Raw genomic sequence first — 57,671 nt, forward strand, 5'->3', positions numbered from 1 at the left:
ACAGGCTCACACCCAGGTCTTCTTCCAGCAGCGCAATCGAACTGCTGACCGCCGACTGCGCCTTGCGCTGATCCCGCGCCACCGCGGAAAAGGAACGTTGTTCCGCGACACTGACAAACAAGTGCAGCTGTTCCAGACTCCATTGCATATTCATGGCTCAACCCATCTCCAGAACAGATAGGTAATGACTTTACCGCATCTGACGGATCTCTAGAATGCCGACCTCAGAAAGCAACACTTCATACGAGGATTGACCATGACCGCTTACTACTACCTCGCAATTGCCATCTGCGCCGAAGTGATCGCCACCGTTTCGATGAAAGCGGTCAAGGGTATCAGCACGCCACTGCCGTTGCTGCTGGTCATCGTCGGTTACGGTATTGCTTTCGGGATGCTGACCCTGGTGGTGCGCAGCGTTCCGGTCGGCGTGGCCTACGCGGTGTGGGCCGGCATGGGCATCGTGATGGTCAGCGTCGCGGCGCTGTTTATCTACGGGCAGAAACTGGATGTGCCGGCAATGCTGGGGATGGCGTTGATTGTGCTGGGCGTCGTGGTTATTCAGCTGTTCTCGAAAACCGCGGGGCATTAACTGCCGACATCAACCTCTTGTGGCGAGGGGGCTTGCCCCCGTTGGGCCGCGAAGCGGCCCCGAATCCGGTCACCGCTTTTTTCTGACATATTGCGGCGGCAGGCTTTACGACTGCTGCGCAGTCGAACGGGGCGGTGCGGCGGTCCGACAAGCCCCCTCGCCACAATGGATCTCTTGATCGCCAGCAAAACCTCCAATCCATGAGTCTGTATACTGCGCCCTCGTCTTGAACACTGAGGTCGCTGCATGCCATCCGTTATTTCCACCGACGTTCTGATTGTCGGCGCTGGTGTCGCCGGCCTCTGGCTGAATGCACGCCTGCGCCGCCAGGGTTTCTCGACCGTGCTGGTGGAAAGTGCCAGCCTCGGTGGCGGGCAAAGCCTGAAGTCCCAGGGCATCATCCACGGCGGTGCCAAGTACGCATTGCACGGTGCCCTGACCGGCGCCTCGGAAGCCATTGCCGACATGCCGCGTCGCTGGCGTGAGGCGCTGGCCGGCGACGGTGAACTGGACCTGTCCGGCGTGCGTGTATTGTCCGATGCCCATTACCTCTGGTCCCCCGGCACCCTCGCTGGCAACCTCACCAGTTTTTTCGCCAGCAAAGCCGTGCGCGGGCGGGTCGATCAGGTCAAAGGTGATCAATTGCCGCCGGCGCTGCAAGACAAGCGCTTCAAGGGCAAGGTCTATCGCCTGACAGAACTGGTGGTCGACGTGCCAAGCCTGATCCAGCGCCTGGCCGACCTGGCTGGCGACGGTCTGTTGGCCGGTCAACACATCGAACCGCTGCTGGAGAATGGCGAACTGGTCGGTTTGAAAGTCGACGAACGCGAAATCCGCGCCCAGCGCATCGTTCTCAGTGCCGGTGGCGGCACCGCTGACCTGCTGACCGCGCTGGGCCTGAGTCAACCGGCCATGCAGCGCCGTCCCCTGCACATGATCATCGTCAAAGGCCCGAGCCTCAAACCGCTGTACGCCCACTGCCTGGGCGGCGGGCCGAAGCCGCGCGTCACCGTGACCACTCACCCGGCCGCCGATGGCCAGTGGGTCTGGTACGTGGGCGGCGACATCGCCGAAGCCGAAGGCGTGGCCCGCGAGCCAGCCGCGCAAATTGCCGCCGCCCAGAAAGAACTGGGCCAACTTCTGCCGTGGATCGACCTGAGCACCGCACAGTGGGCGACTTTGCGGGTCGAACGCGCCGAGCCCCTGCAATCGGGCCTGACCCGCCCGGACAACGCCTTCCTCGCCGAGCAGAATCGGCTGCTGGTGGGCTGGCCGACCAAACTGGCCCTGGCACCGGACTTCGCCGACCGCGTCTTCGCCACACTGCAACGCGACGGTATTCAGCCGAGCCATCCAGCCCCGCTGCCGGAACTGCCGAAACCGCCGATGGGCGTCCCTGCCTGGGAACAACTGCTGCCATGAGCCAACCGACCCTGCATGACCTGCATCGCCCGCTGGGCAGCACCGGCCTGCTGGTATCGCCCCTGGGCCTGGGCACAGTGAAACTTGGCCGCGATCAAGGGGTGAAATACCCCAACGGTTTTCAGATCCCCGGCGACGACGACGCCCGCAGGCTGCTCAAACTCGCGCGCGACCTGGGCATCAACCTGATCGACACCGCGCCGGCCTATGGCCGCAGTGAAGAGCGTCTCGGCCCGTTGCTGCGTGGGGAGCGTCAGGACTGGGTAATCGTCAGCAAGGTCGGTGAAGAGTTCGCCGATGGTCAGTCCCGCCATGACTTCAGCGCTGCGCATACCCGGTTCTCGGTGGAGCGCAGCCTGCAACGCCTGGAAACGGACTTTATCGATCTGGTGCTGGTGCATTCCGACGGCAACGACCTGGCGATCCTCAACGACAATGAGGTCTATGCGACCCTTGCCGAGCTCAAGCGCGAAGGCAAGATTCGCGGTTTCGGCTTTTCCGGTAAAACCGTCGAAGGCGGTTTGAAGGCTCTGGAACAAGGTGATTGCGCAATGGTCACCTACAATCTGAACGAACAGAACGAGAAGCCAGTCATTGACTATGCTGCTGCTCACGGCAAAGCGATCCTGGTCAAAAAGGCCCTGGCCAGCGGCCATGTGTGCCTGAGCCCGGGCGTTGATCCGGTGCGTGCCAGCTTCGAGTTGTTGTTTGAACACCCGGGGGTGGCCAGTGCTATTGTCGGGACCATCAATCCGCTGCACCTCGCCCATAACGTCGCGACCGTTGCCCAGGTCCTTCATAGGGTCTGTTGACGTTTGGTGACGACCGCGACGCTGGCCGTCAACAGACCCTAGCCATTGATGCCGCCCACGCGGCCTTAAGCAGGAGCCGACATGCCGCGTACGCTGATCAGAAAGAACCCGAGCAACTTCAAGACCCTGCCGCTGTTCGTCGAAGCCACACCCGAAGGTTTGAGTTATCAGAGCGTCGGGATGCCGTTGAATTTTTCCCAGACCCTGCAACGCCGCCGTCCGGTGACGGTGGCCGACAGCGAACGGTTTGCCCTGGAGCTGGCGAACCTCGGGGTTTCGGTGCGCCTGACCCTGCATTGGCAGAATCGCGACTACTGGGTGTTGGTGCGTCAGCGTCGGCAGGATCGCGGCGACGTGGTGCTCAAGCTGATCTCCGGCTACGTGCCGGCCCATGAGCTGAACCTACCGTTGCACACGGCGACCCAGGAAATTGCCGAAGAGTGCCTGCTGGAAACCCCGGAGGGCTGGCTCAGCGGGCGCTTCAACGAAACCTGGCTGCCAGCGCCCTACTCGGCTGCCCTGCACTACCGCGAAGCCCTGCCGTTTCGCCTGACACCACTCTCCGGCTCGGCGCGGCCGGTGCGCTGCGCGAACATGCCGCTGATCGAACGTCCCCGGGCCTACGTGCACTTGCCGACAGCCTCGCTGCAATTGATCTACGATTTGCGCCTGGACGTGCCCAAGGAAGCCAAATCCCTGAGCCTGTTCCATGTCGACGAGCGGCTGGAGGGCGATCAACTGGTGGCCCGGCTCGATCGCAAACGCCCCGATTTGTACTTGATGCCACTGCAGGACGGTCAGCCGATGGCCGAGCTCTATACCCTGAAAAAGGATCACCTGTACCCGGCGAGTACCCGCGGGTTGTATCTGGCGGAGAGTTTTGCCCGGCAGGAAGGCTGGCTGGTGAGGGATGAACGGATTCGCTGGAAGGATTGGGTGCGACAGCAGGGTTTGACCCCACCGGGGAAGGATTCGGGTTTGGCCCGGTTACGCGGGAAGGCGAAACAACTGCTGAAAAGAATCGTGCCGCGCAAGGCAGCACGATAGAACACTTGTGGCGAGGGGGCTTGCCCCCGTTGGGCCGCGAAGCAACCCCTGATCCGGTCACCGCGGTTTTACTGACATATCGCAGCGGGAGGTTTTACGACTGCTTCGCAGCCGAACGGGGGCAAGCCCCCTCGCCACAGCAAGCCCTCATCCAAAATCAGTGATTGCGAATCTTCTCGACAATCGCCGTGGTTGAGCTGTTTTCCACCAGCCCCAGCACTTTCACGGTCCCGCCGTAAGCGCTGACGATGTCCGCGCCAACCACTTGGTCGATCCCGTAATCACCGCCCTTGACCAGTACATCCGGCTTGACCGCACGCAGCAGGTTTTCGGGAGTGCCTTCAGAGAAGCTGATCACCCAATCCACGGCGCCTAAACCTGCCAGTACCGCCATGCGACGGTCGACGCTGTTGATCGGCCGACCCGGCCCTTTCAAGCGGCTCACCGACGCATCGTCATTGACCGCCACGATCAGGCGATCACCCTGGGCGCGCGCCTGTTCGAGGTAAGTCACGTGGCCGGCATGCAGGATGTCGAAGCAACCGTTGGTGAACACGATCTTCTCTTTGTGTGCTCGCGCGTCATCGACCGCCAGCAGCAACTGCTCGAGGCCCAGCACACCGCGCTCGGAGCCTTCCTCACGCTGAATCGCGCGACGCAGTTCCGGTGCGCTGATGGCAGCAGTACCGAGCTTGCCAACCACGATGCCCGCCGCCAGATTAGCCAGGGCCACCGCATGAGGCAGCTCTTCGCCAGCGGCGATCGCCGCCGCCAGGGTAGAAATCACCGTGTCGCCGGCGCCAGTCACGTCGAACACTTCACGGGCACGGGCCGGCAGGTGCAGTGCCGGATGATCCGGGCGCAACAAGGTCATGCCGTGCTCGCCACGGGTTACCAGCAACGCACCGAGGTCGAGGTCGTGCATCAGTTGCGCGCCCTTGCTCACCAGATCGTGCTCATCGGCACAACCGCCAACAATGGTTTCAAACTCGCTGAGGTTCGGGGTGATCAGGCTCGCACCGCGGTAGATCGAGAAATCCTTGCCCTTGGGATCAGCCAGTACCGGAATGCCCCGGGCACGGGCGGCCTGGATCAGTACCTGATGGTTTTTCAGCGCACCTTTGCCATAGTCGGACAGCACCAGCACCTTGATGCCTTCGAGCAATTCGTCGACTTGCTCGCCCAGCGCCAGGGCGTCGGTTGCGAAGGATTCTTCGAAGTCGATACGCAGCAATTGCTGGTGACGGCTCATGACCCGCAGCTTGACGATGGTCGGCTGGTGCGCAATGCGCTGGAACAACGCTCGCACGCCAGCGCCCTTGAGGCTATTGACCAGGCTGTCGGCGGCTTCGTCGTCGCCGGTCACACCGACCAGCGAGGCCGGCGCACCGAGCGCGGCAATGTTCAAGGCAACGTTGGCGGCACCGCCCGGGCGGTCCTCGATGTGATCGACCTTGACGACCGGTACCGGCGCCTCAGGGGAGATCCGTGAGGTACCACCATGCCAGTAACGGTCGAGCATGACATCGCCGACCACCAAGACAGGGGCTTGATTGAATCGCGGCATGGACAACTTCATGGAGCAACCCACATACAAAATGAACAGGGGCGCGATATTAACACAGGGTTGGTGCTGGCTTGCTGGACGGCTGCAACCTGATGAATCAGCGGGGGTTTCTGATCATTTATTGAGCAGAAATTGTGATAAACGACGGCAAGCATCTTCAAGTTGCAGCACCTGGGTATCGATCTCGCACTCCGCCGTCAGCGGCGCCTCATAAGGGCTGTCGATACCCGTAAAGTCCTTGATCCGCCCTTGCCGGGCAGCTTGATACAAGCCTTTGGGGTCGCGTTGCGCGCATACCGCGAACGGCGTGCTCACATACACCTCAATGAAATCACCCTCAGCAAACAACCGACGGGCAGCGTCTCGCTCGGCTCGAAACGGCGAGATCGCCGCGACAATCACAATCAAACCCGCGTCGACCATCAGCCGCGCCACCTCGGCCACGCGTCGAATGTTTTCCCGGCGACACTTGGCACTCATCCCAAGATCGCGGCACAGGCCATTGCGCAAGTTGTCACCATCAAGCAGAAACGTGTGCAGCCCATGCCGATTCAGTTGCAGCTCCAGCGCATTGGCCAGGGTCGACTTGCCCGCGCCTGAAAGGCCCGTCAGCCAGAGGCAGCGCGGGTGCTGGGATTTGATAACCGCGCGGTCGTGGTTCGACAGCGATAAATCGTAAGGCCTGATCTCCGGAACAGGCATCGACAGGGTCTCATTCATAACCGAGCATTTCGTAATCGCGCTGGTACACCCGTCGCACCAGCCGACGGGTACGCACCGAGCAGAAATCGCGGGCAAGCATCGGACGCCGCTGTTGCGAGCCGTTGAGGTGAGGTAACACCACCGAGTGGCCTAACTGTTCGCAGACCAAGCGAAAATCTCGCTCCAGATGCTCCTGGTAGCCGATGAAATCCGGGGCCAGATGCCCCAGAGAGTCGGTCAGAAAATCCGTTTGCGCGGCAAAATGTATTTGTCGGCTGATCGTCTCCGAATGCAGCCAGCGAGCGACGAAATCATCGAAGTCGCGGTAGTGGCTGACCAGCTGCTGCGCCGCCTGGTCGCGCCGACCCAACTCGTTGCCGCGCAAAAAGGCATAAGCCGAGTAAGCCCTTTCCAGCGGATCACGAACGAAGGCGAACTTAAAACTGGTGGCAAACTGTTCGGGGAATTGCTGCTCGTACCAATACAACGGCAAGTGCCCAGGGCTCCAGCCATCGAACAGCGCTGCACACACACTGCTCCCGGCACATTTGGGGACATGAATGAATAGACAGGAATGCTGTTCGAAGGCCTGAGGAAACCCCAGATTGGCCGACATGGATTTGTTGACCACCTGACGGTCCACGACCGACAGGCGCCCCAGCAGAAAAGCCCGCTGCGACTTGGGCAAGAGCTTCCAGAGATAGCGTTGCAGCATGGCAGTACCCGCGCGAAAGGGTTGCCCCATCGCTTGAAGTCAAAGTTCGTTCAGGAACCTTAACAAGCGCGTTGCCGAGATTTATTCCGGTTTGGTCAACAAGCGTAAAAGTCTGGATACAATCCACCGGACGCGTTGCACGCCGGTGAACGCAAGGGTGAGCAGGGCTCACCCTTGCATCGAGTCAGGCGATGTCTTCAGCCGGGGCATCGAGGCCCATGGCGTTCAGGCGGGCGTAGTAGCCGTTCTGTGCCAGAAGCTCGGCATGGGTGCCGCGCTCGACGATCCGGCCCTGATCCATGACCAGAATCAGGTCAGCCTTCTCAATGGTCGACAACCGATGAGCGATGACCAGCGTCGTGCGACCTTTCATGACTCGATCCAGCGCGCCTTGAATGTGCCGTTCAGACTCCGTATCCAGTGCCGACGTCGCTTCATCGAGAATCAACAGTGGCGCGTTTTTCAGCAAGGCGCGGGCGATCGCCAGACGCTGTCGCTGACCGCCGGAGAGGAGCACACCGTTCTCGCCGACATCGGTGTCCAGCCCCTGCGGCAGCTGGGCGATGAAATCCATGGCGTAGGCGTCTTGGGCAGCTTTCTCGATATCCGCACGCGGCGCGCCGGCCAGATCACCGTAGGCGATGTTGTTGGCAACCGTGTCATTGAACAGCGTGACGTGTTGCGTCACCTGGGCAACATGACGACGCAGATTGCGCAGGCGATAGTCTTCGATTTCAACGCCATCGAGCAGGATCTCGCCGGTTTCGTGGTGATAGAAGCGTGGAATCAGGCTGGCCAGCGTCGACTTGCCGCTGCCGGAACGCCCCACCAGTGCGATCATTTGCCCCGGTGCCGCGGTGAAACTGATGTTTTTCAGTACTTCACGGTCGGTTCCCGGATAGGTGAAGCTCAGGTTGCGCACCTCCAGATGACCGTTGATCCGATCTTTCTCGACTGTACCCTTGTCCAGCTCCGGCTCGACATCCAGTTGCTCGAAAATGCTTTCGGCCCCGGCGACGCCTTTCTGGATCGTCGAGCTGACTTCCGATAGCTGCCGAATCGGCTTGGGTAACAGGCCTGCGGCGGTAATGTATGCCACCAGGTCACCGGCGGTCGCATCGCCGCGCAGGAACAGCACCAGGAACATCAGAGCGGCCATGGCGCTGTAGATCACCAACTGCAGCATCGGCGTGTAGACTGCGCCGGTCTTGGTCATGCGCAATTGCTTGTCCGTGTTGCCCTGGCTGGCTTCGGCAAAGCGGCGCTCTTCATAGCTCTCGCCACCGAAGCTGCGCACAACGCGATACCCCTGGATGGTCTCGGACGCAACGTGGGTCACGTCGCCCATGGCCACCTGGATCTTCTTGCTCTGCTTGCGGAATTTCTTGCTGGTGCTGCCGACCATGATCGCGATGAGCGGCAAGATCGCCAGCATGACCAGGGTCAGTTTCCAGTTCATCCACAACAGGTAGGCAAACAGAAACACCACAGTCAGGCCTTCGCGGATCACCACCTTGATAGCGTCGGTGGCGGCGCCGGTAACCATGGTCACGTTGAAGGTGATGCGTGAAATCAGATGCCCGGAGTTATGGGTGTCGAAATAACGGTTAGGCAGTACCAGCAACTTGTTGAACAGCTCGACGCGCAAGTCGTGCACCAACCCCAGCGAAACCTTCGCCAGATAGTAGTTGCCAAGAAACGAGCCCAGGCCTTGCCACGCGGCGATCAGGATGATCAGCAACGGCACGGCCATCAGCAGCTGCAAGTCCTTCAGATAAGGCACATTGGGAAAGAGCACCGCTTCCGGGTTGCTCAAGCCGTCGACGAAATACTTGAGAATCCCGGCCAGCATGGGCTGCGTCGAAGCAAAGATCACGAAGCCGACGATACTGATGGCGAACATGCCCCAGTACGGGCGCACATACGACAGCAGGCGCAGGTAAATTTTCAAGCTCGACGGCGCAGGCGAATCAGGGCTAGTCATGAGAACCCGTTGTATGAGAAAAGAGCCCGCGAGTGTAACACAGGCCATTTTAGTCACTGAGCTGCGGTAACATGACCGGCTATCCATGCCTCACGGCGTCGAAACCTGGAGTATTGATGCAAGTGCTTGACCACCCCCGATACCTCGCCCTGCGCGAGGGAGCACAAGTCCTTGAAGCCGATGGCTCCGGGGACAAGGTTCTGCGGTTGACGGACGGCTCGATCCTCAAGCTGTTTCGCCGCAAGCGCCTGCTGACATCGGCTGCCTGGTACCCCTACGCCAAACGCTTTGCCGACAACTGCGACGCACTGCATGAGCGGCAGATTCCCTGCCCGTCGATACGTCAGGTCTACCGCATCCCCAGCATCGAGCGCGATGCCGTGCATTACGACCCGTTACCGGGTCGGACCCTGCGCCAACTTCTGGATGCCCAGGACGATGCCGACCCACTGCGCGGTCAGCTGGGGGCCTTCATGGCCACCTTGCATGAGCGCGGAATCTACTTCCGTTCAGCGCACCTGGGCAATATCGTGCTCACGCCCGAGCATCAGCTGGGCCTGATCGATATTGCAGACATGCGGGTTTATCGCCGTCCGCTGCGCAAGAGCCTACGGCTGCGCAACTTCAAGCACATGGTGAGATACCCGCAAGACCGCCTATGGTTGCTCGACGGTCGCGGCGAAGTCTTCATGAAGAATTATGGCCAGACGCAGAGCACCTGCTCCCCGGAGGAACTGAGCATCGCTCTGCAAAAATGATCCAGACACCTTCGTCCCTGGGGATGGGACGAAGGTCAGGTATTACACTAGTGCCTGGCGCTGCGCTTGCAATGCCCGAGAAAGGATCATCCCCGCCGGCAACAGCACCAATGGCCATAGTTCGTCTGGATTACCGATCAACAAGCCGCCGTCGAAATTCAACATCACTAGCGCACACGCCAGATACACGCCCCACTCATCACGCATACGCCAGGCCTGCCAAAGCGAGGCCGCCATCACAGCGATGAACAACACCAGTGCGACGGCGCCGCTGTAAAGCCCCAGCGAGACGAAAATATTGTGCGGATGCTGGATCGGCATCCAGCCGTCGAGCACCTGAGTGGTGTGGAAGTCGATGCCGCAACCCAGTACCCAGCCGCAACGGTGCCATTCGCCAACCATGACTTCGAAAATCTCGATGCGATACGAATCGCCGCGCGTCCACAATGCCTGGTACCAGGCGTCGTTATGCACCGCCAGGAACAACAGCCCCATGAGCACCAGACTAATCGCGACGCCGCCGCCAACTTGCCGCGGCTTGTGATAGATCCCATAAAGCACCCAGATTCCCGCCAGGAACACGGCCCCTACCAACGCCGTGCGTGCCTGCAGAATGTAGACTACCGCGAATAACGAAAAAGCGACGGCCAAGCCAGCTTCGACGAACTTGCGTTCCCTGAGCCAGAATGGCAATGCCAGCGCCAGCGCGCACAACAACCAGATACCGGCATATATGACGTTCTGCAAACGTGCAGGAAGCAATGCCACCCGACTACCGACGGCATACTCACCAGTTGCCCAGCTGTAGACCGCCCAGGCGAAAATGTACACCGCCAGGATCCAGAACTGCGCACGAACAAACAGGGGGCTGCGGAAAAAGCGAGGTTCGGTGAATGCGCCGAGCACCATGACGAACATCAGCACATAGAAAATGTGCTTGTAGAACTGCAAGTGTCCGGCAATCGCCGCAGGCACCACAAACCACAGAAGAAATGCCAGCCAGCCCCACATCAACGGCTGCTTGAGCAAGCCGTTACCGCGTTCCTTGATCAGGAAAAACAGGCCCGGCAATACCATCAGTCCGTAAAACAGGTTGTTGGTCCACTTCGACGACCAGCCCACTATGAAGCTCAGCAGAAACAGACAGAGCATCGTTCCAAAATAAGACGTGACGGTGATCTTTCCAGGCTTCGCGCCGCTAAATCCCATGGAGCACCCAACCTGTTGCCAAACCGATAATAAGGGCTGCCATCAGCTTGAGCCGATCGAGACGTTTGCGCTTCAATTTGTTCGCACGCTCCTGTGGAACCACCACATGTTCACCGAAGCCGGTGTGCAATACCGCGTCGTTTTCCAGAATCAACGCATAGCGGTTTTCCCCGGCATACAGACGCGACAAGTCTTTCTCTCCGGATAACCCGGAATACGGTGCATGCAACAGGTAATCCGCGCGACGGCGTAGCCCTGGGTTAAAGGAAAAACCCTGCCAGTCCGCCTTGTGCGAGCCCAGCATGTAGAAAGGAACGCCATGGCTGATTTTTCGTTCGCCCAGGAACACATAAGGACTGTGAACCATCAGGTCATGATTGAAGCTGCGCAACCACACCTGCAGCGCCTGTGGATCTTCCTCCAACAGTCGTTGGGAATCTTCGATAAACCCTTCGCGATAAAAATCCCAGTCGTCTTCGCAATGGAAGATCCATGACGTCTGCACCTGAGAATAGGCGGCATCGATGGATCGCAACTGACCCAGACGCGGATTGTTGATGAAGAACTGGGTGTGCGCCCTCCAGTGCTCCGGAATACAGGCCTCTACGGCACTGTCGCCGGAGTCCTCGGTAATGAACACTTTACGGATGGGGGCCGTGTTGAACCGGTCAAGTGTCTCCAGAGTCCGCTTCAACAGATCGAAGCGGCCGCAACTGGTGATGACGATCGAAATGTCGCTAGTATCGCTGAACAGCATTTATTTACACCGCACCATTTATTGTTTAATCGCCCGGCTTCACAGCCCCAACGACAAGCGTAGTTTCTCTTTCCAGCTCAGCGGCACCCGCTCGCGCAACGGCGCACGCATGGCATCGACAATCGCATGCCCCACCGCCCGGAAGGTATAGCGCTGCTCTACCAGAGCCTGACCGGCCAACGAAATGGCCTCGGCCAGTTGCGAGGACGCGCGCAACACGGCGAGTTTCTCTCTGAGTTCGTCGCGTGTCCGATAGAGCACAATATTCTGCATATCAACAAAACCTAGCGCGCGATTCTCTGCTTCCCCTTGATCGTAAGCAAACAGCACGCAACCACAGGCCATGGCCTCGAAATTCTTGATCATGTATTCGCCCATGCCGACATCGGCACTCACGAAGTAACGGATCCGGCTCAACGTCTCGCAGTACTCCTCACCCGACCCGGTGCGAGTGATCAGCAAGTTTTCGACGTCGGCCACCGACTCGAGCATGGCCTTGCGACCGGCATACGCCACACTATTGAGACTGCCAACGAAACCCAGCTCGATATCACGCTCACGTTGACGGTTTTGCAGCAGCGCCTGATCGTAGCCCTTGGGCACGAAGTGCGCGTCAAAACCTTCATCACGCAAGCGCTGGCTGACCATGAAACCCGAGCTGATCACCCGCACCCAAGGCAACTTGCGGTAATGGGCACTGAATTTCCCGGTGTATTTGCACGGGATGTAATTCTGGTACGCATCGTGTTCAAGAATAACCAGATTGGGCAGGGTTTGTATGAACCTCACCTGTCTGATTTCTTTTTTGAAGCGCAGGAAAAACACGATCCGGTCATAAAGGGTCACATCGACATGCCTGCGAAAGTAGCCACGCAAGTCGTCCTGCTCTGCACTGGTCAATTCACGCTTGTCGCACTCGCAATGCTCGGCGATCCCGTCATACAGTCGGTCAAGGATCGCTCGCTGCTCCTTCTGAACCAGAAACAGAACTTTCAATTGGACTCTCTCTTTCCAGACTGCTCTTGGACCCAAAACAACTCGTGGCGTCGCACTGTTTTACGGAAGAACTCGTTTTCGCCGAATGCCGGCCAGCGTCGGGCCGCCAGGCAACGTTGTATTGCCCGGCGAAGTAGACGCTTGAAGGGAGGCCCGGGCTGAAGGTCGTGCATCATGCCCAACGACATGGCCTTATGCCATTGTTTTTCGGCGGACAAACAAAGCGTCCAGGGCCGCAGCGGCTCATGCGTATCCATCTGCGGCGGCAGCGCTACGCCTGTACCGGCATCGCCCATTGGCCAGCGATCGTTGTCGTGCAAATGATTGGCGTAATGCAATAAGGTGTCGGGTTGCCAAGTCGTGCCGCTTAGTGCCTGCATCACTGCCTGCTGCGAGCACAGATGGTCTGGATGAGGGTCAAAGCGTGGATGCGGCAAGACAATGATCTGAGGTTCGATGCGCTCGATCAACTCACGCAGATCCGCCAGCAGATTGTTCCAGGACGGCAGACCATCAACGTCACTGCCCAAGGCAAACGGATTGAACCGGCGGAAATATCGGGTATCGCCAAGCTGTGCCTCGCGGGACGCTACGGCCTCGGCGGGTGCTCTCTGCATGGCGGGCAATTGCAGGCAGAAGTACCCCAGTTGTATACAGCGCTCCTGAGGTACACCTCCCCACAACGGCACACTGACACTGTCCCAGGCACGCAGTGAACCTTTCATGCGGGACGCTTCGACATCATTGAGCCCCATCTGTCGATAGTGCCCGGCCTCAATTTCTCCGGCGGTCAGGGTCACCACCCAACTCTGACTTGCGCTACTGTACAGCCCGAATGCCGCCAGCTCGGCGTCGTCGGCGTGCGGGGCGATCACCATCACCCGTTGACGACTGTAATCCGGATGCTCGAACGCCCAAAGTACTGGCTCACCAAGCAATCGGCAGAAACGCCCGCGCAAACGTAATTCACCCTGTGACAGCACCCGTGACTGACCACTGAGATTGAGATAACGCAGCCCATTTACACCGCGCTCGAAAGTTTGCCGGTCGGGATTATCCCCCCCCAGCAACTCGACCACCGGATCGATAAAGCGCCCCAGCCAAGTACTTTTCACCCGCAACGCCAGTACCAGCGTGGCGTCATCGACCAGCATGACACCCTCATCCAGCCGCAGCCGTTCACCGTCCAGATGGATCTTGGGCTGTGGTGTATACGGCGGGAAGCTGTATTGGTAATCGTCTTGGGGGGAATAAAACAGATGGTCGGCAAACCATGCCTCGTGGGCGATCCAGCCCAGCACCGCAAACACCAGCGGCAGCCACCAGACCACCAGCACGCCGATCGCGATCAGCAGCATCAACGCAATCAACAGGCCGATGCGTTTGTTGCGCCGATGGCGCTTGAGCAGTTGCTGTTTGCGGCTCATGGGTTGGCTCATACCGTAAAGACCGGCACAGAATTGCACCAACGGTCCTTGTACTCACGGTCGGTTCGACCAAAGGAAAACCGCAGGGGTTTATCCAACGCGCGGGCATGTTCCCAGGCGCTTTGGGTGTTGAGGAAGCTCAGTACGCTGCCAGGGCTGAATTCGCGGGTCTCGGGATCGACACCGCCGTTGACGTATTCGACGCTGATCCATTCCGGCGCCTCGACGCGGTACACCAGTTGAGTCGCAATCGGTGCGTCGTTGAGGAAAATCACCGAGCCGATCAGCAACTCGCGCAACAACTCGATCACCTCGCCCATACGCTCGGCACCGGTGGCCGGAAAGCCCCAGCGACGCTGGAACAGGTCGCAATAGATCGCCGCCAGTTCACTGCTGGAAAACTCGGTAACCGGCCGCACCACGCCGCCCGCCTCTTCCAGCAGACGCAACTCGCGGCGCTGGTTGTAGCGAAACTTTTTCGACAATTCTTCAGGCGTACGGGCCAGCGCCAGTTGTTCTGTCTGCAGCTTGATACCGGTAAAACGACCTTCGCTCAGCGCCGACAGGTAACGCCCCCGATGGCGCAGCGGTGCCTGGGCATCGGTGGCGGCCGGCAGAATCAGTTCGGCATTGCCGAGGTCGAACAGGCCTTTTTTACCCGTGCGCTTGAGCACGTCCTTGGACAGCGCCAGGTCGCGCCCCCAGGTCGGGATGGCGGCTTTCACTTCGCCGTCCTGCTCCCAAGCCAGGTAACGCACCGGGATGTCGGCCAACTGTGCCAGACGTTCGACCACCAGAGGATGAGTCGCGACGCTGCCGCCAAAACGCTGCCAGGTTTGTGCATAAGTCGAGGCGTCGACCTGCACCCAGCCACGCTCGCGCCAGCCTTGAAATCGGTTGAGCATCAGCCCCTCGGTGCCAGTTCGGTAACGTGCGGCAAATGCCAGAAAGCATCGCGCACCGCGCGATCGGAGAAGCGCTCACGCAAGCGGTCGAACATCAGCTCGGCGCACTGCCGGCGTTGCTGCTCGTCCATCGCGGCCAGATGTTGCAGCCCTTGAGCCAAGTGCCCGGCATCGCCCAGCGGAAATAGAATGCCCACACCTTCGACCACTTCCCTGGCGCCACCACACGCGGTGGCGAGCAGCGGCACACCGGCGGCCATGGCCTCCAGCAATACCATGCCGAACGGTTCATGATCGGAACTCAAGGCAAACACATCGAAAGCGCGGAAGTAGCGACGCGCCTCGGGCACCTGGCCGAGGAACAGCACGCGATCGCCGATACCCAGTTCACGCGCCAGGGCCTTGAGGTCCTGCTCCAGCCGACCGCTGCCCAGAATCACCAGCTGACTGTTGGCCGGCAACCCCGGCAATGCGCTGGCAAAACCATGCAACAACGTAGTCTGATCCTTGTCCGGATGCAGGCGCCCGACGTTGCCGACAATCCAGGCATCCATCGACAGACCGAGGGTTTCCCGGGCCTCGCGAACCGACACTTGGCTGGCCTGCAACGCCTGCACATCAATCCGGTTATAGAGCGTCTGAATCCGCTCGACCGGCCATTTCGGCAAGCAACGGCGCATGTCGTCACGCACCGCGTCGGAGACGCCGAGCAGGCTCAGGCGTTTGCGGAAAATATGCGCGAACAGCTTGCGGGTGCGGCGCTGGTAATCACCAAACGCGTGATGCACGCCAATCACCGGCAACGAGGTGCCGAGCAGGGCGATGTAGATCGGTTTGAAACGATGAGCGATGCAGAAACTGAAGTTGCGCGATGCGGCGATCTTGCGCAGATCGCCGATGGCGCCCAGCTTCAGGCCACGAATGGCCTTGGAGCTGTACTCCATGAACAGCACCTCGTCGGACGCACAGTTCGCGGCGACTTGGCTATCTGCAGCCCCGGTCAGGAACACCGTGGTCACGCGATAACCGGTCCCCGCGAACAGGCTGGCGTACTGCCGGGCGCAGTCCAGAAACGGCCCGTCATAGCCGTGACAGAACTGCAGCACATGGCGTTCAGCCGAGCGAGTCATAAGCGTCCGCGCCTTCTTTGACCACCAGAATGTCTTCCATGATCAGGTACTGCAGGTCGGAACCGAAGAACATGTTCAAGGCGTCAGTCGGCGAGCAGATCATCGGCTCGCCACGACGGTTGAGCGAAGTGTTCAGCGACACACCGTTGCCGGTCAGTACTTCCAACGCCTTCATCATGTCGTAGTAGCGCGGGTTGTATTCGCGCTTGAGCACCTGGGCCCGGGACGTGCCGTCTTCATGGACGACTTCCGGCACGCGGGTTTTCCACTCTTCAGCCACTTCGAAGGTGAAGGTCATGAACGGTGCCGGGTGATCGATCTTGATCATTTGCGGCGCAACGGTGTCGAGCATCGACGGGCAGAAAGGCCTCCAGCGCTCGCGGAACTTGATCTGATGGTTGATACGGTCCGCCACGCCGGCCACGCTCGGGCAGCCAATGATCGAACGACCGCCCAAGGCACGCGGACCGAACTCCATGCGGCCCTGGAACCAGGCCACCGGGTTGCCATCGACCATGATTTTGGCGATCTGCTCCGGCATGTTGTCGAGCTTGCGCCACTTTGGCTTGTCGGCGTGACGGGCGCAGGCCGCGATCACGTCTTCATTGCTGTAGGACGGGCCGAGGTAGACGTGCTCCATCTTCTCGACCGGTACACCACGAGCATGAGACACGTAAGCGGCCGCACCCACCGCGGTACCGGCATCGCCGGACGCAGGCTGGACGAACAATTCTTTGATGTCGTCGCGGGCGATGATTTTCTGGTTCAGCTTGACGTTCAACGCACAACCACCGGCGAAGGCCAGCTTGCCGGTTTCCTTGAGCACATCGCCCAGGTAATGGTCGATCATCTGCAACGCCAGTTTCTCGAACAGCGCTTGCATGCTGGCGGCGTAGTGAATGTACGGCTCGTCGGCGATGTCGCCTTCACGTTTCGGACCCAGCCACTCGATCAGCTTCGGCGAGAAGTAGAAACCCTTGCCCTTCTCTTTATAACGACGCAGGCCGATGACGTTGGCGTAGTCGGTGTTGATCACCAGCTCGCCGTTCTCGAACGAGGCCAGACGGGAAAAATCGTATTTGCTGGCGTCGCCGTACGGCGCCATGCCCATGACCTTGAACTCACCGTCGAGCATTTCGAAGCCGAGGAACTCGGTGATCGTGCCGTACAGGCCGCCGAGGGAGTCCGGATCGAAGAATTCCTTGATCTTGTGGATCTTGCCGTTTTCGCCATAACCGAAGAAAGTCGTGGCGTACTCGCCCTTGCCGTCGATCCCCAGGATCGCGGTTTTCTCTTTGAAACCGGAGCAGTGGTAGGCGCTGGAGGCGTGGGCCAAGTGGTGCTCGACCGGCTCGATCTTGATCTTTTTCGGATCGAAACCCAATTGCTCGAGGCACCAGACAATCTTGTTGCGATAGCGCTTGTAGCGACGGTTACCCATCAGGATCGCATCGAGGGCGCGGTCCGGGGCGTACCAGTAGCGCTTGGCGTAGTGCCAGCGAGCCTTGCCGAACAGGCTGATCGGTGCGAATGGAATCGCCACCACGTCAACGTCGGATGGCTTGATGCCAGCCTGCTCGAGGCAGAATTTCGCCGATTCGTAAGGCATGCGGTTCTTTGCATGTTTATCACGCACGAAACGCTCTTCTTCAGCCGCCGCGACCAGCTTGCCGTCGATGTACAAGGCTGCGGAAGGATCATGGCTAAGGGCGCCGGACAGGCCAAGAATCGTCAATGCCACAGGGGTCTAGCCTCTTTAGTCTGCATGCAGGCGCAACGCGCCTCAAAAATTAATGTGCCCTCGCAAGGGGCGAGAGACAGCTAAAGGGCGGGATTATAGCGTAAACGTGGCGGGAATGACCCTGCCCTTATCGGTGCCGTGAAGATGACGTCGAGCCCAAGCGTTCGCCTTTGCTCATCCGCGACCCGGCCGCCAGTAAATCCTGATATTTCCGTCGGCAGCCTGCCGGTAAATCGTATAGGGCAAGAAAACCGTGTCGAATACACCCGAAAGGGTCAAGTCCAGCAATACGAACGGCACCAGAATACCCGTGGGATCGGGTGGCGCATGGAGGAGACAAAAGTCGTGAGCCAGACCGCTGTAGATGCGAGGAATGGACTGACAGTAGGTCTTTTGCTTTCTGAGGCCACGGGCGGCCTCTTCGTCATCCTGCAGCACCGTGACAGCGGTCCCGCAGCCAGACAGCGCCAGTGAAAAAGAGCTCAACATCACAGCCATTTTTATCGTCAAAATCTGCCCTCCGAGAACGTCAGGCAAACTAGCATCGTGGCTATTCAGGGCACAGTTCATGGGCTCTGCAGATCATGTAGGACAATTCACAAGAACTTGTCCGCCAGATCTCGGGAGACTGATCTGACCCCATCGCGGGCAAGCCCGCGATGGGGTCGAAGACCCGATTCAAGCAGCGCTAGAGATATCTTTGGGCAGACGCTGATCAATCACTTGGTACAGCGCACTGCTCTCGGGCCAGTTGCGCATGAACCGCGCCCGATCCCGCGCATACGCGGGGGCAAAGCTGCTGAGCGAACCATGCTGACACATCGAATCCAGATCGATCAGTGCCCAGCGATCCTGCTGCCAGAACAGGTTATGGCCCTTGAAGTCGCCATGGCTGATCCGCTCGCCGATCAGTTCGGCGAACAGGTGATCCAGAGCCCGTAACTCGGCTTCCGGCGCGTCCCCGCTCTCAACGTACGGCGCGAAGCGCTCGATGATGTCCGGCCCCGGCAAATACTCGGTCACCAGGTACGCCCGGCTGCGCAGCCAGAGAAAACGCTTCTCCAGCAACGCCAATGGTTTTGGCGTGGCAATACCGAGGAACGCCAGGCGATTGCCTTCGCGCCATGAGTGCCAGGCGCGGCTCGGGCGCCAGAAACGCTTGAGCCAGTGAGTAAAGCCTTTGATGTTGTAACGCTTGACCACCAGTGTGCGCCCGGCCACCTCGACCTTGCCGACGCTCGCCGCGCCGCCGGTCTTGTACAGATGCCCCTGATCGAGCAAGGCGTCGGCCTGTGCCAGCACCGGCAGCATCGCGGCCTCTTCCTCACGGCGAATCGCCCGTAAGCCGAACGCACCACGCTGGACGCTGAACAGCGTGCATTCGCGGCCGACCTTGATCAGAAAGTCCTTCAAACGCCAGCGACGGACCTTGTCGATCTGTTTTTGCAACGCCTCCATCGGCAACGCGTGTTCGCCGTTACTCAGCAGGTAATACACCAGCAACTCTTCGGTGAAGGGTTCCAGCACTTTGGGCAACTGGGCGAAAAACACCCCGAGGTTTTCCAGGACTTTCTGTTGCGACAGTGGCTTGCCCGCCGTTTCGACGCAGATCCCGGCGCCATCGATCAAATACAACTGACCGCCATGGCGCAGCAGGTTGTCCAGGTGCAGGTCTTCCTGCCATAGGCCTTTGCTGTGCAGTTGGCCGATGGCGCCCAACGCCTCAGCCAGCACCGCGGATTGTTCATCCGCCAATGCGGGCAAGTGTTCGACCTGCTTCCAGGCATCCCCCAGGCTCTCGGCACCCTCAAGGAAATCGAACAACAGCCAACCGCCCTCGCCATCCTTGAGGCCATCGGCCAATAACAACGGCGTGGTCAGCCCCTGAGCGGCCAGCAAACGCACGCCGTCCAGTTCACGTTGAAAATGCCGCGCCGCTTTGCCACCGACCAACAACTTGGCCAGCACCGGCCGGCCGCGCCAGACGCCAGCACCCACATAACGCTGCCCCGGCAATACCCGCAGCAGACTCAGCAGCTGCAAATCGGCAGGCCCCGCGGCATCGGCCAGTGGAATGCTCAGCGGCAGGCTCGGGCTGCGGCCGGCGTTTTTCAGTTCGGACAAACGCATCAACGCGTCTCCTTGTTACTGCGCCGCGCACTCAGGCGCGATACCCAGCGGTCCACCCGCGAACTGTTCAGCGACTGATCCAGATAAACCGCCAACAATTCGCGCAGCTGGCTGTCGCTCCATTCCGGCGCCCGACGCAGCAACGGCTCCAGGTCCTTGACCCGATCACGCCGGCCGAAAAACAGCGGCCGGGTTTTTTCCAGGTCGATCAATTGCGCCTGATAGCCGTCGCCGGTGGCCTGAAGAAAAATGTGCTTGGGGTAGAAGCAACCGTGGACCTGGCGCCTGCCGTGCAGGCGTCGCGCCAGTTGCCCACAGGCCTTGAGAATGGCCGAGTGCTGTATCGCGCTCAGCTCCGACCAGCGCTGCAACAGCGAATCCAGATCATCCCAACCGTCCAGCGCGTGAGTCAGCAGAATCGCCCGAACTTCACCGTCGACCTTGCGCTCACCAAAAAACGCCGCCTGCAGCGCCGGAATACCCAGCGCCCGATAACGACTTATGTTGCGAAACTCACGGGCAAAACTCGGCTCGCCAAAGGGCGAATGCCGGGAGCGCGTCAGGTAGTTGCTCTGGCGCTTGAGGTAGTAGCCATGACCGTCCAGATCCAGCCGAAACACACTGCTCCAGCCACCCCGGCCGGTGTTGGGCTCGTCCACCGCGTCGAGCTGTTTGGCCCAAAGTGCGTCGAAGGTGCCGAGACCATGACGCTCGAACAGCGCACGGTCTTCAGCAGCCAGAAAATCAGTCATTCGCGTCCCTCAAAAAATCTCACCACGTGCCGAATGCGTTTCTTGTCCGCGGCGTCGAGCCGGGCGCATTGGCGGTATTGCAGGTAAAAGCGCAGGCGCTGGGTAGCCGACAGGTGATACTTGGCGACCTTGTCGAGGCAGGCCAGGTCTTTGGTGATGCGGTATTTGAGCCAGAAGCCGCGCCAGAAATCGCCGTTGGGGCAATCGATCAGGAACAGCCGGGCCTCATCGTCGACCAACAGGTTGCGCCACTTCAAATCATTATGAGTGAAACGGTTGTCGTGCATGGTCCGGGTGTAACCGGCCAATTGGCGACTGACGGTATCAACCCAGGCGCGGTCCGCCAGTTTCGGATCACGCCGATTAGCCAGGACCGACAAGTCTTCGGTACGCGGCAGTTCGCGGGTGATCATTGCCCCACGGGCGTACGTCACACCGTGCCGCTCCAACCCCCAGGCCACAACCTCTGCGGTGGGAATGCCCCACTTGGCGAAACGCTTGAGGTTCTGCCACTCGGCCTTTACCCGAGGCTTTCCCAGGTAGCGTCGCAGGCCTTTGCCGGCACTGACGTAGCGTTTGACGTAATAGTTGACGCCTTTGCGCTGGACGCGAATAACTTCAGACAGCGGATCATGGGTCAGTCGCTCGCCCTCGAGGGCAAACACCGCATCAAGACTGCCGAAATCTTCTGCCAGATCGCTGTAAGCCGGCTCCAGTGTCCAACCCGACATCAGAGCGCATCCCCGTAGCGCTGTTTACGCTCATAGAGCTTGTTGGCCTTGCCTTCGAGCCACGCCAGTAACCCGGCTTCTTCAACCAGAATCTGGCGCAGAGGTTGTTGGAAGTACCCCTTGAGGAAACGCAGTTTGTCGCGACGGGTCAGGCCGATCTCCAGCGCCGAAAAATACAGCGCCGCCAGGTCCTTGTTGCGCCAGCGCCGGGTAATCGTCGGGCGGGCCTGGGCGCGGTGCAAGTCGATCACCGACAACTTGAGGTCATCGCAGGTCACCGGCTTATCGGTGTGCAGCAGGAAGTGGCAGATGTAGCAGTCGCGATGGTTGACCCCGGCGCGGTGCATCATGCCGGTCATGCGTGCGACTTCGGCGATCAGGGCGCGCTTGAGCTTGGGCTCCGGCGGGTGCTTGACCCAGTCGATGCTGAAATCTTCAAGGCTGACGGTGGGCGCCAATTCTTCAGTGACGATGAACGAATGCTGATCCGCCGGGTTGCTGCCCTTTTCGCCATAAGCGACGGCAGTCATGGTCGGCACGCCGACTTCTTGCAGACGCTCAATGGCCTTCCACTCCTGGCCCGCGCCCAGCACCGGCAGCTTGGCGGTCAGCAGGTTCTTGAAAATCTCACCCCAGCCGATGCCCCGGTGGATCTTCACGAAGTACCCGTGGCCGTCCACTTCAGTTCGCAGTGTCCGGCGCGCTTCGAGCTCGCGGTACACCTCGCCCTTGAGGCCCTCGACTTCGGCGAACGGGTCGCGTCCGGCCCAGAGGCTCTTGAACGGTTCAGCCAGCATCAACTTCATTAAGCGTGCTCCGCCAGAATCACATCGGCCGCGTGCTGCGGCATGCTGTAGAGGTCGGCCGTCTCGGCGAAGGCCAGACCGTTGCGGCTCCAGGCCGCCCGTGCATCAGTGTCGTTCAACATGCCGGTCAGGTACTGAGTCAGTTGCGCCTGATCGAAGGGTTCGTCGAGCACCAGACCCGCGTCGGCCTCGGCGATGTAATGGGCATACCCACACACCGCGCTCACCAACACCGGCAAACCGGCTACCAGGGCTTCAAGCAATACCGTCCCGGTGTTTTCGTTGTACGCCGGGTGGATCAGCAGATCGGCACCGAGCAGGAAGCGCGGGATATCGCTGCGGCCCTTGAGGAATTGCACGTTGTCGCCGAGCCCCAATGTGGCGCTCTGCAATTGGAATACTTTGGGGTCGTCCTGGCCAATTACAAACAGCCGGGTGCGTTTTTTCAGCTCGGCGGGCAGCGCGGCCAGTGCCTTGAGGCTACGGTCCACGCCTTTGGTCTTGAACCCGGAACCGATCTGCACCAGCAGCAGCTCATCGTCCTTCAGGTTGAATTCGGCGCGGAACCCGGCGCGAATTTCATCCGCGTTCGCGGGGCGACGACGGTCTTGGGCAATGCCCGGTGGCAGCAAATGGAAGCGCTCCAGCGGTGTGTCGTAGTGCTTGATGAACAGCGGCTGCTGGACTTCGGAAATCATCAGCACTTCGGTCTTGGCATCTTTGGCGAACACCGCGCGTTCGTACTCAGCGAAGTGCCGGTAGCGGCCCCAGCGACGGTACAGCGAGTTGCGCAGGTTTTGCGCCTTGTCTTCGAAGCAGCCGTCGGCGGCGTAGTAAACGTCCAGGCCCGGCATTTTATTGAAACCAATCAGGCGATCCACCGGGCGCTTGGCCAGATCGGCCTCCATCCATTCGGTGAGTTTCTCGTTGCGCCGATGATTGAAGAACGCCTTGACCGGCGCCACCAACACTTCGAAGCCCGGCGGGATGTCACCTTCCCAGATCAACGTATAGACACGAATTTGATGGCCGCGCTGCTGGCATTCAAGGGCGATGCGCATGAAGTCGCGCTGCAAGCCGCCAAACGGAAAGTACTTGTACAGGACAAATGCCAATTGCATCAGCGCAGCTCCTCAGCCAGTAACAACGTGCTCAGTCGGCTCGCGACACGCTCGGGATTCAGACGCGTGAAGCACAGGGGCCACTCGCGCTTCAGGTCAAACCGACGGGCATCGTCGGCCGTCGGTTGATAGGTGCATTTCTTTTGCAGGCACGGTGCGCAAGGGAAGTCGCTGGCCATGTGAATCTGCGACTTGCCGTAGGCGCCGGTCAGGCCCGGATTGGTCGGGCCGAACAGCGACAGGGTCGGCACGTCCAGCGCCGCAGCCAGGTGACCGAGGCCGGTGTCCACCGCCACGCACGCTTGCGCGCCGGCCAGGACTTTGCCGACACCCGCCAGGTTCAGCCTGGGCAGCACTTCGACGTGTTTCATGTCTTTGGCAATGCGCTCGGCGCGGGCCTTTTCGACCGGATTGCCCCATGGCAGCTTCACCGCCACGCCGAGATACCCCACCCGCTCGGCCAGCTCGCGCCAATAGGCTTCGGGCCAATGCTTGGTGTCCCAGGTGGTGCCGTGGAGAAACACCACGTACGGATTCTTGCGCGGCAACTCCACCAGCCGCTCGACGTTCAGGCCGTAATCACCCAGCCCTTTGGGCAGGTCGTAACCCAGGGCCAACGCGAACAGCTGACGCACTCGTTCAACCGCGTGCTGCCCACGGGCCACGGCCAGACGTCGGGAATAGAAGCGCGCGGCGATCGGTTCACGGGCCGAGTTCTTGTCCAGCCCGGCCACCGGTGCTTTGGCATAGCGCGTCAACAATGCACTTTTCAGCAGGCCCTGCGCATCGATCACCAAGTCGTATTTCGTCGCGCGGACGCTTTGCTTGAAGCGCTTCCACTCGCCACTCTTGAGGGTCTGCCAGATGTTCTTGCGCCAGCGACGAATCGCCACCGGAATCACCTTGCCCACGGCCGGGTGCCAGGTCGGAATCTCGGCGAAACCTTCTTCCACCACCCAGTCGAACTTGATGCCGGGGATCGCCCGCGCCGCATCGGTCAACGCTGGCAACGCGTGAATCACATCGCCCAGCGAAGAAGTCTTGATCAACAGTACCCGCAAACTATTTGACCTCGACCACAGTGCCCAGCAAACGCTGCAAGGCTTCGTTCACCGCTTTGGGCATGAGCTGGCGCAAGCAGTTGTAATGACCGAAACGGCAGGTGCGATCGAAGCACGGACTGCATTCGATGCCCAGGCGCACGATCTCGACATGCTCGGCCAGCGGTGGCGTGAAGCCCGGCGACGTCGAGCCGTATACCGCCACCAACGGGCGGTTCAGCGCGGCAGCCACGTGCATCAGGCCGGAGTCGTTGGAGACCACCGCGTCGGCGCAGGACAGCAAATCGATGGCCTCGGCCAGGGAAGTGCCGCCACTGAGGTTCACCGACTCTTCACGCAGCCCCGGAATCAACCGCCCACGTATGTCTTCGCCCACCGCGTGATCGTTTTTCGAGCCGAACAGCCAGACTTGCCAGCCTTCACGAATCTTCGCCTCGGCGACCTTGGCATAGTGCTCGGACGGCCAGCGCTTGGACTCGCCGAACTCGGCGCCGGGGCACAGCGCCAACACCGGACGGTCAAGAGCCAGGCCGAACTTGGCCAGCGCGCCGTCGCGAGTCACCGGGTCGATCTGCAGGCTCGGCCGTGGATAAGGTTTCGGCAGCTCGATGCCAGGCTCAAAGGCCAGGGCCATGAAGCGCTCGATCATCAATGGATAACGTTCTTTGTCGAGCGTGCGCACGTCATTGAGCAGGCCGTAGCGGAACTCGCCACGCCAGCCAGTGCGTTTCGGCATGCCGGCAAAAAACGGCACCAGGGCCGACTTCAGCGAATTGGGCAGCAGGATAGCCTGGTCGTACTGACCGGCCAGGGATTTACCGATGCGCCGACGCGTCGCCAGCTCCAGAACGCCGTGGCCGAGCGGGAAGCTCAAGGCCTGGCGTACTTCGGGCATGCGCTCGAGGATCGGCCGGCTCCACTCGGGGGCCAGCACGTCGATTTCGCACTGCGGGTGGCGTTGTTTGAGACACTGAAAAAGTGTCTGCGCCATCACCATGTCACCGACCCAACTGGGCCCAACGATCAGAATTTTCATGTGGTTTCCAAAAACGAACCGGGGAGGCATACGCCTCCCCGCCTCGAGAATCCAGCACCTGCGGGGTGAGCCGCCAGGTCATTTGGACGAGCCTGTACAGGCTCGTCAGATCAATTTTTGCACATCCAGTGCGTGCAGCTTAGCCAGTAAATCTCTTGGGCTGACTTGTTAATGTGGCGAGGGGGCTTGCCCCCGCTGGAGTGCGGAGCACTCCCAAAATCTTCAACCACTTACACATATTATCGAGTGTAACGCTTTGCGACTGCTGCGCAGTCGAACGGGGGCAAGCCCCCTCGCCACAGCAAGCTCCCTCGCCACAAAAGCCTGCCACACTCATGTCAGCTTAACCCCAGCTCACGCCAGATCCGCATGACCTGCCGTCGCTCATCCGCGAACTGGTCGCCCGGTATCACACCGGCATCCTTCTGCAAGGCCTCCCGGTGAGCGGCGGAGCGGTAGGCTTTATAGGCCTCACGCAACAGGCTGGCGTCTTCGGCGGGTATCAACCCTTCCTCCTCCAGCCCTTCCAGAATGCGGATATTGTCGGTATAGCGCAGCAATGACGGATGTGTTTCAGACCACGCCAGAGCCGCGTATTGCACCATAAATTCAATATCGACGATACCTCCAGCGTCCTGCTTGAGATCGAACGGCGCCGTGGCCTCGAAGGCATTTGCCGCCGTGCCCGCCGCAGTGCTCTTGCTGCCGAGATTATCGCGCATCTTGGCGCGCATCTCGCTGACCTCCTGGCGCAAGGTCGACAGGTCCCGGGATTTGGCCAATACCGTCGCGCGAACCTTCTCGAATGCCTGGCCGACATCCTGACTACCCACCAGCACCCGCGCCCGCACCAGCGCCTGGTGCTCCCAGGTCCAGGCCTCGTTTTCCTGATACCGGGCAAACGCGCCCAATGAACTCACCAGCAAACCGGAAGCACCGGACGGCCGCAGGCGCATGTCCACTTCATACAATTGACCGGAGTTGGTCTGAGCCGTCAGCAAGTGAATGATCCGCTGCCCGAGCCGGGTAAAGAACTGCGCGCCGTCGATGGGTTTCGGGCCGTCGGTTTCCGCTTGCGGATCCGCGTCATGGATGAACACCAGGTCCAGGTCCGAACTGTGCCCCAATTCCAGGCCGCCGACTTTCCCGTAACCGACAATGATGAATCCAGGGTCGCACACGCTGCCATCGGTGCGCAGCGGTGTACCGTACTTGGCCACCGTCTGGCGCCAGGCCAGGGCCAGCACTTGTTCGAGGATCGCTTCGGCAAGCCAGGTCAGGTAATCGCTGACTTTCATCAACGGCAGGCTACCGGCAATTTCCGAAGCGGCGACACGCAAGCGGTGCGCCAGCTTGAAATGCCGCAGGGCTTCCATTTGTTGTTCGAGGTCGTCTTCGGGAATCCGCGTCAGACGCTCACGCAACTCGGCCGCCAGTTCCGGCGCCAGCGGCGGCTTGAATAGCCGGCCTTCGTTGAGCAATTCGTCGAGCAGCAACGGGAAACGCGTGATCTGTTCAGCAATCCACGGACTCGCCGCGCACAGTGTCAGCAGACGGCGCAGCGCACCGGGGTTTTCGGTCAGCAGCACCAGATAGGCGGAACGCCGCGCCACCGCTTCAACCAGTGGCAGCACGCGCTCCAGCACCAGATCGGGATTGGCGTGCTCCACGGCCTGGGCCAGCAAGCGCGGTATAAAAGCATCGAGGCGTTCCCGTCCCAGGCGCTGCATGGCACGCAATTGCGGACTACTGCGCAGACTGGCCAATGCCTTCAGCGCCTTGGCGGCATCGGCGAAACCGCCCTCTTCGAGTTGGCGGCACGCGGCTTCTTCGTCCTGGGCTTCTTCCCACAGCGGCAGCCATTCCCCGCCGACCACCACTTCGCTCTCGGCGCCCTGCTCTTCATCGGGATCAGCAATCACCTGGCCAAAGTGCCAGGCCACCCGGCCACGCCAGTACATCAGTTGTTCGTGGAATGCCGTCCAGTTGGCAAACCCGAGCATGAAGGCAATGCGCGCCTGATCCTGCGGGCCGTCCGGCAACATCTGGGTCTGGCGGTCGGCAATCGCCTGAATCGCGTGCTCGGTGTAACGCAGGAATTCGTAGCCTTCGCGCAGTTCGCCGACCACCGCCGGCGGCAGATAGCCCTGCCCCTCCAGGGTGCTCAGTACTTTTAATAGAGGACGCTGCTGCAGGCTCAGGTCGCGACCACCGTGAATCAGCTGGAAAGCCTGGGCGATAAACTCGACTTCACGGATGCCGCCGGAGCCAAGCTTGATGTTGTCAGCCATGCCCTTGCGCCGGACTTCCTGCTGGATCAGCTGCTTCATGGTGCGCAGCGCTTCGATGGCCGAGAAGTCCAGGTAACGCCGGTAAACGAACGGCCGCAGCATCTCGAGCAACTGGGCGCCAGCCACTTGATCGCCAGCCACCACCCGCGCCTTGATCATCGCGTAGCGTTCCCAGTCGCGACCCTGATCCTGGTAATACTGTTCCAGCGCATTGAAGCTCAGCACCAGAGCGCCGGACGAACCGTAAGGCCGCAGGCGCATGTCGACGCGGAACACGAAACCGTCGACAGTCATCGGGTCCAGCGCCTTGATCAGACGCTGGCCGAGGCGAATGAAAAATTCCTGGTTATCCAGCGAGCGTTTCACGCCGACGGTTTCGCCGCCCTCGGGATAGGCAAAGATCAGGTCGATGTCCGACGACAGGTTCAGCTCCACCGCGCCGAGCTTGCCCATGCCGAGGATGACCATCTGCTGCGGCTCGCCGCTGCGCCGCCCGGTGGGCACACCGAACTGCTGGCAATGCCGCGAGTACAACCACTGATAGGCCTGATCGATGCTGGCATCGGCCATGTCCGAGAGGTCGCGACAGGTCTGCACCAGATCGGCCTGGCGAGTCAGGTCGCGCCAGATGATCCGCACCTGGTGACGATTACGCTGGCGGCGCAGGGCACGGCCAAGCTGGTCGTCGGTTTCGGCGGCGCTCACCGCCGTGGCGATCTGTGCGCACAACTCGCCCGGGGCAAAGGCTCGATCCAGTTCGCCGGACTGCACCAGTTCCAGCAACATCAAAGGGTCACGCAGACTCTGTTCAATCACAAAGTCGCTGGCAGCGGCGACGCGGGCAAATTGCGCCCAGCGCTCAGGCGTCCAGGCAGACAGGCCATGGTCATCGGGAAGAACCCCGACGGTTGTACGAAACGACTGCTCGGCGCGGGTGACTAACGGCAGGAGCCCATCGGGCAGTTCGGCAAGCGAAGGGAGGCTCATGGTCTATCCTTGATCGGCGTGTGAAGGGCTGCATGTAGTGATTCGTGAAAACACGCTACGTGACTGACTGTCGAACAAAGGTTAGAAATAGCTGAAATTTCTTTATTTTTGGCAGCGATCATCAAGCTTCCACCTTTTTCGATTGGCAAAAGACCAACCTTAACGATTATTCTCACAACGCAGCCGGAGGCCACAAGCCAATCATCTGTAGTTTTACTACTCGTCTATACATTCGAAAGGCTGAAATGCCCGAAGATTTGTAGTAAAACTACACGCCGCCGGAACAACCTATCGGCAATCCAAGAATTTATATCGTCTGCCCACAAGGCCAGTCGCAAACTCAGGCAACCGATTCTGGAAGCCTTTCCGCCCTGGAGCAAGCCATGCAAGACCTCGATCCCGTCGAAACCCAGGAATGGCTGGACGCCCTGGAATCGGTTCTCGACAAAGAAGGCGAAGACCGTGCTCACTATCTGATGACCCGTATGGGCGAACTCGCAACCCGTAGCGGTTCGCAATTGCCTTACGCCATCACCACGCCATACCGCAACACCATTCCCGTTACCCACGAAGCACGCATGCCTGGCGACCTGTTCATGGAACGCCGCATTCGCTCGCTGGTACGCTGGAACGCGATGGCCATGGTGATGCGCACGAACCTGAAAGATTCTGACCTGGGCGGTCACATCTCCAGCTTCGCCTCCAGCGCGACCCTGTACGACATCGGCTTCAACTATTTCTTCCAGGCCCCGACCGACGAACACGGCGGCGACCTGATCTACTTCCAGGGCCACACCTCGCCAGGCGTTTACGCCCGTGCGTTCATGGAAGGCCGCATCACCGAAGACCAGATGAACAACTTCCGCCAGGAAGTCGACGGTCAGGGCCTGTCGTCCTACCCTCACCCTTGGCTGATGCCTGACTTCTGGCAGTTCCCGACCGTATCCATGGGTCTGGGCCCGATCCAGGCGATCTACCAGGCACGCTTCATGAAGTACCTGGAACACCGTGGTTTCATCCAGCCAGGCAAACAGAAAGTCTGGTGCTTCCTGGGCGACGGCGAGTGCGACGAACCGGAATCCCTGGGCGCGATCTCCCTGGCCGGCCGCGAAAAGCTGGACAACCTGATCTTCGTCATCAACTGCAACCTGCAGCGCCTCGACGGCCCGGTTCGCGGCAACGGCAAGATCATCCAGGAACTCGAAGGCGTGTTCCGCGGTGCTCAGTGGAACGTGACCAAAGTCATCTGGGGCCGCTTCTGGGACCCACTGCTGGCCAAGGACGTCGACGGCATCCTGCAACGCCGCATGGACGAAGTCATCGACGGCGAGTACCAGAACTACAAAGCCAAAGACGGCGCGTTCGTGCGTGAACACTTCTTCAACTCGCCAGAACTCAAGGCGATGGTTGCCGATCTGTCCGACGACGAGATCTGGAAGCTCAACCGTGGCGGTCACGACCCGTACAAGGTCTACGCGGCATACCACGAAGCGGTCAACCACAAGGAACAACCGACTGTCATCCTGGCCAAGACCATCAAAGGTTATGGCACCGGTGCTGGCGAAGCGAAAAACACTGCGCACAACACCAAGAAAGTCGATGTCGACAGCCTGAAGTTGTTCCGCGATCGTTTCGACATTCCGGTCAAGGACGAAGAGTTGGAGAACCTGCCGTTCTTCAAACCGGAAGAAGGCAGCGCCGAAGCCCGCTACCTGGCCGAACGCCGTACCGCACTGGGCGGTTTCGTTCCTCAGCGTCGCGCCAAAAGCTTCAACATCCCTACCCCTCCACTGGACACCCTCAAGGCGATCCTGGACGGCTCGGGCGACCGTGAAATTTCCACCACCATGGCCTTCGTGCGGATCCTCGCGCAACTGGTCAAAGACAAGGAAATCGGCCCGCGCATCGTACCGATCATCCCGGACGAAGCCCGTACCTTTGGTATGGAAGGCATGTTCCGTCAGTTGGGCATCTACTCCTCCGTCGGCCAGCTCTACGAGCCAGTCGATAAAGACCAGGTGATGTTCTACAAGGAAGACCAGAAGGGCCAGATCCTCGAAGAAGGCATCAACGAAGCGGGCGCCATGAGCTCCTTCATCGCTGCCGGTACTTCGTACTCCAGCCACAACCAGCCGATGCTGCCGTTCTACATCTTCTACTCGATGTTCGGCTTCCAGCGTATTGGCGACCTGGCCTGGGCCGCTGGCGACAGCCGTACCCGTGGCTTCCTGATCGGCGGCACCGCCGGCCGTACCACCCTGAACGGTGAAGGCCTGCAACACGAAGACGGTCACAGCCACCTGCTGGCCGCGACCATCCCGAACTGCCGCACCTACGATCCAACCTACGGCTACGAGCTGGCGGTGATCATTCAGGACGGCATGAAGAAGATGACCGAAGAGCAACAGGACGTCTTCTACTACATCACCGTAATGAACGAGTCCTACCAGCAGCCAGCCATGCCGGCCGGTGCCGAAGAAGGCATCAAGAAAGGCATGTACCTGCTCGAGGAAGACACCCGCGAAGCGGCGCACCACGTTCAGCTGATGGGCTCCGGCACCATCCTGCGTGAAGTCCGTGAAGCGGCGAAGATCCTGCGTGAAGAGTTCAACGTCGGCGCCGACGTGTGGAGCGTTACCAGCTTCAACGAACTGCGTCGCGATGGCCTGGCCGTTGAACGCACTAACCGTCTGCACCCTGGCCAGAAGCCTAAGCTGAGCTACGTCGAAGAGTGCCTGAACGGCCGTAAAGGTCCGGTCATTGCCTCTACCGACTACATGAAGCTGTTCGCTGAACAAATTCGTCAGTGGGTCCCGTCCAAGGAATTCAAAGTCCTGGGCACCGATGGTTTCGGCCGCAGTGACAGCCGCAAGAAGCTGCGTCACTTCTTCGAAGTAGACCGTCATTTCGTGGTGTTGGCAGCCCTGGAAGCCTTGGCTGACCGTGGTGACATCGAACCTAAAGTGGTGGCTGAGGCCATCGCCAAGTTCGGCATCAACCCGGAAAAACGCAACCCACTGGACTGCTGAGGAGACACTCTGTGAGCGAACTCATTCGCGTACCTGACATCGGCAGCGGTGAAGGTGAAGTAATTGAACTGTTTGTGAAGGTCGGCGACCGTATCGAAGCCGATCAGAGCATCCTGACGCTGGAATCGGACAAGGCGAGCATGGAAGTGCCTGCGCCTAAGGCCGGCATTATCAAGAGCCTGAAAGTGAAGCTGGGCGATCGCCTGAAAGAAGGCGACGAACTGCTGGAACTGGAAGTCGAAGGTGCCGTTGCGCCAGCCCCTGCGGCTGCTGCGCCAGCTGCCAAAGCTGAAGCCAAACCGGCTGCCGCACCTGCGCCGGCGGCGCCTGCTGCCGCGCCGACTGCTGCCAGCATCCAGCAAGTGCACGTGCCGGACATCGGTTCGTCGGGCAAGGCCCAGATCATCGAGATCCAGGTCAAGGTCGGCGACACCGTCGAGGCTGATCAGTCGCTGATCACCCTGGAATCCGACAAGGCCAGCATGGAAATCCCTTCGCCCGCCGCTGGCGTGGTCAAGGCCATCAGCGTCAAGCTCAACGACGAAGTCGGCACGGGTGATCTGATTCTGGATCTGGAAGTGGCGGGTGCTGCGGCCCCTGCTGCTGCCGCTCCTGCCCAGGCTGCTGCGCCTGCTGCCGCTGCTCCGGCGCCAGCCGCCGCGGCTCCGGCTGCACCGGTTGCCGACAGCGTTCAGGACATTCACGTCCCGGACATCGGTTCGGCTGGCAAGGCCAAGATCATCGAAGTACTGGTCAAGGCTGGCGACACTGTTGCCGCCGACCAGTCGCTGATCACCCTGGAATCCGACAAGGCGAGCATGGAAATCCCATCGCCTGCCGCTGGCGTGGTGGAAAGCATTTCCATCAAGCTGGATGACGAAGTCGGTACCGGCGACCTGATCCTGAAGCTGAAAGTCAAAGGCGCGGCACCTGCTGCAGCCCCGGCTCCGGCTGCCGCTGCTGCGCCGAGTGCTCCAGCGCCTGCCGCTGCTGCTCCGGCTGCCGCCGCTCCTGCTGCTGCCCCGGCTGCTGCTCCTGCCAAGCCTGGCGCGAAAGTTCACGCCGGCCCTGCCGTGCGTCAACTGGCCCGCGAGTTTGGCGTCGAGCTGAGCGCTGTCGGCGCCAGCGGTCCGCACGGTCGCATCCTGAAGGAAGACGTTCAGGTTTACGTCAAGGCCATGATGCAGAAGGCCAAGGAAGCTCCGGCCGCTGCAGCTGGCGCAACCGGCGGCGCGGGCATCCCGCCGATTCCGGTCGTGGACTTCAGCCGCTTCGGCGAAATCGAAGAAGTGCCGATGACACGCCTGATGCAGGTCGGCGCTGCCAACCTGCATCGCAGCTGGTTGAACGTGCCGCACGTGACGCAATTCGACTCGGCGGATATCACCGAGCTGGAAGCGTTCCGTAACGCCCAGAAAGCCGTTGCAGAGAAGGCCGGCGTCAAGCTGACCATCCTGCCGCTGCTGCTCAAGTCCTGCGCGCACCTGCTCAAGGAACTGCCGGATTTCAACAGCTCGCTGGCACCAAGCGGCAAAGCGATCATCCGCAAGAAATACGTAAACATCGGTTTCGCCGTCGACACCCCGGATGGCCTGCTGGTACCGGTCATCAAGAACGTCGACCAGAAGAGCCTCCTGCAACTGGCCGCCGAAGCTGCTTCCCTGGCTGAGAAAGCCCGGACCAAGAAGCTTTCGTCGGACGAGATGCAAGGCGCCTGCTTCACCATTTCCAGCCTCGGCCACATTGGCGGCACCGGCTTCACGCCGATCGTCAACGCGCCGGAAGTGGCGATCCTCGGTGTTTCCAAGGCAACCATCCAGCCAGTCTGGGACGGCAAAGCCTTCCAGCCGAAACTGATGCTGCCGCTGTCGCTGTCCTACGATCACCGTGTGATCAACGGCGCCGCTGCTGCACGCTTCACCAAGCGTCTGAGCGACCTGCTGGCGGACATCCGCACCATCCTGCTGTAACACCGACTGGCCCTCCCCTGGCGGAGGGCCAATCGCGTTCCACGTTTTCCGAGCGCCACGCTCGTACCTCAACCCCGTCGATTTGGCGGGGCTTTTTTTGCCCTGAAGAAAGCCCTCCGCGTTTCAGCATCCTATGTAGCAGCTGTCGAGCCCCAGCGAGGCTGCGTTCGGCTGCGTAGCAGTCGTGAATCCGGCTGACGCGGTGAGCCTGATGCACTGCAATTTCTGGTTTGACGACTGCTACGCAGCCGAACGCAGCCTCGCAAGCTCGACAGCTGCTACGGGATTGCCCCTTTTCGTGCCTTATTCCTACATCTAAGGCTTACGCCACCTACAACCCCAGTCCACTTCTGCCCGATATTTTTCTCCAGCCAATAACTAGGCTTAGTTCGGGGACTTCTAATAGAAACCTCGATAACTTAATCTGCTTAGTTAGCATTACTTCGAATGGATTCGAACATGTTCAAACCAACTGTTGGCCCAATTATCGGCCACACCACAACTAACCATGCCCGTATTTTTTTGCGCGGTGAATTACAGGACAATGCCTTGGTATTTGCAGGCATCCGTTATCGACGCACCAGTGAGCCATACTGGTCAAAAGGCGTATTTGCAAAACTGTCCGTCTTGCGCGACATGTCCGATGTCATTGCACTCAATGATCTGGCCACCGACACCGACTATGAATACCAGGCAGGCTGGTTCAGCCCCATGAACCCGGTGCATACCGTAGAGACGGTTCAGGAACTGCCGCTGCAATGGCCGCGGGAGATTTACCGCTTTCGCACGCAGTCCAGCAAAACCAGCCAGCCACGGGCCTATGTCGTCGGCTCGTGTCGTTACCTGCGAATGACCGCCGGCATTGCGTCGGCCCCACAGTTGGGCGACCGGATTTTTGCCTCGATCAACAGCCTGGCGGACAGCGCCGAACCGCCCATCAGCGCCATGCTGATGACTGGCGATCAGATTTACGTCGACGACTTGAACCTCGTGGCCCCCGACCGGGAATACAAGGACATTCTCAAAAAATACCGCACAGCCTTTTCCCAGCCTCATATTTCCAAGTTAATGTCAGGCATGCCGACTTACATGATCCTCGACGACCATGAAATAGAAGACAACTGGCCCGCCAACAAAAGTAACGACGATGATTACTTATACAAAAATGCCATTGCAGCATATGAGTTATATCAAGCCAGTCACAGCCCCACGCATGAACTGCTGGCCAATGGGCAAGTAAGTAAAAGACTGGAACAGTATTGGTATCAGTTCTCCGAGGGTGATATCGGGTGGTTTATCACCGACAGTCGAACGCGACGCAATCTGTCGGCCAACGACCGGCGTATCCTTGACGAAGAACAGGAACAGGCGCTGCTCAAATGGCTGATCAATAGCCCGGCCCGAGTCAAATTCGTGGTCACCAGCGTCATGTTCTATCCCGACCGCAAACTAAACGGCGATGACGCCTGGAAAGCCTTCCCGGAGCAACGCCTACGGCTGCTGGAGACGATTCGTACACGCGGTATCAAGAACGTCCTGTTCATTTCCGGCGATGTCCACGGCTCCCTCACCAGTCGCCTGACCCACAGCGAGGCCCCGGATTTTGAAGTTCATACCATCGTGTCCTCACCGCTGTGCAACAGCAAACTGCTGCCGTACGCCAAGGCGTCGACCTTCATTCTCGATCAAGCCCTGGCCCGAACGCCCGAGGGAGATTATCGGCATGAACTGACCAGCGAGGTGATCAGCCAGGACAATTTTGCCCATCTGGTCGTCGAGGCCGAACAGGTTCGCGTCAATTATCACGATCGGGATGGCAAGCCATTGCAGTCGATCAGCATCAAATTGCGTTGACCCTTGAAAAAGATCGCAGCCTTATTGGAGCTGCCGAAGGCTGCGATCTCTTGATTCACAACATTACTTTCGGCGCCTCGTTGAAGAATTCTCCACGTCTGCCGACATATTCTTATAGCACTTGGCCTTCATGTCTCTTGTCAGTCGGTGTCGCAATGATGCAACCTTGCCGCAGGCAACAGTAAAGAGGGCGAGAGCCCGGCGCGATCAGCATATTCGAAGCGAGTTTCCTTCAATGAAAAGCCAACCCGATGCCGCCAGCCGTATGGTGGCCGAGGTAGTGACGCAGTTGCCTGTGCCCTCGCGGCTCGGCATGCTGCGTTTCGAACGGCTGAATGAACCAAGCTGGGCGCTGCTGTTTCTCGATCCCAATTGCGAACGACAGTTCGGCCTGCCGGCGGTGGAGCTTTGTGCTCTGGTCGGCTCGCCCTACGCCAGCCTGATGGAGCCCGAAGCGCGCTATCAACTGCATGACACGATCCAGCAGCAACTCACCGAAAGCCCGCATTACCTGATCCGCTACACCTTGCACACCGCCGCCGGCGTTCTGAGCCTGCTGGAACTGGGCGAAGCCTACAAACAACACAATCGGCACCTGCTGCGCGGCTACCTGATGGTGGTGGACGGCCTGTTCGACGGCGAACCCTTGCTGCCGGCGCTGGATCTGGAAACCCAGAACTCACGCCTGCAAATCGCCCTGGAACTCAATCAACGTGCCCAGCAGGAACAACTGCAGCACCTGGACCGAGTGCGCGCCCAGCAAGACCTGATCCTGCTGCTGACCCGCCAGCGCTATAGCACCAACAATTCCCTGCAAGAAGCCGCCGAACTGATCACCCGCAGCGCCTGCGACATCTATGAAATCGACTGCGCCAGCCTGTGGAACCTCGATGGCTCGCTACTGACACCGATCTCGGCCTATCACCGCGCCACCCGGGGTCGCCAACTGCCAGAGCCGATCGACGCCAGTGGTTTTCCCGATTACCTCGACGCCTTGCACACCGGCCGCGCCATCGACGCCCACAACGCCATGCGTGACCCACGCACCCGGGAAATCGCCGAGCACCTGCGCCCGCGCGACGTCAACGCCATGCTCGACGCCAGCATCCGCGTCGATGGCCAGGTGGTCGGCGTGCTCTGCCTGGAACAGATCGGGGCGACCCGCGCCTGGCAGTCGGACGAAATCGCCTTTGCCGGCGAACTGGCGGATCAATTCGCCCAAGTCATCAATAACCACAACCGCCGCACCGCCACCAGCGCCCTGCACCTGTTCCAGCGTGCAGTGGAGCAAAGCGCCAACGCCTTTCTGCTGGTCAATTGCGACGGCGTGGTGGAGTACGTCAACCCAAGCTTCACCGCGATTACCCAGTACACCACCGAGGAAGTCCACGGCCAGCGGCTGTCGGAACTGCCAGCGCTGGAAAACCTCAGCGAACTGCTGTTCGACGCTCCGTCGGCGCTGGCCAAGAGCAACAGCTGGCAGGGCGAGTTCAAGAGCCGGCGTAAAAACCTCGAACCCTACTGGGGCCAGTTGTCGATTTCCAAGGTCTACGGCGACAACCGTGAGCTGACGCACTACATCGGCATCTACGAAGACATCACCCAGACCAAGCTCGCCCAGCAACGCATCGAGCGCCTGGCTTACACCGATAACCTGACCAACCTCGGCAACCGCCCGGCGTTCATCCGCAACCTCGATGAGCGCTTCGCCCGAGACAGCGATACACCCATCAGCCTGCTGCTGGTGGACATCGACAACTTCAAGCGGATCAACGACAGCCTCGGCCACCAGACCGGCGACAAACTGCTGATCAGCCTGGCGCGGCGCCTGCGCAACAGCCTGAGTTCGAGCGGCAGTCTGGCGCGTTTTGCCAGTAACGAATTCGCGGTACTGCTGGACGACACTGACCTCTCGGCGGGCCAGCAGGTTGCCAATCAATTGCTGGCAACCCTCGACAAACCGATGTTCGTCGACAACCAGTTGATCAGCGTCACCGGCTCCGTGGGCCTGGCCTGCGCGCCGCTGCACGGTCGCGACCCACAGACGCTGATGCGCAACGCCGGCCTGGCGCTGCACAAGGCCAAGGCCAACGGTAAACACCAGGTGCAGGTGTTCACCGAAGCACTGAATGCCGAGGCCAGCTACAAACTGTTCGTCGAAAACAACCTGCGCCGCGCCCTGACCCAGAACGAGCTGGACGTGTTCTACCAGCCCAAGCTGTGCCTGCGCAGCGGTCGCTTGCTGGGCATGGAAGCGCTGTTGCGCTGGAACCATCCGGAAAAAGGCATGATCCGCCCGGACCAGTTCATCAGCGTGGCCGAAGAAACCGGACTGATCATCCCGATCGGCAAATGGATCGCCCGCCAGGCCTGCCGCATGAGCAAAGACCTGACCGCCGCCGGCCTGGGCAACCTGCAAGTGGCGATCAACCTGTCGCCCAAGCAGTTCTCTGACCCGGACCTGGTGGCGTCCATCGCCAACATCCTCAAGGAAGAAGCGCTGCCGGCGAACCTGCTGGAGTTGGAACTGACCGAAGGCCTGCTGCTGGAAGCCACCGAAGACACCCACTTGCAGCTCGATCAGCTCAAGCGTCTGGGCCTGACCTTGGCGATGGACGACTTCGGCACCGGTTACTCGTCGCTCAGTTACTTGAAAAAATTCCCGATCGACATCATCAAGATCGATCGAAGCTTCATCCACGAAATCCCGGACAACCAGGACGACATGGAAATCACCTCCGCCGTGATTGCCATGGCCCACAACCTGAAACTCAAGGTCGTGGCTGAAGGCATCGAGACTGCCGAGCAACTGGCCTTCCTGCGCCGCCACCGCTGCGACGTCGGCCAGGGCTACCTGTTCGACCGACCGATCCCGGGCTCCGAGCTGATCGAAAAGCTCAAACGCTACCCGCGCGGCCCAATCGCCTGACAGCGACGTAACACTCGGGCAAACTGGCAGTCTGTATTTACATCTCAACCTGACTGAGAGGACTGATCATGGTTCTGCGCTCGGAAATTCTGGTGAACAAAAACGTGCTCCCGACTAAAGAACAAGCTCTGCCTGGCCGCGAAACCCCGATCAAGGTTCCGGAGAAACACTTCGTCAACGGCAACCCGCTGCTGGGTCCATTTCCGGGCAACGTAGAATTCGCGATCTTCGGCCTGGGTTGCTTCTGGGGCGCGGAACGCAAATTCTGGCAGCGCGAAGGCGTGTTCAGCACCTCGGTCGGTTACGCCGGCGGCTTCACGCCGAACCCGACCTACGAAGAAGTCTGCTCGGGCCTGACCGGGCACACCGAAGTGGTGCTCGTGGTGTATGAGCCGGAAAAAGTCAGCTATGAACAGCTGCTGAAAATGTTCTGGGAACTGCACAACCCGACCCAGGGCATGCGCCAGGGCAACGACATCGGCACCCAGTACCGCTCGGTGATCTACTGCACCAAACCGGAACAACTGGAAGCGGCGAAGAACAGCGCGAAAGTGTTCCAGGCGGAACTGACCAAGGCTGGCAAAGGCATCATTACCACCGAGATCGACGAAGCCCCGACGTTCTACTACGCCGAGGCGTATCACCAGCAGTACCTGGCCAAAAATCCTGAGGGGTATTGCGGGATTGGCGGTACTGGCGTGACGTGCCCGATCTAACCGCTTAAAGCAAAAGATCGCAGCCTCGTTTCACTCGACAGCTCCTACAGAGAAAAGCATTCCGTTGTAGGAGCTGTCGAGTGAAACGAGGCTGCGATCTTTTGATCTTGCTTGTCGATTGACCCTATTCGGCAATCAACCAATCCATCTGCCAGCCACCCTGGGTCTGCCCCAACTTCTTGGACAACCACGGCAGCAACTCACGCAACTCCTCTTCCAGCCCCCACGGCGGATTGGCAATCGCCAACCCCGAACCATTCAGGCTGTTCGGCGTATCCAGCGGATGCACCAACAACTCCACCCGCAACAACTTAGGCGCACCCGTGCCGGCCAGATCCTGATAGAACCGCCGCAACGCCCGCTGATCCTTCACCGGATACCAGATCGCCGCCACCGTCTGGCGCATCCGGCCAATCGCCTCTTTCAACGACGCGGCACAACGCTGCATCTCATCAAGCTGTTCGAACGGCGGATCGATCAACATCACCGCCCGCTTCTCCGGCACTGGCAGCAGCGCACGCGGCACATGCCAGCCTTCGCCCAGGTGAACCTTCACCCGACGGTCACCCTTCATGTTGTCCTTGAGCAACACACCGTCTTCCGGGTGCTTCTCGTTCAGCAACACGCGATCCTGCGGCCGGGTCAAACGCCGCGCCAACTCCGGCGACCCCGGGTAATAGCGCAACTGGCCATCCGGGTTCATCTCGTGCAACACCTTCATGTAATCGGCGGTCAGCGCTGGCAAATCCGGCTGATCCCACAACCGCGCGATGCCTTCCAGGTACTCACCGGTACGACTGGCCTGATCGCCCTGCAGGTCATACAGACCGATGCCGGCGTGAGTGTCGAGATAGGCAAACGGCTGCTCCTTGCGCGACATCAAGGCGATGAGGCGGGTCAAAGTCAGGTGTTTGAACACATCGGCGTGATTGCCGGCATGGAAGGCGTGACGATAATTCATGGCTGCTCCTGCGAAGGCCGGGAAGTTTACCTTGTACGGGGCAGAACGTCAGGGGTTCGCGGCTGAGCGGGCAAGTACAACCCCAATACCGCGCCAATCCATAAACCCTGTGGCGAGGGGGCTTGCCCCCGTTGGGCTGCAAAGCAGCCCCAAAATATCCAGACCACCCCATAACCTGTGGCGAGGGAGCTTGCTCCCGCTCGACTGCGAAGCAGTCGCCAAACCAAGCCACTCGGTACAGCTGACAAAACGGGATTGCAGGTTTTGGGGCTGCTGCGCAGCCCAACGGGAGCAAGCTCCCTCGCCACAAAAGCCACTCGACGTTATTCCGAAGGCCGAGCCCGCAACCGCCGCCCAACCACATCCAACACATCACACCCATCGCGCAATGAAATGGCACAGAGCAAGGCAAAATCACTAAGAATGAAGGATTCACACTCGACCGAACCGCGCATGGACATGTTTTCCAGCACCTGAGTGACGGCGCGAATTCGATAGTTGGCAGCGTCGTATAAAACATCGAGCGGCGCGTGGGTATCGACGAACAGGGTCGGCATGTCGGTGCAGTTGCCGGTTAGGGCCATGAAGCGGCTTTTTGGGTGGGGAATTGGTTTTTCGTAGGGTGGATCGGGGTGAAGATTTTTCATTTTCAAGTTCCAGAGGCAGTAAACAGGAACTGCCATCAGCCTTCCTACAGGCTGGGGTGGCAGCTATGCGCGGGGTAGGAATATCGAGGCCTTTGGAAAACTCGACCACGCCGAAGCGTGCCCGCGCACAACCGCCGCAACTGATATTACGGACGCACGTTAACGGCCGCAAACCAAGCTTCAACGCTAATACATTTCCAACGACTTTGAAGGGTTCCTACACCCCGCCACTGAATTTTCAGTGACCACCAAAGACTATCGATGGAAATCATTTCACACCAGTTCATGGAAACCGCCGCGACTTGAAGGAAACTTCCGACGACCTTGCCCAGAAATTTCGCAGGATGTACGACGTCCATGCAATTAACCAACAGCCGTCCAAGTGGATTGATCTTCGAGACTGGCTTTTTGAAGGTCGTCTTTCCACTCAACAGTTGCCAAGCGAAAAATGTCTTCAAAAAATGCCCTGGTATCTTTCATCTCATCCCACCCATCAGGAAATGATGAATACGCCTCAGGGTCATACTTCAGCAGTGATTGGAAATCATAATTTTTGTCCTGAAGAGCTTCCTCCAGACATTTGTAAAGTAAAAATCTCTGCCTATATGATCGCTTTCTAGGGAGGCAGTATTTGAGAATTAGCTCCTCCCTGTCCGTCGGATCATTAGGATCGAACCTCTCTAACTCCTCACCAAGAGTCTCTTCACGATCATAAATATCAAAACACCCCAAAAAATATGAAGGTGTCGGTATATATGGCTGCTGAGTATCAGGATCAATAAACATAATCTCCCTCACTTGATCGGGTATAACGTAAATGGAACGCCAGCATCACTAAACTTCATTTCAAAGCCGTCCAACTTAATAAGCCTTGGATTTTCCTTTGACCTAGTGTTTGGCATATATCCCTCCCCGGCACCCGGAAGCCTCATTCTAACGATGTTATGACCTTCCCCGTCCGTCCCCGTAAATCGAGATAGCCCTCTCTCAGTCCTCGTTGTTGCAAGAGTGTAAGCCTCGAGCATCAACTCCCAAGAGCTAAATCTGGAGCTTGGATTGCCACGTTGGTGCCGAGGTCTTCTACCAGTTATCGGATCCGTACCATCAATAGCCCGCTGCTTCCATTTGGCATCTGGTACCGCTGGACTATGTTTCCCCACCATGTGCATGCCCTGGCTTTTATCCAACCGTCTAATTTCATTCTCAGCAACCTCAGCAGCACTTAACTTAGGCTTCGGTAACTCAGGCTCACCCTCATCAACCCTAACGTCAGTCGTATCATCCGGCGCCCCACACCCTGGCTTATTCGATGGCGGACAATTCCCGCTCAACCCCAACGGATCAACCCACCCCGTCGGGTTAGGCGTGTACTGGTACTGGTTCAGCCCACCCGCCAACTTGATCGGATCCGGCGTCAGATACCGACCCACCTCCGGATCATAGTACCGATGCCGGTTGTAGTGCAGGCCGCTCTCGGCGTCGAAGTACTGCCCCTGGAAACGCAGTGGTTGGTCGAGCTGCTCGCCTCCACCGAATGCCAGGTGCGTGACTTTGCCGTAGGCGTTGTACTTCGCCGACCAGACAATCTCGCCACCAAAATCCGTCAGTTCCTGCGGCGTGCCGAGGTGGTCGAGTTGGTAGTAGAACGGGCAGGCCTTTTTCGGGCCTTTGCCGTCGAGCATGGCCAACGGGCGGAAGCTGCCCGGCTCGTAGACGTAGCTGCGGTAGTGCTCTTTGCTGCTTTCAGCGACCACTTGGTCGCCCTGCCAGAAGAACTCGGTGGTGTTGCCGTCGACGGTTTTGGCGATGCGACGGCCAAAAGCGTCGTAGCGATAACTCGCGCAACTTCCATCCGGCAACGTGACGCCGACCAGCCGATGCTGGCAGTCATAGCGGTACTCGGTGACCAGTTTCTGCCCGGTGCCGCGACGTTCGCGGATCAGGTTGCCGAAGGCGTCGTAGTCGTAATGGCGGTCGCCTTGCATCAACAGGCGATTGCCTTTGACGGCCGTCGGGCCGGGGCGGTCCTGCATCAGCAGGTTGCCGGCCGGATCGTGGGCGAAGGTTTCCGGTGGGTCGTCGCGGGTGTGGCGGACGCGGGTCAGGCGGTTGAGTGCGTCGTAGTAGTAGCTGCGCTGGCCGTGACGGCTGTCGGCGATGGTCGCCAGGTTGCCGTTGACCGCGTAGCTGTAGTGGCGCAGGTACAGCGGCCGGGTTTGCTGGTTGATCGCGTGGGCTTGTAACCGGCCTTGTTCGTCGTAGTGGTATTGGCTGGTCAGTTGTCCTTGCTGGCGTTGCTGTTCGCGGCCGAAGACGAACTGGTGGCTGGTAAGCCGCGCGCCATTGAGGTCAATGGCCGCCAGCGCACCGCCCTTGGCGTGGTGGTAGTCGAGTTTGCTGCCGTCCGGCAGGCGCAGACGGTTGAGCTGGCCGCAGGCGTCGTAGCCATAACGCAGGGTGCCCCAGCCTTGGTGCTCGGTGATCAGCCGGTCCTGCCGGTCGTACTCGAATTCCAGCGGGTGATCGTGGCCGTCGTCGACGCTGGTCAGCCGGCCCAACGAGTCGTAGCGGTATTCGACCTGGGTGCCGTCGGGCAAGGTTTTGACCAGCAAGCGCCCGGCTGAGTCCCGCTTGTAAGCCGTTATCAGCCGCGAGCTGTCATCACCGAACTCAGTTTTTTCCAGCAGCTGGCCGTTAAGGTCGTAGGCGTAGGCGGTGCGGCGACCGTCGAAACCGGTTTCCTGTCGGATCAATCCGCTGGGCGTGTAGTCCAGCTGATATTTTTCGCCGGATTCGTTTTCGATTCCCGTCAGCAGCAGCTGCGCATTGTCATAGCGGTACTTGAGCTGGGTGCCGTCGGGATTGATCCGGCGGCTGACCAGGTGCAAATCGTCGACGTATTCGTAGCGGGTGATGCGGCCCAGTTCGTCGCGTTCGGCGGTGATCTTGCCGTAGGCGTTGTAGCTGAACCCACGGGTGGCGCCGGTCGGCAATGTCGCCTGGACCAGTCGGCCGACGGCATCCCATTGATACTGGGTGAGCGCACCGTGTTCGTCCTGACGAGTCGTCTGCCGTCCCAGCGCATCGTAGGAAAACGTTCGCTGCCCACCATCTGGCAGTGTTTCCTCAAGCAACTGACCCAAGGCATTCCAGACAAAGACATGCCGACTGGTGTCCGGGTAGCGGACCGACAGCAACCGGCCCTGAGGGTCGTAGTGGTAATGGGTGACCTGACCGTCGGGATCGGTCGCCTCGGTGACATCACCCTGGGCATTGCGCTGGTATTTCCACACCGCCTGACCGCGATAGCGCGCATGCAGGAAACCGTTGCGATACTCGTAGGCCGTCGGTTCGTCTTGCGGTGGAATCAGCGCCACCAAGCGTCCGACGTCGTCGTAACGGTATTCGGTGACAGCGCCGAGCGGATCCTGCTCGGCAATCAATCGACCCTGCTCGTCATAGGCCTTGAGCTGTTCGCCGCCATCCAGCCCAACCCGGCGCACCAGCCGCGCCCGGTCGTCATGGACGTAAACCTCTTCGCTGCCGTCGATGTTCCAGACGGTGACGCTGCCCTGGTCATCCCAGACATAGCGCGTGTCCATCTGCGCAAACGACGCCCAATGCCGTACGCAGCGCGCCGACTTGCCAGACCGTTCCCACTCCCAGAAGAAACTTGCGCCACCGGCCAGTTGCCGCTGCAAAATTACGTGCTGGTCGTCGTAGTCGTAACGCTCGCTTTCGCCGGCGGCATTGCTCGCTTCGATCAGTTGATCGCGTTCGTCGTAGTGGTAACTGACCAAGGTTTGTTCGGTGTGCCAGGCCTCGGCAAGGGTCTGGGCCTGACGAAAACTTTGGTAGTCGACAGCGATCAGGTGGGCGCGGTCGTAGCGCAACAGCAAGGCACGACCGGCACCGTTGTCGAGGCGCTGGATGCGTTCCTGACGGTCGCGGGTGATGCGCAGGCGGTTGTCGTAGGCGTCGCTGATCGCGGTCAGCCGGCCGTGGTGAAAGTGGTAGAACCGCGTGTCGCCGCCGGCCTGGGCGAGGATCAGTTCTTCGGGGGCATCGCCGAGGTAAATCGCCGCACGCGACAGGCTGTTGTGGATGGCCGGGCGTTCGTGATTCGGCAGCGGGAACGTGGTGCGGCGGTTTTCGTGGTCGATCCAGATGACCTGGTCGCCGTCGATCTCCAGTCGATGGGCGAGCGAATGGCTCCAGCCAAAGCCGAGGCCGCAGTCGATCTCGGCGGCGCTGGTGCGATAGAGCCGGGTGAAGTCGAATGGCAGGATGCCGTTCAGCGTACCGTCGGTGAGGGTCAGCAGTTCTTCGCCAGTGACCATCGACACCGGGCATTGGTTGGTCGCGGTTTTGTCGACTGAGTCGGCGCTGTCGCCGTTGGGGTTTTTCGCCTGATCCGGGGAGTCGTCGTGGTGTTCGTTTTGCTTGAGCGTGGTGTTGCGTTTGGCATCCCAGCGCAGTTGCATCCGGCCTTTTTTCAGGCCCGCCGCAACACCGCGCGCGGCGACCTTTTTGTAGCGATCAACGTACTCCATGAAGTTGTTGATGATCGCAACCATCGACTTCACGAAGCCCATGGCGGCCTGAAAAATCTGTGCGCTGTACTTGGCTAGGCGCACGGTCAGCCAGGCAATGCCAACCCCGACCACACTCAGTACCAAACCAATCAACAGGTCGATGACCAACCCAACCACGACCTTGGAAATCGCTTCAGCCGAAGACCCGGCCAGTTGCGAAGGTGGCAATGCTTCCAGCCACAAGGTCGCAGTGCGCATCAGCAAGCACAGCGCCGCCTCGTCGCTGGCCAGCAACATGGCCTTTTCCATCTTGTCTGGAGCGGTTACGGCCAGATCGGCAAGTCTGCCGGCGCTTTCACCCAGCTTCTCGGCATAGGCGTTGGGGTCTTTCAGGATGTCGGCGAGTTCACCCATGCCATCCCAAACCGCCTGAATCGCCGCCCAACCTCCCGCGAGCACTCCGTTGCCCACCGCCGCCAACGAAGCGGATGCCGATTGCTGCGACCACTGTGGCTTGAACCCTTCCCATTCCTTGCGCAGCCAGCTTTCCAGCTCCTGGGTCAGGCCGTCGTAGGAGGAGAAAAGATCATCGATTTGAGTCGGGGTGACTTCAGTGTGGACATGAACGCGGTAGAACTTGCCGGGCGTGCCTTTGAACTGCCCCTGACCGTTTTCATCGAGTGTGACAGGTGTACTTTCGCCGCCATCATTGGCAATCACATCGACCTGAATGCTCCCCAACGGAATGTCGTAGACCGATTCGAACTTGCTCTCGATCTGCAGAATTCCACTAGCCGGACACTGCGCAAGACCCGAGATAAAATCATCGTCGCCACTGCTCACCGCAGTCGTGGTATCGCCGAGTTTTATCACCCGCTCCATGTCCAACAGCGAAGGCATGTCCATCGCCCGGCTGACCCTATCCGCGTTCCGGTTCAAGAAGTTGCCAAGCTGCTGGCGATACAAAACCAGTGTGCCTTTGAAACCGTCGAGCTCCTGCTCGATCCGTACGATCTGATCCATCAGTCCAGCTCCGTCATCAGGTAATCCACCAACGCTGATTTCGGCGCTTGAGGCAGGTCTGGCATCTCAAGAAAGCTCGCGACTTTGTGCCGCAACACGCTTTCGGAGAACGCCTCATAAAGATCAGGGCGGTCCTCGCTCAACCACTTCAGCAGGTTGTTGATATTCGTTGTCGCGGACTTGGTGGCGAGGTGGTTGAGCAGCGATTCAGATACTTCCCACCAGGGGAAAACCCTGGCGGTTTTCAGCGCACTACCACCGATATCCAGTGGCTGACCATTGATCAGGCAACGCCCGATCACCGGCATCAGTTGCGCAGCGTTAACCTCGGCAGACTGCAGAATCGGCAGCACATAGCGCCCATCCCAATAGCGGAAAAACACCGCGTTGCCGTTGGGCATCAGAACGTGTGTGAGGCTGCGCAAATGCTCGACCAACACCTCTTGAGTGGCGCAAGACACCGCCAGCCACCCCCAATCGCGAGACTCAGTGGTGGCGACCCAATCCAGAAACTCACTGTCAGCAGCGACGATTCCGACATAGGGCATCACCGCTTCCCACTCGGCGTAGGCAGTACCAGCCCAGATCGGGCTCGGCGCTTGAGACGTGATCGAGCATTGCCAGGCTTTGAACGGTTCAGCTGCACTGGCGCTGCTGAAAATCGCGAATAGTTGCTCCGACGGTTGCAGTGGCTGGCGCTCCAACCAGGCGCGAGGCGACAAAACATCAGGCAGCACAGACACCGTCCTTACAGCGCTCACACTCTTCGCAGAACGGCGCATCGCTTTGCAGGCTGAGAATCTGCGCGGCACTGAGCAGCGCCGCCGGGGCTGCTGCAAGTTTCAACGGCACATCCGGCAAGCTCGGCGCAGAAGCCATGGCCGCCATCAGAGCACCACCGACCTGAATCGGCACGCTGCTGAAAATCCCGCCGGGGCCGATGTTGATCCACTGCCCGCCCGCCTGAATGGTCGCGCTGGCGCCGCCGTCGATAACCACTTGCTGGCCGGCGCTGACGTGGAATTGCTGACTGGCATTGAGGGCCTGATTGTTCACGCGAATGTGCCGGTCGCCGACCACCACCAGGTGATCGTCCAGCCGCACTTCGGTCTGGCGCTGGCCGTGGGTGATGCGTTTCTCGTCGGCCTTCAACTCATGGCGGGCGGTGCCGGTGACGACGATGCTGCGCCGGTTATCAACCTGCACCTGTTGATCGTTGAGGACGTGCTGAGTCCAGTTGCGCTGGGCGCGCAGGTAGATTTCCTCGGCGCCTTTGCGATCCTCGATGCGCAATTCGTTGTAACCGCCGCCACCGGGACTGCTTTGGCTGCGGAAAATGCTGCGGGTCTTGTCCGCCGGCAGATCGAGGGGCACAGGCGTCGCGGCGTTGGGCAGGCAACCCATCACCAGCGGTTTGTCGGCATCGGCATCGATAAACCCCACCAGCACTTCCATGCCGACGCGCGGAATCATCACGCTGCCGTAACGGTCGTGAGCCCAGCCCGTGGCGACGCGCAACCAACAACTGGAGTGTTCGTTGAGCTGCCCGTCGCGGTCCCAGGCAAGCTGAACCTTGACCCGACCGTACTCGTCGCAATGGATTTCGCTGTCCGTCGGGCCGGTGACCACGGCGGGTTGATAGCCGAGCATCCGTGGCTTTTCCGGCCCCAGCGGTGGGCGAAAAGAAACGTCCCACGGTGTCGCCAGAAACGTATTGCGATAGCCCTGGAAATCATCCGGGCTGTCGCTGGTGGCCGACTCTTCCAGCACTTGCGGCTGACGGCCGCGGTGTTCGATTTCGGTGATCAACCACAAGTCATTCCACGCCTGACGCGGGTGTTCGGCCAGGTGTAGGAAATGCCCGCTGGCCAAAGCGGATTCATCGCCGCGACCTTCGGCCTGACGGTAATCCGCGCTGTGCCGTTCCAGCGCTCGTTGAGCCAGATGCTTGCCGTGTTCACGATCAGTGAATTGGCCGGGGAAGTGGTAGTCCTCCAGCACCGGCCGCTGCTCGCTGTCGAGGCGGCTCTCGAGTTGCAATCGCGGTTTCTGGAAGTCGTAGTCACGACGGGTGACTGCGGTGGTGCGGGTTTCCAGCCGTACATTGAAACGCTTGATGGCCGGTGCATCCGCGGCCATCCCGCTGCCCGGCAGGTACAGCGTCGGTTCGGGCAAGCGAGGGAAAACTGTCTGATCGTCGCCGAACACCAACAGATGGCCGTCGGGGCTGTGCTGGAAGTGGTAGTGAATACCGACCTCGGCACACAGGCGCTGGATGAACGCCAGATCGCTTTCAGCGTATTGCACGCAGTACTCGCGCAGGGGGTAATCACTGCCGAGCCGGAACTCGAAGGCGTCTCGCTGGATGCCGTGGTCTTTGAGGATTTGCGTGACGATCGTCGGCACACTTTTGTGCTGGAAGATCCGCTGATTGATACGCCGGTCGAGATACGCCAGACGCGGTACGAGACTGATCTGGTAACCCGTCAGACGGTGCCCGGAATCGCTTTGGCCGACGCGAAAAACCTGACCATGAATACCGGAACCTTGCGCATCGAAACTCAGAAACGCCTGACGATGCAGCAGGCTTTCGAGCTCTATGTCGGGTCGCTCGCTGACCAGTTCCAGGTCAAAACGGTAGGGTTGGCTGATGGCTTCCTTGCCCGTGAACTCAAGCACCTTGAGCTCATTCTGGACGCCGTCGAGGGTCAACGTGAAACGCGGTTGATTGGCAGGCGCGAACATCCGATGTGTCTCTGCAGAATGAAGGCGGGCGATTCTGCATGAGCGACAAGGGGTGTTGATGGAGGGACAAGGAAATCAGATTTACCCTGCTTTTTTAGGGATTTTTCCTTCAAAAAACTGGATAAGGCACTACAGACATTCCTGTCAGAAGCACCGCCGAACAAATGTGGGAGCACAAAAAAAACGGCCCGCCTCCAAAAGGAAGCGGGCCGTTTTCATGTTCGGCGAAAGGTCAGAGCATCAGCTCATCCCCTCACTGGTTCAGGCGGAAATCCTTTTCGGCCGCGGCGAAGCGCGAAAGCATGCCGCTGGTCGGTGCACCCATTTTGCTGACGATGTAGATCGCCAGGCTGGCGAAAATGAAACCAGGGATGATTTCGTACAGGCCCAGCAGTTCGAAGTGTTTCCAGACGATCACAGTGATCGCGCCGACCAGGATGCCGGCCAGTGCGCCGTTGCGGGTCATGTTTTTCCAGATCACGGAGATCAGGACAACTGGACCGAACGCAGCACCGAAACCTGCCCAAGCGTAGCTGACCAGGCCCAGTACACGGTTTTGCGGGTTAGCCGCCAGAGCGATAGCGATCAGCGCAACCAGCAGCACCATGGCACGGCCGACCCAGACCAGCTCAACCTGGGAAGCACTTTTACGCAGGAAAGTTTTGTAGAAGTCTTCGGTCAGGGCGCTCGAGCACACCAGCAATTGGCAGCTCAGCGTACTCATCACCGCCGCCAGAATGGCCGACAGCAACACACCGGCAACCCACGGGTTGAACAGGATTTTCGCCAGTTCGATGAACACACGTTCGTGGTTTTCGCTCACCGGCAAGGCCAGGGCAGGGTTGGCCGAGAAGTAAGCGATGCCGAAGAAACCTACCGCGACGGTGCCGCCCAGGCACAGGATCATCCAGGTCATGGAGATGCGACGAGCGTTGGCGATCGACTTGACCGAATCCGCCGCCATGAAACGCGCCAGGATGTGCGGCTGGCCGAAGTAGCCAAGACCCCAGCCCATCAGCGAAATCACGCCGATGAAGGTGGTGTTTTTCAGCATGTCGAAGTTGCTTGGGTCTTGCGCTTCAATGGCCAGGAACGTGGTGTCGATGCCGCCAGTGGCCAGCAGTACGATGATCGGCGTCAGCAACAGGGCGAAGATCATCAACGTGGCTTGTACGGTGTCGGTCCAGCTCACTGCCAGGAAACCACCAACGAAGGTGTAGGCAATCGTCGCCGCAGCACCGGCCCACAGCGCTGTCTCGTAGGACATGCCGAAGGTGCTTTCGAACAGACGGGCACCGGCCACGATGCCGGAAGCGCAGTAGATGGTGAAGAACACCAGGATCACGACCGCGGAGATGATCCGCAGCAGGCCGCTTTTATCTTCGAAACGGCTGGAGAAGTAGTCCGGCAGGGTCAGCGCATCGCCGTTGTGCTCGGTCTGCACACGCAGACGGCCGGCGACGAACAGCCAGTTCAGGTAAGCACCGACGATCAGGCCGATGGCGATCCAGCTTTCGGAAAGACCGGACATGTAGATAGCGCCCGGCAGGCCCATCAACAACCAGCCGCTCATGTCGGAAGCACCGGCAGAGAGTGCGGTCACGACGCTGCCCAGGCTACGGCCGCCCAGAATGTAGTCAGAAAGGTTGTTGGTGGAGCGATAGGCCATGAAGCCGATCAGCACCATTGCTGCGATGTAGATCACGAACGTGATCAGGGTTGGATTGCTTACGCTCATTGAGTTACGCCCTGGCATTGTTTTTATGTAGCGGCGGCTGGTGAACCGCTCGCAAACGATGACGTTTGACAGACGATTCGGGGGCCCGCGCATTTATGACTGATGTTTCCCCAGGAAAGCCATCAGCCGGTGCACCGATCTTTTTGACCGGTTGCACCTTGGCCGCGAATGCTATTCAACAAAGCAAATAAGGTGCAACCAGTTTCGTTCGAATAAGTTGCACCTAGTCGGATTTTCTTGAGAAGGGTCGGTTTTTGCTCCCTTTTAGGGCGTTTTTCAGGTTGCACTAGAAGTAAAAGCACCAAGCAGGCACAGGACTTGTGTACCAGAATTTATTTCCTGACGAGCTGCTTATTATTCCGACAAAAAAAGGGTTGCACCCGGTTGCACCTCGACCAGAGCAGGGCTAATCTTGCCGCCAGCTGATGCCACGCGGTCGTGGCAAACATGAGGATAAAAATATGGCTACCACCACCCTTGGGGTCAAACTTGACGACCCGACCCGCGAACGCCTCAAGGCCGCCGCGACCTCGATTGATCGCACGCCGCACTGGCTGATCAAGCAGGCAATTTTCAATTACCTGGAAAAACTCGAGGGTGGTGCAACCCTGTCCGAGCTGAACGGTTTGAATGGCAAGGAAGTCGATGAAGCCGGCGAGGTCCACGTCGATCACGCGCACCAGTGCTTCCTGGAATTCGCCGAAAGCATCCTGCCGCAATCGGTGCTGCGCGCCTCGATCACTGCCGCTTACCGTCGCCCGGAACCTGAAGTGGTGCCGATGCTGATCGAACAAGCTCGCTTGCCGGCACCGATGGCCGACGCCACCAACAAGCTCGCCGCCTCGATTGCCGAGAAACTGCGTAATCAGAAGAGCGCCGGCGGCCGTGCCGGAATTGTTCAGGGCCTGTTGCAGGAATTTTCCCTGTCCTCCCAGGAAGGCGTGGCGCTGATGTGCCTGGCCGAAGCGCTGCTGCGCATCCCGGACAAAGGCACCCGCGACGCGCTGATCCGCGACAAGATCAGCACCGGCAACTGGCAACCTCACCTGGGCAACAGCCCGTCGCTGTTCGTCAACGCCGCCACTTGGGGCTTGCTGCTGACCGGCAAACTGGTCGCCACCCATAACGAAGCCGGCCTGACCTCGTCCCTGAGCCGCATCATCGGCAAGAGCGGCGAGCCGATGATCCGCAAGGGCGTCGACATGGCCATGCGCCTGATGGGCGAGCAGTTCGTCACCGGCGAAACCATCGCCGAAGCCCTGGCCAACGCCAGCAAGTTCGAAGCCAAAGGCTTCCGCTATTCCTACGACATGCTGGGCGAAGCCGCCCTCACCGAACATGACGCCCAGAAGTACCTGGCCTCGTACGAACAAGCCATCCATGCGATCGGCAAAGCCTCTCACGGCCGTGGGATTTACGAAGGCCCGGGCATTTCGATCAAGCTGTCCGCCTTGCACCCGCGTTACAGCCGCGCCCAGTACGAGCGCGTGATGGACGAGCTGTACCCGCGCCTGCTGTCGCTGACCCTGCTGGCCAAGCAATACGATATCGGCCTGAACATCGACGCCGAAGAAGCCGACCGCCTCGAGTTGTCGCTGGATCTGCTGGAGCGCCTGTGCTTCGAGCCGCAACTGACCGGCTGGAACGGCATCGGTTTTGTGATCCAGGCTTACCAAAAGCGCTGCCCTTACGTGATCGACTACGTGATCGATCTGGCTCGCCGCAGCCGTCATCGCCTGATGATCCGCCTGGTGAAAGGCGCTTACTGGGACAGCGAAATCAAACGCGCCCAGGTCGAAGGCCTAGAGGGCTATCCGGTCTACACCCGCAAGGTGTACACCGACGTTTCCTACATCGCCTGCGCGCGCAAACTGCTGTCGGTACCGGAAGTCATCTACCCGCAATTCGCCACGCACAACGCCCACACGCTGTCGGCCATTTACCACATCGCTGGCCAGAACTATTACCCCGGTCAGTACGAGTTCCAGTGCCTGCACGGCATGGGCGAACCACTGTACGAACAGGTTGTAGGCAAAGTCTCCGAAGGCAAGCTGAACCGTCCGTGCCGCGTGTACGCTCCGGTCGGCACCCACGAAACCCTGCTGGCGTACCTGGTGCGTCGTCTGCTGGAAAACGGCGCGAACACCTCGTTCGTTAACCGCATTGCCGACCAGTCGATCTCGATTCAGGAGCTGGTGGCCGACCCGGTGGCCAGCATCGAGCAGATGGCGACGCTGGAAGGCGGCTTCGGCCTGCCGCACCCGCGCATCCCGCTGCCACGTGACCTGTACGGTGCCGAGCGCGCCAACTCCAGCGGCATCGACATGGCCAACGAACATCGTTTGGCTTCGCTGTCGTGCGCGCTGCTGGCCACCGCGCACAACAACTGGAAAGCCGCGCCGATGCTCGGTTGCGCCTCCAGCACTGAAACCCCTGCGCCAGTCCTGAACCCGTCCGATCTGCGTGACGTGGTGGGCCACGTGCAGGAAGCCACCGTCGAAGACGTCGACAACGCGATCCAGTGCGCCTTGAATGCTGCGCCGATCTGGCAGGCCACGCCGCCGGCCGAACGCGCCGCGATTCTGGAACGTGCCGCCGATTTGATGGAAGGCGAGATCCAGCCGCTGATGGGCCTGTTGGCTCGCGAAGCCGGCAAGACGTTCGCCAACGCCATCGCCGAAGTGCGTGAAGCCGTGGACTTCCTGCGTTATTACGCGGTGCAGGCACGCAACGATTTCACCAACGACGCCCACCGCCCACTGGGCCCGGTGGTGTGCATCAGCCCGTGGAACTTCCCGCTGGCAATCTTCAGTGGCCAAGTGGCTGCTGCTTTGGCCGCCGGTAACCCGGTACTGGCCAAGCCTGCCGAGCAAACCCCGCTGGTCGCTGCTCAAGCCGTGCGCCTGCTGCTCGAAGCCGGGATTCCGGAAGGCGTGCTGCAACTGCTGCCGGGCCGTGGCGAAACCGTCGGTGCCCGCCTGGTCGGCGACGATCGGGTCAAAGGCGTGATGTTCACCGGCTCCACCGAAGTCGCGCGCCTGCTGCAACGCAACATCGCCGGTCGCCTGGATGCCCAGGGCCGTCCGATTCCGCTGATCGCCGAAACCGGCGGCCAGAACGCGATGATCGTCGACTCCTCGGCACTGACCGAACAAGTCGTCATCGACGTGGTGTCGTCGGCGTTCGACAGCGCCGGTCAACGCTGCTCGGCGCTGCGGGTGCTGTGCTTGCAGGAAGATTCCGCTGACCGTGTCATCGAAATGCTCAAGGGCGCCATGGCGGAATGCCGTCTTGGCAATCCAGAGCGCCTGTCCGTGGACATCGGCCCGGTGATCGACGCCGAAGCCAAGGCCGGCATCGAGAAGCACATCCAGGCCATGCGCGACAAAGGTCGCAACGTGTACCAGGTGGCGATCGCCAACAGCGAAGAAGTCAAACGCGGCACCTTCGTCATGCCGACCCTGATCGAGCTGGAAAGCTTCGACGAGCTGCAACGGGAGATCTTTGGCCCGGTGCTGCACGTGGTGCGCTACAAGCGCAAAGACATCGACCAACTGATCGGCCAGATCAATGCATCCGGCTACGGCCTGACTCTCGGCGTGCACACTCGCATCGACGAAACCATCGCCAAGGTGATCGACAACGTCAACGCCGGTAACGTCTACGTCAACCGCAACATCGTCGGTGCCGTGGTCGGCGTGCAACCGTTCGGCGGCGAAGGCCTGTCGGGGACCGGTCCGAAAGCCGGTGGTCCGCTGTACCTGTACCGTCTGCTGTCGACGCGTCCTACCGATGCGATCGAACAATCCTTCGCTCGCGGCGACGCTATCGCAGCGCCGGACGTGCGTCTGCGTGACGCCATGAGCAAACCGCTGACCGCGCTGCAAGCCTGGGCCGACAGCAACAAGCTCACGGACCTGAGCGCCCTGTGCGTGCAGTTCGCGGCGCAATCGCAAAGCGGGATCACCCGCGTGCTGGCCGGCCCGACCGGCGAGCGCAACAGCTACGCCATCCTGCCGCGCGAACACGTGCTGTGTCTGGCGGATGTAGAAGGCGATCTGCTGACTCAACTGGCCGCGGTATTGGCCGTCGGTGGTTCGGCGGTGTGGCCGGACGCTGAACCGGGCAAGGCCTTGTTCGCACGTCTGCCGAAGGAAATTCAGGCGCGGATCAAACGGGTGGCCGACTGGACCAAAGACGAAGTGGTGGTTGATGCCGTTCTGCATCATGGCCATTCCGATCAGCTGCGCGCGGTGTGCCAGCAGATTGCCAAGCGTGCCGGCGCCATCGTTGGGGTTCAAGGCCTGTCCCAGGGCGAGACCAACATTGCGCTGGAGCGCCTGGTGATCGAGCGCGCATTGAGCGTAAACACCGCGGCGGCGGGTGGTAATGCCAGCTTGATGACTATCGGTTAAACCGTAATAAAGCCGGGCGCCTGCAATGGGCGTCCGGTTTTTCAAGCAAGATCTTTTGCTTCTCCATCACCAAGATCAATCATCCTGTTCAGCCTCTATTCCCACGCCTAGACTCGGACCATCCCAAATAAAGGTAGGCCGCCATGTCCGAGACGTTGCTCAGTTCCCGCAATCTGGCTTTCGAGCTGTATGAAGTCCTTGATGCCGAGGGCCTGACCCAACGTGAGCGTTTCGCCGAGCACAATCGCGAGACCTTCGATGCCGCCATCGGCACTGCCCGCAACATCGCCGAGAAGTTCTTCGCCCCGCACAACCGCAAGGGCGATGAGAACGAGCCGCGCTATGAGGACGGTCAGGCGATTCTGATTCCGGAAGTGAAACCGGCAGTGGATGCCTTCCTCGAAGCCGGTTTCCTCAACGCCGCGCGCAGTTTCGATGCCGGCGGCATGCAACTTCCTACGCTGCTGTCCCAGGCTTGCTTCGCGCACTTTCAATCGGCCAACGCGGCGTCGACCTCCTACCCGTTCTTGACTATGGGCGCGGCCAACCTGATTGAAAGCTTCGGCACCGATGAGCAGAAGCAGCGTTTTCTGCAACCGATGATCGACGGTCGCTTCTTCGGCACCATGGCACTGACCGAGCCCCATGCCGGCTCGTCACTGTCGGATATTCGTACCCGCGCCGAGCCGGCGTCCGACGGCACCTATCGACTCAAGGGCAACAAGATCTTCATCTCCGGCGGTGACCACCCGCTGTCGGAAAACATCGTGCACATGGTGTTGGCCAAGTTGCCGGACGCGCCGGCCGGGGTGAAGGGGATCTCGCTGTTTATCGTGCCCAAGTTTTTGGTCAACGATGACGGCAGTCTCGGCAAGCGCAACGATGTGCTGCTGGCCGGTTTGTTCCACAAGATGGGCTGGCGCGGCACCACCTCCACCGCGCTGAACTTCGGCGACAACGGTGAGTGTGTCGGCTATCTGGTGGGCAAGCCGCACCATGGCTTGAGCTACATGTTCCAGATGATGAACGAGGCGCGGATCGGTGTCGGCATGGGCGCGGTGATGCTGGGCTACGCCGGGTATCTGTATTCCCTGGAATACGCCCGCGAGCGTCCGCAAGGTCGGGTGCCGGACAGCAAGGATCCGACCACCGCACCGGTGGCAATCATTCAGCACGCCGACGTCAAACGCATGCTGCTGACCCAGAAAGCCTACGTCGAAGGCGCGTTCGACCTCGGGTTGTACGCGGCGCGGCTGTTCGACGACACCACGACGCTTGAAGGCGAAGCCGAGCGCAAACAGGCCCACGAGCTATTGGATCTGCTGACGCCGATCGTCAAATCCTGGCCGTCGGAGTTTTGCCTGAAGGCCAACGAACTGGCGATCCAGATTCTCGGCGGTCACGGCTACACCCGCGAGTATCCGGTGGAGCAGTATTACCGCGACAACCGCCTGAACCCGATCCATGAAGGCACCCACGGCATTCAGTCGCTGGACTTGCTGGGGCGCAAACTGGCGCAAAACGGTGGCGCGGGGCTCAAGCAATTGATCCGTCTGATCGCCGACACCGCCGAGCGGGCACAAGCCCATGAATCGTTGACCGCGTTGCGTGAGCCTCTGGAGAAACTGGTGGCACGCCTGCAAACCGTGACCATCGGTCTGTTGACCGATCTGGCTCAGGGCAAGGTCAACAGCAGCCTGGCGAACTCGGCGCTGTACCTGAAAGTGTTCGGTCATACGGTGATCGGCTGGCGCTGGCTGGAACAGGCGATTCGTGCCGAGGAAGGGTTGGCCAAGGCTAATGCGGCGGATGTGAGCTTCTATAAAGGCAAGTTACAGGCGGCGCGGTATTTCCTGACGTGGGAAGTGCCGGGTTGCCACCATGAACTGGCGATTCTTGAGGCGCGGGATGATGTGTGCCTGAGCATGCAGGATGAGTGGTTCTGACCCGCTGACACCGATCGTTCCCACGCTCTGCGTCACGGCCGCGGAAGGGACGCGGAGCGTCCCGGGCTGCATTCCCACGCGGAGCGTGGGAACGATCGGTTAGGTGAGTTTGAAACTGCCCATCTGCCGCGCCAAATCATCGGCCAGGCGCTGCAACGTCTGACAGTCTTCACGACAAGCCCTGACCTCCCCCGCCGTCGCCCGCGCCAAATCGGAAATGCCCTGCACGTTGCGGTTGATCTCTTCCGTCACCGCCGATTGCTCTTCCGTCGCTGTGGCCACCTGATGGTTCATGTCGCTGATGTGCTCGACCTGCCCGGTAATCGCCGTCAACGACGCCCCGGTGCGCTGGCTTGACTCAACCCCCGTGCCGGTCGCCGCTTGCCCGGCGTGCATTGAAGACACTGCATGCTCCGCGCCCTGCTTGAGGCTGCCGATCATCTGCTGGATCTCGTCGGTGGACGACTGCGTCCGTCGCGCCAGGGTC

Annotated in this window: 41 protein-coding genes (2 of these 41 only partly in view); 12 read left to right on the plus strand and 29 right to left on the minus strand. The window is 60.0% G+C overall.

What is annotated here, in order from left to right; all coding sequences use genetic code 11:
* Window positions 1-154 carry the 5' end (the start) of a LysR family transcriptional regulator gene (locus JUI81_RS05655; protein WP_018928534.1) on the minus strand. It extends 737 nt beyond the left edge of the window, so only the first 154 of its 891 coding nucleotides appear in the window; its start codon is at window positions 152-154; the stop codon falls past the left edge of the window.
* A gap of 102 nt (window positions 155-256) precedes the next feature.
* Between JUI81_RS05655 and JUI81_RS05660 the strand changes: the two genes are divergently transcribed.
* The 4 genes from JUI81_RS05660 to JUI81_RS05675 all read left to right on the plus strand — a co-directional run bounded on the left by JUI81_RS05660 (window position 257) and on the right by JUI81_RS05675 (window position 3,870).
* A complete protein-coding gene (locus tag JUI81_RS05660; protein ID WP_007939639.1) occupies window positions 257-589 on the plus strand; it encodes a multidrug efflux SMR transporter in 333 nt (110 codons plus the stop codon).
* A 246-nt stretch (window positions 590-835) separates the two neighbouring features.
* Window positions 836-2,011 (plus strand): FAD-binding oxidoreductase, encoded by a 1,176-nt coding sequence (locus JUI81_RS05665; RefSeq protein ID WP_019582179.1) that lies wholly within the window; start codon window positions 836-838, stop codon window positions 2,009-2,011.
* Window positions 2,008-2,823, plus strand: coding sequence for an aldo/keto reductase (locus JUI81_RS05670; RefSeq protein WP_019582178.1), 816 nt, complete (start codon window positions 2,008-2,010; stop codon window positions 2,821-2,823). Before JUI81_RS05665 ends, JUI81_RS05670 begins: the two co-directional genes overlap by 4 nt.
* A gap of 81 nt (window positions 2,824-2,904) precedes the next feature.
* Window positions 2,905-3,870 (plus strand): hypothetical protein, encoded by a 966-nt coding sequence (locus JUI81_RS05675; RefSeq protein WP_019582177.1) that lies wholly within the window; start codon window positions 2,905-2,907, stop codon window positions 3,868-3,870.
* Window positions 3,871-4,027: 157 nt separating this feature from the next.
* Here the strand turns inward: JUI81_RS05675 and hldE are convergent, their stop codons facing one another.
* From hldE to msbA, 4 genes are all read right to left on the minus strand, one after another.
* On the minus strand, window positions 4,028-5,449 hold the full coding sequence (gene hldE, locus JUI81_RS05680; protein ID WP_019582176.1) for a bifunctional D-glycero-beta-D-manno-heptose-7-phosphate kinase/D-glycero-beta-D-manno-heptose 1-phosphate adenylyltransferase HldE: 1,422 nt from the start codon (window positions 5,447-5,449) through the stop codon (window positions 4,028-4,030).
* A 102-nt stretch (window positions 5,450-5,551) separates the two neighbouring features.
* Window positions 5,552-6,157 carry an adenylyl-sulfate kinase gene (gene cysC, locus JUI81_RS05685; RefSeq protein WP_026331927.1) on the minus strand — a complete coding sequence of 202 codons (606 nt, stop codon included), beginning with the start codon at window positions 6,155-6,157 and terminating at the stop codon, window positions 5,552-5,554.
* Entirely contained in the window at window positions 6,150-6,854 is a 705-nt protein-coding gene (locus JUI81_RS05690) for a sulfotransferase family 2 domain-containing protein (RefSeq protein ID WP_026331926.1), read from the minus strand. The genes cysC and JUI81_RS05690 overlap by 8 nt, the downstream gene beginning before the upstream one ends.
* A gap of 184 nt (window positions 6,855-7,038) precedes the next feature.
* Window positions 7,039-8,838 (minus strand): lipid A export permease/ATP-binding protein MsbA, encoded by a 1,800-nt coding sequence (gene msbA, locus JUI81_RS05695; protein WP_019582173.1) that lies wholly within the window; start codon window positions 8,836-8,838, stop codon window positions 7,039-7,041.
* A 116-nt stretch (window positions 8,839-8,954) separates the two neighbouring features.
* On the opposite strand from msbA, the gene JUI81_RS05700 reads away from it, so the two are divergent.
* Complete coding sequence (locus tag JUI81_RS05700) at window positions 8,955-9,596, plus strand: toluene tolerance protein (RefSeq protein WP_019582172.1); 642 nt, start codon at window positions 8,955-8,957, stop codon at window positions 9,594-9,596.
* A gap of 42 nt (window positions 9,597-9,638) precedes the next feature.
* Here the strand turns inward: JUI81_RS05700 and JUI81_RS05705 are convergent, their stop codons facing one another.
* The 16 genes from JUI81_RS05705 to glnE form a co-directional block, all read right to left on the minus strand.
* Window positions 9,639-10,805: a hypothetical protein gene (locus JUI81_RS05705; protein ID WP_050438306.1), complete on the minus strand. Its 1,167-nt coding sequence runs from the start codon at window positions 10,803-10,805 to the stop codon at window positions 9,639-9,641.
* Window positions 10,795-11,562: a glycosyltransferase family A protein gene (locus JUI81_RS05710; RefSeq protein WP_019582170.1), complete on the minus strand. Its 768-nt coding sequence runs from the start codon at window positions 11,560-11,562 to the stop codon at window positions 10,795-10,797. Before JUI81_RS05710 ends, JUI81_RS05705 begins: the two co-directional genes overlap by 11 nt.
* A 39-nt stretch (window positions 11,563-11,601) precedes the next feature.
* The gene (locus tag JUI81_RS05715) at window positions 11,602-12,558 is read right to left on the minus strand and encodes a glycosyltransferase (protein ID WP_019582169.1); all 957 of its coding nucleotides are present in this window, start codon (window positions 12,556-12,558) and stop codon (window positions 11,602-11,604) included.
* The gene (locus JUI81_RS05720; RefSeq protein WP_204123915.1) at window positions 12,555-13,985 is read right to left on the minus strand and encodes a PIG-L deacetylase family protein; all 1,431 of its coding nucleotides are present in this window, start codon (window positions 13,983-13,985) and stop codon (window positions 12,555-12,557) included. Before JUI81_RS05720 ends, JUI81_RS05715 begins: the two co-directional genes overlap by 4 nt.
* 8 nt (window positions 13,986-13,993) lie before the next feature.
* Complete coding sequence (locus tag JUI81_RS05725) at window positions 13,994-14,890, minus strand: antimicrobial resistance protein Mig-14 (RefSeq protein WP_019582167.1); 897 nt, start codon at window positions 14,888-14,890, stop codon at window positions 13,994-13,996.
* Window positions 14,890-16,020 (minus strand): glycosyltransferase, encoded by a 1,131-nt coding sequence (locus tag JUI81_RS05730; RefSeq protein WP_028940176.1) that lies wholly within the window; start codon window positions 16,018-16,020, stop codon window positions 14,890-14,892. The genes JUI81_RS05725 and JUI81_RS05730 overlap by 1 nt, the downstream gene beginning before the upstream one ends.
* On the minus strand, window positions 16,004-17,761 hold the full coding sequence (locus tag JUI81_RS05735) for a carbamoyltransferase (protein ID WP_204123916.1): 1,758 nt from the start codon (window positions 17,759-17,761) through the stop codon (window positions 16,004-16,006). Before JUI81_RS05735 ends, JUI81_RS05730 begins: the two co-directional genes overlap by 17 nt.
* A gap of 174 nt (window positions 17,762-17,935) precedes the next feature.
* A complete protein-coding gene (locus tag JUI81_RS05740) occupies window positions 17,936-18,271 on the minus strand; it encodes a YceK/YidQ family lipoprotein (protein ID WP_081625785.1) in 336 nt (111 codons plus the stop codon).
* A 168-nt stretch (window positions 18,272-18,439) separates the two neighbouring features.
* A complete protein-coding gene (locus JUI81_RS05745; RefSeq protein WP_019582164.1) occupies window positions 18,440-19,891 on the minus strand; it encodes a lipopolysaccharide kinase InaA family protein in 1,452 nt (483 codons plus the stop codon).
* On the minus strand, window positions 19,891-20,643 hold the full coding sequence (locus JUI81_RS05750; RefSeq protein WP_028940177.1) for a lipopolysaccharide kinase InaA family protein: 753 nt from the start codon (window positions 20,641-20,643) through the stop codon (window positions 19,891-19,893). Before JUI81_RS05750 ends, JUI81_RS05745 begins: the two co-directional genes overlap by 1 nt.
* The gene (locus JUI81_RS05755; RefSeq protein WP_019582162.1) at window positions 20,640-21,374 is read right to left on the minus strand and encodes a lipopolysaccharide kinase InaA family protein; all 735 of its coding nucleotides are present in this window, start codon (window positions 21,372-21,374) and stop codon (window positions 20,640-20,642) included. Before JUI81_RS05755 ends, JUI81_RS05750 begins: the two co-directional genes overlap by 4 nt.
* Window positions 21,374-22,180 (minus strand): lipopolysaccharide core heptose(I) kinase RfaP, encoded by an 807-nt coding sequence (gene rfaP, locus JUI81_RS05760; protein ID WP_019582161.1) that lies wholly within the window; start codon window positions 22,178-22,180, stop codon window positions 21,374-21,376. Before rfaP ends, JUI81_RS05755 begins: the two co-directional genes overlap by 1 nt.
* Window positions 22,180-23,301 (minus strand): glycosyltransferase family 4 protein, encoded by a 1,122-nt coding sequence (locus tag JUI81_RS05765; RefSeq protein ID WP_018928558.1) that lies wholly within the window; start codon window positions 23,299-23,301, stop codon window positions 22,180-22,182. Before JUI81_RS05765 ends, rfaP begins: the two co-directional genes overlap by 1 nt.
* The gene (gene waaC / locus JUI81_RS05770; protein WP_019582160.1) at window positions 23,301-24,362 is read right to left on the minus strand and encodes a lipopolysaccharide heptosyltransferase I; all 1,062 of its coding nucleotides are present in this window, start codon (window positions 24,360-24,362) and stop codon (window positions 23,301-23,303) included. Before waaC ends, JUI81_RS05765 begins: the two co-directional genes overlap by 1 nt.
* A gap of 1 nt (window position 24,363) precedes the next feature.
* Complete coding sequence (gene waaF, locus JUI81_RS05775) at window positions 24,364-25,398, minus strand: lipopolysaccharide heptosyltransferase II (RefSeq protein WP_204123917.1); 1,035 nt, start codon at window positions 25,396-25,398, stop codon at window positions 24,364-24,366.
* A gap of 338 nt (window positions 25,399-25,736) precedes the next feature.
* A complete protein-coding gene (gene glnE, locus JUI81_RS05780) occupies window positions 25,737-28,676 on the minus strand; it encodes a bifunctional [glutamate--ammonia ligase]-adenylyl-L-tyrosine phosphorylase/[glutamate--ammonia-ligase] adenylyltransferase (RefSeq protein ID WP_019582158.1) in 2,940 nt (979 codons plus the stop codon).
* Window positions 28,677-29,059: 383 nt separating this feature from the next.
* Here glnE and aceE point away from each other — a divergent pair, with 383 nt between their 5' ends.
* The 5 genes from aceE (at window position 29,060) to msrA (ending at window position 39,174) form a co-directional block, all read left to right on the plus strand.
* Complete coding sequence (aceE, locus tag JUI81_RS05785; RefSeq protein WP_019582157.1) at window positions 29,060-31,705, plus strand: pyruvate dehydrogenase (acetyl-transferring), homodimeric type; 2,646 nt, start codon at window positions 29,060-29,062, stop codon at window positions 31,703-31,705.
* A gap of 11 nt (window positions 31,706-31,716) precedes the next feature.
* The gene (gene aceF, locus JUI81_RS05790; RefSeq protein WP_028940179.1) at window positions 31,717-33,675 is read left to right on the plus strand and encodes a dihydrolipoyllysine-residue acetyltransferase; all 1,959 of its coding nucleotides are present in this window, start codon (window positions 31,717-31,719) and stop codon (window positions 33,673-33,675) included.
* A gap of 459 nt (window positions 33,676-34,134) precedes the next feature.
* On the plus strand, window positions 34,135-35,529 hold the full coding sequence (locus tag JUI81_RS05795) for an alkaline phosphatase D family protein (RefSeq protein ID WP_204123918.1): 1,395 nt from the start codon (window positions 34,135-34,137) through the stop codon (window positions 35,527-35,529).
* Window positions 35,530-35,764: 235 nt separating this feature from the next.
* Entirely contained in the window at window positions 35,765-38,458 is a 2,694-nt protein-coding gene (locus JUI81_RS05800) for a bifunctional diguanylate cyclase/phosphodiesterase (protein WP_096481327.1), read from the plus strand.
* A gap of 68 nt (window positions 38,459-38,526) precedes the next feature.
* A complete protein-coding gene (gene msrA, locus JUI81_RS05805) occupies window positions 38,527-39,174 on the plus strand; it encodes a peptide-methionine (S)-S-oxide reductase MsrA (RefSeq protein ID WP_018928566.1) in 648 nt (215 codons plus the stop codon).
* A gap of 124 nt (window positions 39,175-39,298) precedes the next feature.
* On the opposite strand, the gene JUI81_RS05810 is transcribed toward msrA, so the two are convergent.
* From JUI81_RS05810 to putP, 7 genes are all read right to left on the minus strand, one after another.
* Window positions 39,299-40,135: a 23S rRNA (adenine(2030)-N(6))-methyltransferase RlmJ gene (locus JUI81_RS05810; RefSeq protein WP_204123919.1), complete on the minus strand. Its 837-nt coding sequence runs from the start codon at window positions 40,133-40,135 to the stop codon at window positions 39,299-39,301.
* Between the two features lie 323 nt (window positions 40,136-40,458).
* Window positions 40,459-40,782: a hypothetical protein gene (locus JUI81_RS05815; protein ID WP_096481329.1), complete on the minus strand. Its 324-nt coding sequence runs from the start codon at window positions 40,780-40,782 to the stop codon at window positions 40,459-40,461.
* A 363-nt stretch (window positions 40,783-41,145) separates the two neighbouring features.
* Window positions 41,146-41,568 (minus strand): hypothetical protein, encoded by a 423-nt coding sequence (locus tag JUI81_RS05820; RefSeq protein ID WP_204123920.1) that lies wholly within the window; start codon window positions 41,566-41,568, stop codon window positions 41,146-41,148.
* 8 nt (window positions 41,569-41,576) lie between these two features.
* Window positions 41,577-46,340 carry an RHS repeat-associated core domain-containing protein gene (locus tag JUI81_RS05825; protein WP_204123921.1) on the minus strand — a complete coding sequence of 1,588 codons (4,764 nt, stop codon included), beginning with the start codon at window positions 46,338-46,340 and terminating at the stop codon, window positions 41,577-41,579.
* The gene (locus JUI81_RS05830) at window positions 46,340-47,077 is read right to left on the minus strand and encodes a DUF4123 domain-containing protein (protein ID WP_204123922.1); all 738 of its coding nucleotides are present in this window, start codon (window positions 47,075-47,077) and stop codon (window positions 46,340-46,342) included. The genes JUI81_RS05825 and JUI81_RS05830 overlap by 1 nt, the downstream gene beginning before the upstream one ends.
* On the minus strand, window positions 47,067-49,085 hold the full coding sequence (locus tag JUI81_RS05835) for a type VI secretion system tip protein VgrG (protein WP_204123923.1): 2,019 nt from the start codon (window positions 49,083-49,085) through the stop codon (window positions 47,067-47,069). The genes JUI81_RS05830 and JUI81_RS05835 overlap by 11 nt, the downstream gene beginning before the upstream one ends.
* Window positions 49,086-49,338: 253 nt before the next feature.
* Window positions 49,339-50,823: a sodium/proline symporter PutP gene (putP, locus tag JUI81_RS05840; protein WP_019581897.1), complete on the minus strand. Its 1,485-nt coding sequence runs from the start codon at window positions 50,821-50,823 to the stop codon at window positions 49,339-49,341.
* Between the two features lie 461 nt (window positions 50,824-51,284).
* On the opposite strand from putP, the gene putA reads away from it, so the two are divergent.
* Both putA and JUI81_RS05850 read left to right on the plus strand, forming a co-directional pair.
* The gene (putA, locus tag JUI81_RS05845) at window positions 51,285-55,238 is read left to right on the plus strand and encodes a trifunctional transcriptional regulator/proline dehydrogenase/L-glutamate gamma-semialdehyde dehydrogenase (protein WP_204123924.1); all 3,954 of its coding nucleotides are present in this window, start codon (window positions 51,285-51,287) and stop codon (window positions 55,236-55,238) included.
* Between the two features lie 143 nt (window positions 55,239-55,381).
* Complete coding sequence (locus JUI81_RS05850; protein ID WP_204123925.1) at window positions 55,382-57,184, plus strand: acyl-CoA dehydrogenase; 1,803 nt, start codon at window positions 55,382-55,384, stop codon at window positions 57,182-57,184.
* Window positions 57,185-57,283: 99 nt separating this feature from the next.
* On the opposite strand, the gene JUI81_RS32150 is transcribed toward JUI81_RS05850, so the two are convergent.
* Window positions 57,284-57,671, minus strand: partial view of a methyl-accepting chemotaxis protein gene (locus JUI81_RS32150; protein WP_374707259.1) — the final stretch only. Its footprint extends 458 nt past the window's final position; only the last 388 of its 846 coding nucleotides appear in the window; the start codon falls outside the window, past its right edge — the gene reads right to left on this strand; it ends in the stop codon at window positions 57,284-57,286.

The organism is Pseudomonas sp. 008 (genome assembly GCF_016861935.1).
GTDB lineage: Bacteria > Pseudomonadota > Gammaproteobacteria > Pseudomonadales > Pseudomonadaceae > Aquipseudomonas.

What these genes read in the sequence shown, in the direction of transcription:
- JUI81_RS05700 (WP_019582172.1), top strand. Translation starts at nt 8,955, where the DNA reads ATGCAAGTGCTTGACCACCCCCGATACCTCGCCCTGCGCGAGGGAGCA.
- JUI81_RS05835 (WP_204123923.1), bottom strand. Translation starts at nt 49,085, where the DNA reads ATGTTCGCGCCTGCCAATCAACCGCGTTTCACGTTGACCCTCGACGGC.
- glnE (WP_019582158.1), bottom strand. Translation starts at nt 28,676, where the DNA reads ATGAGCCTCCCTTCGCTTGCCGAACTGCCCGATGGGCTCCTGCCGTTA.
- JUI81_RS05720 (WP_204123915.1), bottom strand. Translation starts at nt 13,985, where the DNA reads ATGAGCCGCAAACAGCAACTGCTCAAGCGCCATCGGCGCAACAAACGC.
- JUI81_RS05795 (WP_204123918.1), top strand. Translation starts at nt 34,135, where the DNA reads ATGTTCAAACCAACTGTTGGCCCAATTATCGGCCACACCACAACTAAC.
- hldE (WP_019582176.1), bottom strand. Translation starts at nt 5,449, where the DNA reads ATGAAGTTGTCCATGCCGCGATTCAATCAAGCCCCTGTCTTGGTGGTC.
- JUI81_RS05670 (WP_019582178.1), top strand. Translation starts at nt 2,008, where the DNA reads ATGAGCCAACCGACCCTGCATGACCTGCATCGCCCGCTGGGCAGCACC.
- JUI81_RS05850 (WP_204123925.1), top strand. Translation starts at nt 55,382, where the DNA reads ATGTCCGAGACGTTGCTCAGTTCCCGCAATCTGGCTTTCGAGCTGTAT.
- JUI81_RS05705 (WP_050438306.1), bottom strand. Translation starts at nt 10,805, where the DNA reads ATGGGATTTAGCGGCGCGAAGCCTGGAAAGATCACCGTCACGTCTTAT.
- msrA (WP_018928566.1), top strand. Translation starts at nt 38,527, where the DNA reads ATGGTTCTGCGCTCGGAAATTCTGGTGAACAAAAACGTGCTCCCGACT.
- rfaP (WP_019582161.1), bottom strand. Translation starts at nt 22,180, where the DNA reads ATGAAGTTGATGCTGGCTGAACCGTTCAAGAGCCTCTGGGCCGGACGC.
- JUI81_RS05750 (WP_028940177.1), bottom strand. Translation starts at nt 20,643, where the DNA reads ATGACTGATTTTCTGGCTGCTGAAGACCGTGCGCTGTTCGAGCGTCAT.
- JUI81_RS05730 (WP_028940176.1), bottom strand. Translation starts at nt 16,020, where the DNA reads ATGACTCGCTCGGCTGAACGCCATGTGCTGCAGTTCTGTCACGGCTAT.
- JUI81_RS05810 (WP_204123919.1), bottom strand. Translation starts at nt 40,135, where the DNA reads ATGAATTATCGTCACGCCTTCCATGCCGGCAATCACGCCGATGTGTTC.
- putA (WP_204123924.1), top strand. Translation starts at nt 51,285, where the DNA reads ATGGCTACCACCACCCTTGGGGTCAAACTTGACGACCCGACCCGCGAA.
- JUI81_RS05755 (WP_019582162.1), bottom strand. Translation starts at nt 21,374, where the DNA reads ATGTCGGGTTGGACACTGGAGCCGGCTTACAGCGATCTGGCAGAAGAT.
- JUI81_RS05825 (WP_204123921.1), bottom strand. Translation starts at nt 46,340, where the DNA reads ATGGATCAGATCGTACGGATCGAGCAGGAGCTCGACGGTTTCAAAGGC.
- JUI81_RS05710 (WP_019582170.1), bottom strand. Translation starts at nt 11,562, where the DNA reads ATGCTGTTCAGCGATACTAGCGACATTTCGATCGTCATCACCAGTTGC.
- waaF (WP_204123917.1), bottom strand. Translation starts at nt 25,398, where the DNA reads ATGAAAATTCTGATCGTTGGGCCCAGTTGGGTCGGTGACATGGTGATG.
- JUI81_RS05675 (WP_019582177.1), top strand. Translation starts at nt 2,905, where the DNA reads ATGCCGCGTACGCTGATCAGAAAGAACCCGAGCAACTTCAAGACCCTG.
- cysC (WP_026331927.1), bottom strand. Translation starts at nt 6,157, where the DNA reads ATGAATGAGACCCTGTCGATGCCTGTTCCGGAGATCAGGCCTTACGAT.
- JUI81_RS05765 (WP_018928558.1), bottom strand. Translation starts at nt 23,301, where the DNA reads ATGCAATTGGCATTTGTCCTGTACAAGTACTTTCCGTTTGGCGGCTTG.
- JUI81_RS05745 (WP_019582164.1), bottom strand. Translation starts at nt 19,891, where the DNA reads ATGCGTTTGTCCGAACTGAAAAACGCCGGCCGCAGCCCGAGCCTGCCG.
- msbA (WP_019582173.1), bottom strand. Translation starts at nt 8,838, where the DNA reads ATGACTAGCCCTGATTCGCCTGCGCCGTCGAGCTTGAAAATTTACCTG.
- JUI81_RS05725 (WP_019582167.1), bottom strand. Translation starts at nt 14,890, where the DNA reads ATGCTCAACCGATTTCAAGGCTGGCGCGAGCGTGGCTGGGTGCAGGTC.
- JUI81_RS05660 (WP_007939639.1), top strand. Translation starts at nt 257, where the DNA reads ATGACCGCTTACTACTACCTCGCAATTGCCATCTGCGCCGAAGTGATC.
- aceE (WP_019582157.1), top strand. Translation starts at nt 29,060, where the DNA reads ATGCAAGACCTCGATCCCGTCGAAACCCAGGAATGGCTGGACGCCCTG.
- putP (WP_019581897.1), bottom strand. Translation starts at nt 50,823, where the DNA reads ATGAGCGTAAGCAATCCAACCCTGATCACGTTCGTGATCTACATCGCA.
- JUI81_RS05820 (WP_204123920.1), bottom strand. Translation starts at nt 41,568, where the DNA reads ATGTTTATTGATCCTGATACTCAGCAGCCATATATACCGACACCTTCA.
- JUI81_RS05665 (WP_019582179.1), top strand. Translation starts at nt 836, where the DNA reads ATGCCATCCGTTATTTCCACCGACGTTCTGATTGTCGGCGCTGGTGTC.
- JUI81_RS05815 (WP_096481329.1), bottom strand. Translation starts at nt 40,782, where the DNA reads ATGAAAAATCTTCACCCCGATCCACCCTACGAAAAACCAATTCCCCAC.
- JUI81_RS05690 (WP_026331926.1), bottom strand. Translation starts at nt 6,854, where the DNA reads ATGCTGCAACGCTATCTCTGGAAGCTCTTGCCCAAGTCGCAGCGGGCT.
- JUI81_RS05800 (WP_096481327.1), top strand. Translation starts at nt 35,765, where the DNA reads ATGAAAAGCCAACCCGATGCCGCCAGCCGTATGGTGGCCGAGGTAGTG.